The sequence below is a fragment of the Nocardia miyunensis NBRC 108239 genome (assembly GCF_001613065.1).
Lineage (GTDB): Bacteria > Actinomycetota > Actinomycetes > Mycobacteriales > Mycobacteriaceae > Nocardia > Nocardia miyunensis.
Map to the genome: position 1 here is coordinate 57,256 of NZ_BDBQ01000039.1, position 57,417 is coordinate 114,672.

At 67.1% G+C, this 57,417-nt stretch carries 55 protein-coding genes (2 of these 55 cut by a window edge); 42 read left to right on the plus strand and 13 right to left on the minus strand.

The window, feature by feature from the left end; translation table 11 throughout:
• Positions 1-219 carry the 3' portion of a potassium-transporting ATPase subunit C gene (locus NM2_RS16645; protein WP_067669540.1) on the plus strand. It extends 732 nt beyond the left edge of the window, so 219 of the gene's 951 nt are visible here — the last part of the coding sequence; its start codon lies off the left edge, out of view; its stop codon occupies positions 217-219.
• Between the two features lie 67 nt (positions 220-286).
• On the opposite strand, the gene NM2_RS16650 is transcribed toward NM2_RS16645, so the two are convergent.
• Complete coding sequence (locus NM2_RS16650; protein ID WP_245718072.1) at positions 287-1,471, minus strand: L,D-transpeptidase; 1,185 nt, start codon at positions 1,469-1,471, stop codon at positions 287-289.
• A gap of 566 nt (positions 1,472-2,037) precedes the next feature.
• On the opposite strand from NM2_RS16650, the gene NM2_RS16655 reads away from it, so the two are divergent.
• From NM2_RS16655 to thpD, 6 genes are all read left to right on the plus strand, one after another.
• Positions 2,038-2,748, plus strand: coding sequence for a response regulator transcription factor (locus NM2_RS16655; RefSeq protein WP_067669541.1), 711 nt, complete (start codon positions 2,038-2,040; stop codon positions 2,746-2,748).
• Entirely contained in the window at positions 2,735-3,793 is a 1,059-nt protein-coding gene (locus NM2_RS16660) for a HAMP domain-containing sensor histidine kinase (RefSeq protein ID WP_067669543.1), read from the plus strand. Before NM2_RS16655 ends, NM2_RS16660 begins: the two co-directional genes overlap by 14 nt.
• A 194-nt stretch (positions 3,794-3,987) precedes the next feature.
• The gene (ectA, locus tag NM2_RS16665; protein WP_245718066.1) at positions 3,988-4,455 is read left to right on the plus strand and encodes a diaminobutyrate acetyltransferase; all 468 of its coding nucleotides are present in this window, start codon (positions 3,988-3,990) and stop codon (positions 4,453-4,455) included.
• Complete coding sequence (gene ectB / locus NM2_RS16670) at positions 4,452-5,711, plus strand: diaminobutyrate--2-oxoglutarate transaminase (protein WP_067669545.1); 1,260 nt, start codon at positions 4,452-4,454, stop codon at positions 5,709-5,711. The genes ectA and ectB overlap by 4 nt, the downstream gene beginning before the upstream one ends.
• A gap of 2 nt (positions 5,712-5,713) precedes the next feature.
• The gene (locus NM2_RS16675) at positions 5,714-6,109 is read left to right on the plus strand and encodes an ectoine synthase (RefSeq protein WP_067669547.1); all 396 of its coding nucleotides are present in this window, start codon (positions 5,714-5,716) and stop codon (positions 6,107-6,109) included.
• Between the two features lie 15 nt (positions 6,110-6,124).
• Positions 6,125-7,015 carry an ectoine hydroxylase gene (thpD, locus tag NM2_RS16680; protein ID WP_067669549.1) on the plus strand — a complete coding sequence of 297 codons (891 nt, stop codon included), beginning with the start codon at positions 6,125-6,127 and terminating at the stop codon, positions 7,013-7,015.
• Between the two features lie 80 nt (positions 7,016-7,095).
• Here the strand turns inward: thpD and NM2_RS16685 are convergent, their stop codons facing one another.
• The 3 genes from NM2_RS16685 to NM2_RS16695 all read right to left on the minus strand — a co-directional run bounded on the left by NM2_RS16685 (position 7,096) and on the right by NM2_RS16695 (position 10,501).
• Complete coding sequence (locus tag NM2_RS16685; RefSeq protein WP_067669551.1) at positions 7,096-7,935, minus strand: DUF72 domain-containing protein; 840 nt, start codon at positions 7,933-7,935, stop codon at positions 7,096-7,098.
• Positions 7,936-8,127: 192 nt separating this feature from the next.
• Positions 8,128-9,255 (minus strand): acyl-CoA dehydrogenase family protein, encoded by a 1,128-nt coding sequence (locus tag NM2_RS16690; RefSeq protein WP_067669553.1) that lies wholly within the window; start codon positions 9,253-9,255, stop codon positions 8,128-8,130.
• Between the two features lie 16 nt (positions 9,256-9,271).
• Positions 9,272-10,501, minus strand: a complete 1,230-nt coding sequence (locus NM2_RS16695; RefSeq protein WP_067669554.1) for an acyl-CoA dehydrogenase family protein — start codon at positions 10,499-10,501, stop codon at positions 9,272-9,274.
• A 166-nt stretch (positions 10,502-10,667) separates the two neighbouring features.
• On the opposite strand from NM2_RS16695, the gene NM2_RS16700 reads away from it, so the two are divergent.
• Both NM2_RS16700 and smc read left to right on the plus strand, forming a co-directional pair.
• Positions 10,668-11,102 carry a DUF1707 SHOCT-like domain-containing protein gene (locus tag NM2_RS16700; protein WP_067669556.1) on the plus strand — a complete coding sequence of 145 codons (435 nt, stop codon included), beginning with the start codon at positions 10,668-10,670 and terminating at the stop codon, positions 11,100-11,102.
• 73 nt (positions 11,103-11,175) lie between these two features.
• Positions 11,176-14,799, plus strand: coding sequence for a chromosome segregation protein SMC (gene smc / locus NM2_RS16705; RefSeq protein WP_067669558.1), 3,624 nt, complete (start codon positions 11,176-11,178; stop codon positions 14,797-14,799).
• Between the two features lie 130 nt (positions 14,800-14,929).
• On the opposite strand, the gene NM2_RS16710 is transcribed toward smc, so the two are convergent.
• The 3 genes from NM2_RS16710 to NM2_RS16720 form a co-directional block, all read right to left on the minus strand.
• The gene (locus tag NM2_RS16710; RefSeq protein ID WP_157121131.1) at positions 14,930-16,003 is read right to left on the minus strand and encodes a DUF3089 domain-containing protein; all 1,074 of its coding nucleotides are present in this window, start codon (positions 16,001-16,003) and stop codon (positions 14,930-14,932) included.
• 11 nt (positions 16,004-16,014) lie between these two features.
• Positions 16,015-16,356 carry a hypothetical protein gene (locus NM2_RS16715; RefSeq protein ID WP_067669560.1) on the minus strand — a complete coding sequence of 114 codons (342 nt, stop codon included), beginning with the start codon at positions 16,354-16,356 and terminating at the stop codon, positions 16,015-16,017.
• Positions 16,357-16,589: 233 nt separating this feature from the next.
• Positions 16,590-17,486: an NmrA family NAD(P)-binding protein gene (locus tag NM2_RS16720; protein ID WP_067669689.1), complete on the minus strand. Its 897-nt coding sequence runs from the start codon at positions 17,484-17,486 to the stop codon at positions 16,590-16,592.
• Between the two features lie 110 nt (positions 17,487-17,596).
• On the opposite strand from NM2_RS16720, the gene NM2_RS16725 reads away from it, so the two are divergent.
• Positions 17,597-18,358 carry a TetR/AcrR family transcriptional regulator gene (locus tag NM2_RS16725; protein WP_067669562.1) on the plus strand — a complete coding sequence of 254 codons (762 nt, stop codon included), beginning with the start codon at positions 17,597-17,599 and terminating at the stop codon, positions 18,356-18,358.
• A gap of 89 nt (positions 18,359-18,447) precedes the next feature.
• On the opposite strand, the gene NM2_RS16730 is transcribed toward NM2_RS16725, so the two are convergent.
• Complete coding sequence (locus tag NM2_RS16730) at positions 18,448-18,837, minus strand: DUF2237 family protein (protein WP_040826261.1); 390 nt, start codon at positions 18,835-18,837, stop codon at positions 18,448-18,450.
• Positions 18,838-19,104: 267 nt separating this feature from the next.
• Here NM2_RS16730 and ftsY point away from each other — a divergent pair, with 267 nt between their 5' ends.
• The 12 genes from ftsY to trmD all read left to right on the plus strand — a co-directional run bounded on the left by ftsY (position 19,105) and on the right by trmD (position 31,826).
• A complete protein-coding gene (gene ftsY, locus NM2_RS16735) occupies positions 19,105-20,610 on the plus strand; it encodes a signal recognition particle-docking protein FtsY (RefSeq protein WP_067669564.1) in 1,506 nt (501 codons plus the stop codon).
• A 657-nt stretch (positions 20,611-21,267) separates the two neighbouring features.
• Positions 21,268-22,620 carry an ammonium transporter gene (locus NM2_RS16740; protein WP_157121136.1) on the plus strand — a complete coding sequence of 451 codons (1,353 nt, stop codon included), beginning with the start codon at positions 21,268-21,270 and terminating at the stop codon, positions 22,618-22,620.
• 5 nt (positions 22,621-22,625) lie between these two features.
• The gene (locus tag NM2_RS16745; RefSeq protein ID WP_067669690.1) at positions 22,626-22,964 is read left to right on the plus strand and encodes a P-II family nitrogen regulator; all 339 of its coding nucleotides are present in this window, start codon (positions 22,626-22,628) and stop codon (positions 22,962-22,964) included.
• Positions 22,965-23,062: 98 nt separating this feature from the next.
• A complete protein-coding gene (locus tag NM2_RS16750) occupies positions 23,063-25,483 on the plus strand; it encodes a [protein-PII] uridylyltransferase (RefSeq protein WP_067669568.1) in 2,421 nt (806 codons plus the stop codon).
• Positions 25,484-25,668: 185 nt separating this feature from the next.
• Positions 25,669-25,980: a hypothetical protein gene (locus NM2_RS16755; RefSeq protein WP_245718067.1), complete on the plus strand. Its 312-nt coding sequence runs from the start codon at positions 25,669-25,671 to the stop codon at positions 25,978-25,980.
• A 111-nt stretch (positions 25,981-26,091) separates the two neighbouring features.
• Positions 26,092-27,660, plus strand: a complete 1,569-nt coding sequence (gene ffh / locus NM2_RS16760; protein WP_067669570.1) for a signal recognition particle protein — start codon at positions 26,092-26,094, stop codon at positions 27,658-27,660.
• A gap of 70 nt (positions 27,661-27,730) precedes the next feature.
• Entirely contained in the window at positions 27,731-28,831 is a 1,101-nt protein-coding gene (locus tag NM2_RS16765; protein WP_067669572.1) for an amidohydrolase family protein, read from the plus strand.
• Between the two features lie 201 nt (positions 28,832-29,032).
• Positions 29,033-29,617 (plus strand): Uma2 family endonuclease, encoded by a 585-nt coding sequence (locus NM2_RS16770; RefSeq protein ID WP_067669573.1) that lies wholly within the window; start codon positions 29,033-29,035, stop codon positions 29,615-29,617.
• 208 nt (positions 29,618-29,825) lie between these two features.
• On the plus strand, positions 29,826-30,260 hold the full coding sequence (gene rpsP / locus NM2_RS16775; protein WP_067669574.1) for a 30S ribosomal protein S16: 435 nt from the start codon (positions 29,826-29,828) through the stop codon (positions 30,258-30,260).
• Entirely contained in the window at positions 30,261-30,503 is a 243-nt protein-coding gene (locus NM2_RS16780; protein WP_067669576.1) for an RNA-binding protein, read from the plus strand.
• A 50-nt stretch (positions 30,504-30,553) separates the two neighbouring features.
• The gene (rimM, locus tag NM2_RS16785) at positions 30,554-31,105 is read left to right on the plus strand and encodes a ribosome maturation factor RimM (protein WP_067669584.1); all 552 of its coding nucleotides are present in this window, start codon (positions 30,554-30,556) and stop codon (positions 31,103-31,105) included.
• A gap of 37 nt (positions 31,106-31,142) precedes the next feature.
• On the plus strand, positions 31,143-31,826 hold the full coding sequence (trmD, locus tag NM2_RS16790; protein WP_067669694.1) for a tRNA (guanosine(37)-N1)-methyltransferase TrmD: 684 nt from the start codon (positions 31,143-31,145) through the stop codon (positions 31,824-31,826).
• On the opposite strand, the gene NM2_RS47515 is transcribed toward trmD, so the two are convergent.
• Positions 31,812-32,108, minus strand: a complete 297-nt coding sequence (locus NM2_RS47515; RefSeq protein WP_084531094.1) for an SDR family NAD(P)-dependent oxidoreductase — start codon at positions 32,106-32,108, stop codon at positions 31,812-31,814. The two genes, trmD and NM2_RS47515, sit on opposite strands and share 15 nt — an antisense overlap.
• Before the next feature lie 215 nt (positions 32,109-32,323).
• Between NM2_RS47515 and NM2_RS16795 the strand changes: the two genes are divergently transcribed.
• The 11 genes from NM2_RS16795 to NM2_RS16845 all read left to right on the plus strand — a co-directional run bounded on the left by NM2_RS16795 (position 32,324) and on the right by NM2_RS16845 (position 44,276).
• Positions 32,324-34,681 (plus strand): Tex family protein, encoded by a 2,358-nt coding sequence (locus NM2_RS16795; protein ID WP_067669696.1) that lies wholly within the window; start codon positions 32,324-32,326, stop codon positions 34,679-34,681.
• Between the two features lie 164 nt (positions 34,682-34,845).
• A complete protein-coding gene (locus NM2_RS16800) occupies positions 34,846-35,730 on the plus strand; it encodes a hypothetical protein (protein ID WP_157121137.1) in 885 nt (294 codons plus the stop codon).
• Positions 35,731-35,877: 147 nt separating this feature from the next.
• Positions 35,878-36,219 (plus strand): 50S ribosomal protein L19, encoded by a 342-nt coding sequence (gene rplS, locus NM2_RS16805; protein ID WP_067669586.1) that lies wholly within the window; start codon positions 35,878-35,880, stop codon positions 36,217-36,219.
• A 159-nt stretch (positions 36,220-36,378) separates the two neighbouring features.
• Positions 36,379-37,200, plus strand: coding sequence for a signal peptidase I (gene lepB / locus NM2_RS16810; protein WP_067669698.1), 822 nt, complete (start codon positions 36,379-36,381; stop codon positions 37,198-37,200).
• 143 nt (positions 37,201-37,343) lie between these two features.
• Entirely contained in the window at positions 37,344-38,108 is a 765-nt protein-coding gene (lepB, locus tag NM2_RS16815) for a signal peptidase I (RefSeq protein ID WP_157121138.1), read from the plus strand.
• Positions 38,109-38,183: 75 nt separating this feature from the next.
• Positions 38,184-38,927, plus strand: a complete 744-nt coding sequence (locus tag NM2_RS16820) for a ribonuclease HII (protein WP_281182450.1) — start codon at positions 38,184-38,186, stop codon at positions 38,925-38,927.
• A gap of 67 nt (positions 38,928-38,994) precedes the next feature.
• Entirely contained in the window at positions 38,995-39,300 is a 306-nt protein-coding gene (locus tag NM2_RS16825; protein WP_011210678.1) for a DUF2469 domain-containing protein, read from the plus strand.
• Positions 39,301-39,542: 242 nt separating this feature from the next.
• Positions 39,543-39,899: a YraN family protein gene (locus tag NM2_RS16830; RefSeq protein WP_067669588.1), complete on the plus strand. Its 357-nt coding sequence runs from the start codon at positions 39,543-39,545 to the stop codon at positions 39,897-39,899.
• On the plus strand, positions 39,899-41,407 hold the full coding sequence (locus NM2_RS16835) for a YifB family Mg chelatase-like AAA ATPase (protein WP_067669590.1): 1,509 nt from the start codon (positions 39,899-39,901) through the stop codon (positions 41,405-41,407). Before NM2_RS16830 ends, NM2_RS16835 begins: the two co-directional genes overlap by 1 nt.
• A gap of 521 nt (positions 41,408-41,928) precedes the next feature.
• On the plus strand, positions 41,929-43,041 hold the full coding sequence (gene dprA, locus NM2_RS16840; protein ID WP_067669702.1) for a DNA-processing protein DprA: 1,113 nt from the start codon (positions 41,929-41,931) through the stop codon (positions 43,039-43,041).
• 311 nt (positions 43,042-43,352) lie between these two features.
• Entirely contained in the window at positions 43,353-44,276 is a 924-nt protein-coding gene (locus tag NM2_RS16845) for a tyrosine recombinase XerC (RefSeq protein WP_067669592.1), read from the plus strand.
• 416 nt (positions 44,277-44,692) lie between these two features.
• Here the strand turns inward: NM2_RS16845 and NM2_RS16850 are convergent, their stop codons facing one another.
• Positions 44,693-45,208, minus strand: a complete 516-nt coding sequence (locus NM2_RS16850; RefSeq protein ID WP_067669599.1) for a DUF1990 domain-containing protein — start codon at positions 45,206-45,208, stop codon at positions 44,693-44,695.
• A 122-nt stretch (positions 45,209-45,330) separates the two neighbouring features.
• Between NM2_RS16850 and NM2_RS16855 the strand changes: the two genes are divergently transcribed.
• Entirely contained in the window at positions 45,331-46,095 is a 765-nt protein-coding gene (locus tag NM2_RS16855; protein WP_067669600.1) for a siderophore-interacting protein, read from the plus strand.
• 7 nt (positions 46,096-46,102) lie between these two features.
• Here NM2_RS16855 and NM2_RS16860 read toward each other — a convergent pair whose 3' ends face one another.
• On the minus strand, positions 46,103-46,612 hold the full coding sequence (locus tag NM2_RS16860) for a M23 family metallopeptidase (RefSeq protein ID WP_067669601.1): 510 nt from the start codon (positions 46,610-46,612) through the stop codon (positions 46,103-46,105).
• Between the two features lie 349 nt (positions 46,613-46,961).
• On the opposite strand from NM2_RS16860, the gene rpsB reads away from it, so the two are divergent.
• The 7 genes from rpsB to NM2_RS16890 all read left to right on the plus strand — a co-directional run bounded on the left by rpsB (position 46,962) and on the right by NM2_RS16890 (position 53,408).
• On the plus strand, positions 46,962-47,795 hold the full coding sequence (gene rpsB / locus NM2_RS16865) for a 30S ribosomal protein S2 (protein ID WP_067669602.1): 834 nt from the start codon (positions 46,962-46,964) through the stop codon (positions 47,793-47,795).
• 135 nt (positions 47,796-47,930) lie between these two features.
• Positions 47,931-48,755 carry a translation elongation factor Ts gene (gene tsf / locus NM2_RS16870; RefSeq protein WP_067669603.1) on the plus strand — a complete coding sequence of 275 codons (825 nt, stop codon included), beginning with the start codon at positions 47,931-47,933 and terminating at the stop codon, positions 48,753-48,755.
• A gap of 196 nt (positions 48,756-48,951) precedes the next feature.
• Entirely contained in the window at positions 48,952-49,680 is a 729-nt protein-coding gene (gene pyrH, locus NM2_RS16875; protein ID WP_067669604.1) for a UMP kinase, read from the plus strand.
• 84 nt (positions 49,681-49,764) lie between these two features.
• On the plus strand, positions 49,765-50,322 hold the full coding sequence (gene frr / locus NM2_RS16880) for a ribosome recycling factor (protein ID WP_067669704.1): 558 nt from the start codon (positions 49,765-49,767) through the stop codon (positions 50,320-50,322).
• 99 nt (positions 50,323-50,421) lie between these two features.
• Positions 50,422-51,366 (plus strand): phosphatidate cytidylyltransferase, encoded by a 945-nt coding sequence (locus NM2_RS16885; protein WP_067669706.1) that lies wholly within the window; start codon positions 50,422-50,424, stop codon positions 51,364-51,366.
• 119 nt (positions 51,367-51,485) lie between these two features.
• The gene (locus tag NM2_RS52590) at positions 51,486-51,620 is read left to right on the plus strand and encodes a hypothetical protein (RefSeq protein WP_281182447.1); all 135 of its coding nucleotides are present in this window, start codon (positions 51,486-51,488) and stop codon (positions 51,618-51,620) included.
• Between the two features lie 111 nt (positions 51,621-51,731).
• Positions 51,732-53,408, plus strand: a complete 1,677-nt coding sequence (locus NM2_RS16890) for a metallophosphoesterase (RefSeq protein ID WP_067669608.1) — start codon at positions 51,732-51,734, stop codon at positions 53,406-53,408.
• A 3-nt stretch (positions 53,409-53,411) separates the two neighbouring features.
• Here the strand turns inward: NM2_RS16890 and NM2_RS49075 are convergent, their stop codons facing one another.
• Positions 53,412-53,858, minus strand: a complete 447-nt coding sequence (locus NM2_RS49075; protein ID WP_157121132.1) for a LapA family protein — start codon at positions 53,856-53,858, stop codon at positions 53,412-53,414.
• Between the two features lie 133 nt (positions 53,859-53,991).
• Here NM2_RS49075 and rlmN point away from each other — a divergent pair, with 133 nt between their 5' ends.
• Positions 53,992-55,101 carry a dual-specificity RNA methyltransferase RlmN gene (gene rlmN, locus NM2_RS16900; RefSeq protein ID WP_067669611.1) on the plus strand — a complete coding sequence of 370 codons (1,110 nt, stop codon included), beginning with the start codon at positions 53,992-53,994 and terminating at the stop codon, positions 55,099-55,101.
• Positions 55,102-55,158: 57 nt separating this feature from the next.
• Here rlmN and NM2_RS16905 read toward each other — a convergent pair whose 3' ends face one another.
• On the minus strand, positions 55,159-57,417 hold the 3' portion of the coding sequence (locus NM2_RS16905) for an AAA domain-containing protein (RefSeq protein ID WP_245718074.1). Its footprint extends 51 nt past the window's final position; 2,259 of the gene's 2,310 nt are visible here — the last part of the coding sequence; its start codon lies off the right edge, out of view; it ends in the stop codon at positions 55,159-55,161.

Below are 57,417 nucleotides of genomic sequence, written 5' to 3' on the forward strand. Positions count from 1 at the left end.
ACCGCCTCGGGCTCGGGCCTGGATCCGAACATCTCCCCGGCCTACGCGAACATCCAGGTCGCTCGCGTGGCCAGGGCGCGCGGCATCTCGCAGGACCAGGTGCGTGCCCTGGTCGTCGCGCACACTCAGGGCCGTGATCTCGGCTTCCTGGGCGAGCCCCGGGTGAACGTCCTGCAACTCAACCTGGACCTGGACGGCAAATACCCGTTCCGGGGCTGAATCCCGCTGGGACGAGCAAGGCCGCCTTCATCGAATGATGAAGGCGGCCTTCTTGTTTCCCGGCCGACTACTTGCTCAGGGCGCTTCCTTGCAGCCACTGATCCCACGGCAGGGTCCAGTCGCCGTTGTCCCAGACCTGGAGCGCGGGGCCGCCGGTGTTGTGCACCTCGACCACATCGCCCAGATTGGAGAAGTTGTAGAACCACTGGGCATTGGACTCGTTGAGGTTCAGACAGCCGTGCGAGGTGTTCCGCACACCCTGTGCCGAGACGGTCGAATCCAGTTCGTGCAGGTAGATCCCGTCGGCGCTGATCTGGGTGGCCCAGTTGATCGCCTCCTTGTAGCCGAGCCGGGAGTTGACCGGCAGGCCGAAGGTGGAGGAGTCCATGATCACCGGATTGCCCCGGCCCATCACCGTGTAGGTGCCCGGCATGGTCCAGAAGTAGATCGTCTTACCGTCGACGACCTGCGTGCCGCCCATACCCATCGAGGTCGGCATCGTGCGGATCAACTTGCCGTTCTCGAAGACCTGCACCTGATGGGTGTTGTCGTCGGCGATCGACACGTGCGAGGGGCCGATCGTGAACGAGGCCTTGGAATTCTCCTGCCCGTACAGCCCGCCGCCCAGCTGCGAGCCGAAGATGTTGGCCTCCACGGTCACCTTCGTGCCCGGCGCCCAGTACTTCTCCGGCCGCCAGTGCGCGTTGCGGTCGTCGAGCCAGTACCACGAGCCCTGCACCGGGGGATTGGTCGTCACCTTGAGCTTCTTCTCCGCGGCGGCCTTGTCCGGGATCGACTCGTCGAAATGGGCGACCACGACCGTTCCGACGCCGTACGTTCCGCCGTCGATCTCCTTCCCGCCGGTCGTGGTCAGATACGCCTTGGTCTGATTGCTCGGGGTGAGCGTGGTGAACGAGGTCTTGGCCTCGGGAATCGGACCGGTCACCGTGACGCCCTGGGCGGCGACCGAATAGGTGTGGTTGTAGCCGAGCGGGGCGGTGGGTTTCCAGGCCGTCTTGTCCGGCGTGTAGATCCCGTCGATCTGCTTGCCGTTCTCGTTGGTCATCGTGACCGAGGTCAGCTGCCCCTGTGAGGTGCTGACCTCGATCTTGCCGAGCGGGTCGACATCGTTACCGCCACCCGGGGTGACCGAGATCTTGGCCGCGGGCGCCTTGGCCGCCGGACCCGTTCCGGAGGAATTCGGCGAAGACGAGCAGGCGGCCAGCAGGGCCGCCACGAGCGCCAGGCACAGCGCGAGCGCGCCCTTGCCCACACCGAATCGGATGAGTTTGCTACGAGCCCCGCCCTGGTACCGCACGCCTCTGAGGCTGTCGCTCCATACTGGGCGACCTGACATGGTGTCTCCTGCGCTTGCCCGTGCGCGCGCCGGGCCTCTTCGCCCCCGCCTGCGCACCATCGCCGAACTGTTCGCGGACCAGCTTACGGGGCGCGCGAGAGCAGCGGCACATCGCCGTGATTGCCGAATGTTTCCAGATGCGGTTGTGGGGTACCCGGTTATCTTTGAGCGCATGCTCGCTGGCCCGGGATCGAGGTGTCGGTCGGTTCGGTCCTCCCACGTCGCGACTGTGACCGGCTGTGGCATTAATCACGTCGCGGTCGTTCGACGGCAAACGTCAATGTAACAGGCCTATAACGGTTCCGCAGCCCGGGTCGGCTCCGACCGGGCGGTTGATGGTCTTGGTCGGATTGCCCTACGTTTACTTCAGCGTGGTCGGGGTATTCACAACTCCGTTGCCCGAAGAGGATCGCCGAGCCGGAGGGCGCCCTCGCCCGCCGCGTGCTAGCAGGGATTGGAATATGACTGCGAACCTGATGATCGTGGAGGACGACGACCGGGTCCGCGACGCGCTGCGACTGGCCATGGAGGACGAGGGCTACGACGTAGCCGAGGCCGAAGAGGCCGAGGACGCCCTCGAACATCTGCGTGACAACGGTGCGCCCGATGTGATGATCGTGGACCTGATGCTCGGCAATATGGACGGATTCACCTGTATCCGGGAGATCCGCCGAGATCACGACGTGCCGATCATAGTGGTCAGCGCTCGCGACGACACTCACGACGTAGTGGCGGCCCTGGAGGCGGGCGCCGACGATTTCGTGACCAAGCCCTTCGAGATCAAGGAGATCACCGCCCGGATGCGGGCGCTGCGACGTCGGGCCAACCAGATGGTCGAGCCGCAGACTCCCCAGGAGTTGATTCTCGATGCCGATCCCGACGTGCCGCTGGTGCTCTCGCCGGAAGGCGGCACCGTGCGCCGCGGTGAGGAGGAGTTGCATCTCACCCTCACCGAGTTCCGGTTGCTGTGCGAGCTGGCGGAGACCCCGGGACGGGTCCTGTCGCGCAGTGTCCTGCTCGAAAGAGTCTGGGACCGCGGCTTTTTCGGAGACGAGCGGATCGTGGACGTGCATGTGCGCCGGTTGCGCACCAAGATCGAGCGCGATCCGTCCGATCCGGTCATCGTGGTGACCGTGCGCGGGCTCGGCTACCGACTCGATGTGCAGCGCTGATCTGAACAGACCTGCTGCCGAACTGCCGCCGCGTCGCCGGCGGGTGCTGCCGCGTCGCCAGAGCCTGCGTGGCCGCGCGGTCATCGCCTTCGCGCTGACCGCCGGACTGGTCTCCTCGGTGCTGGCCGTCACGGTCTCGCTGCTGGACCGCGGCGTCTGGATGGCGTTGATCGCCTGCGCGGTGCTGGGCACCGCGATCGGCGCGATCGTCGGGTTGTGGCTGAGCCGGCGACTGCTCGAACCGTTGCAGCGGGTCACCCGGACCGCGGCCAAGATCGCCTCGGGTGAGTTGGGCACCCGGCTGCCCGATACCGACGATCCCGACTTGGCGCCGACCGTGGACACCTTCAACGCCATGGTGGATTCGCTGCAACTTCGCATCGATCGGGAACATCGGCTGGTCGGCGACGTCAGCCACGAGTTGCGCACCCCGCTGACCACCCTGACCACCAGCGTCGAGGTGATGGCCCGGCACGAGGACGAATTGTCCGAGCGCTCACGCCGGGCACTGGGGCTGGTCCGCGCCGAACTCGATCATCTGCGCAGATTGCTGGACGATCTGCTGGCGCTGGCTCGCGTCGAGGCGCGCATACACCGTGCCGACGCCGAACCGTTGTCGGTGCGCGATCTGCTGACCCATACCCTCGAGGAGCTGCACTATAAACGTGAATTGTTGGCCGTTTCGGCCGATGCCACGGTCACCGGTCGCAAACTCGAACTCGAACGCGCTCTGGTGAATCTTCTCGAGAATGCCGAACGGCACGGCGGCGGTGTCGTTTCGGTCACCGCGGGCCCGGTGGGGCATGACGTTGTCATTACGGTCGACGACGCCGGGCCCGGTGTCGCACCGGAGGATCGAGAGCGCATATTCGATCGTTTCGTCACGGTTCGCCGAAGTCGCCGCTCCGGAACCGGAACGGGCATCGGTTTGGCGCTGGTTGCGGAAACCATTGCTGCGCATGGCGGAAATGTCGTTTGCGGTGATCGGCCGGGTGGCGGGGCGCGATTCGTCGTCACTATGCCGTTAAGTGACGAAACTCACTGAAAACAAACCTGTAACACGACCGTAAAGTAATCGACCGGGTCTCCTCAACGTTCGGTGGGAAGCCTATAGAGGTGATGCAGACACGAACGCGGAGCACCACTTTGAGTTCCTCGCATTCCGATGAAGGCAGCCGCCGAGCGCAGGCCGATTCCCCGGTGGTCATTCGTTCCCCACGAATCGGCGACGGCGCCGCGATGTGGCAGATCGCCGTGGATTCCCAAGTGCTGGATGCCAATTCGAGCTATGCGTATCTCCTGTGGTGCCGGGACTTCCAATCCACGACGGTCGTCGCCGAAATCGACGGCGAGATCGCGGGTTTCGTCACCGGATATCTGCGTCCTGAAGCACCGGAGGTGGTTTTTGTCTGGCAGGTGGCCGTCGACCACGCCTTCCGCGGTCGCGGAATCGGCGTTTCGATGCTCGATCACCTGGTAAATGATGCAGCAGAACAAGGTATTTCAACCCTGGAGACAACGGTCTCCCCGGACAACGAAGCATCAGTGGCGATGTTCGCCTCACTGGCGCGCCGTCACGGTGCGCAGATGAGCCGCGAGTCGTTGTTCGCACCCGAAGACTTTCCGGACGGGCACGAACCCGAAGACCTGTACCGGATCTCGCCGCTGGGACGCAGTGGCGATCACATCACGGAGGATCACCGATGACCACCGCCGAACTTACAATTTTCGAGACGATGGAATCGAACGTTCGCGGATATTGCCGGGCGTGGCCGACATTGTTCGACACCGCCCAAGGCGCGTGGCTGCGTGACGGGAGCGGCCGGGATTATCTGGACTTCTTCGCGGGCGCGGGCGCGCTGAACTACGGGCACAACAACCCAGTCCTCAAACAAGCGCTGCTGGATTACATCGCGCGCGACGGAATTACGCACGGGCTGGATATGTCCACCGTTGCCAAACGAGAACTTCTCGAGGCTATGGAGCAGATTCTGCTCAGCCCGCGCGGGCTGGAGTACAAGGTGCAGTTCCCCGGCCCGACCGGTGCGAACGCTGTGGAATCGGCGCTTAAACTGGCGCGCAAGATCACCGGCCGCACCACAATTCTCAACTTCACCAACGCATTTCACGGCATGACTCTCGGCGCGCTGTCGGTGACCGGTAATGCCGCCAAGCGAGCGGGCGCGGGAGTGCCTCTGGTGCACGTGAATCCGATGCCGTACGACGGTTACGTCGAGGGCGAGGACTTCGCCTGGATGGAGCGCGTCCTGGACGACAACTCCTCCGGTGTGGAAAAGCCCGCCGCGGTGATCGTGGAGACCGTGCAGGGCGAGGGCGGCGTGAATGTCGCGCGGCACGAATGGCTGCGCGCGCTGGCCGGACTGTGCGCCGCGCGGGGCATCCTGCTCATCGTCGACGACGTGCAGATGGGCTGCGGTCGCACCGGCCCGTTCTTCTCCTTCGAGACCGCCGGCATCACCCCCGACATCGTGACGCTGTCCAAGTCGATCAGCGGTTACGGCATGCCGATGGCGCTGGTGCTGATGCGCCCCGAACTCGACCAGTGGGCGCCCGGCGAGCACAACGGCACGTTCCGCGGCAACAACCCGGCATTCGTCACCGCGAAGGTCTCGCTCGAGCACTTCTGGACCGACCGAAAGCTCGAGGAGTCCACCGTCAGCAAGGGCGAGAAGATCCGGAAGTCGTTCGGCGCCTTGGCCGATGCGCACGCGGGAATCTCCACTCGCGGCCGCGGTCTGGTGCAAGGTTTGGTTTTCGATGACGCCTCGCAGGCGAGTAAAGTCTGCCGCATCTCCTTCGAGAAGGGGCTGATCGTGGAAACCTCAGGCGCCGAGGATCAGGTGGTCAAGCTGCTGCCGCCGCTGACCATCACCGATGAAGAGCTCGACCACGGCCTGAAGATCCTCACCGACGCCGTGCACACCATCCGGGAAGGCCGCTGAAGATGATCGTTCGTACCACTGCCGAGATCACCGGTACCGACCGCGATGTCGCCCAGGAGCGGTGGCGCAGCAAGCGCATCGTGCTGGGTGGTGACCGGGTCGGATTCTCGTTCCACGAGACCACGATCGAGGCGGGCACCGTGCACGAGTTCCACTATCAGAACCATGTGGAGGCGGTCTGGCTCGTCGAGGGTGAGGGCACGCTCTACGACCTCACCAACGAGAAGACCTACGACTTGGCCCCCGGCACCATGTATCTGCTCAACGGGCACGAACGTCATCGCGTCGAGACTCGTACGCAGATGCGGATGCTATGTGTATTCAACCCGCCGGTCACGGGCCAGGAGGTGCACGACGAGAACGGCGTCTATCCATTGGTCGCCGTTCCGGATCTGTAAGGAGGAAACTGCCGGATGACGTTGGCCGACAATAGGATCGATCGCTACCCGACACGAACCCCGTCGCCGGAGGCGATGATGGACCGGATCGACCCCACGGTGTGGGGCGGGCCGGAGTCGGGTGCGGCCGAATCTTTGGCGAACTTCGAATCGGACGGGTACGCGATCTTCGAGGAATTGCTCACGACCGCGGAGGTCGCGGATTTCTCTGGCGAGGTCGACCGGCTCGCGAGTGATCCGGAGCTGCGACTGGATGAACGGGTGATCATCGAGAAGAAGTCGAACCGCGTGCGGTCGATCTTCGAGGTGCACCGGATCAGCCCCAAGGTGGCCGATCTGGTGCGCGATCCCCGCGTCATCGGGCTGGCACGGCACGTGCTGGGTTCGGATGTGTACATCCACCAGAGCCGGGTCAACTACATGCCGGGTTTCGAGGGCACCGGATTCTACTGGCATTCGGACTTCGAAACCTGGCATGCCGAGGACGGCATGCCCGCGCCGCGGGCGGTGAGCCTGTCCATCGCGCTGACCGACAACTACCCGTTCAACGGCAGCCTGATGCTGATGCCCGGCTCGCACCGCACCTTCGTGCCGTGCCAGGGCGCCACTCCGGCCGACCACTACCGGGAATCGTTGCAGGAGCAGCAGATCGGCGTGCCGTCGCACGACAACATCAGTGAACTGGCGGAGAAGCACGGCATCGCGCAGTTCACCGGTGCGCGCGGCTCGGCGCTGCTGTTCGATTCGAACATCATGCACGCCTCGGCCAACAACATCACCCCGTTCCCGCGCTCGAACATCTTCCTGGTGTTCAACAGCGTCGAGAACACGCTCGTGGCACCGTATTCCGCGCCGGTGCCGCGGCCGACGTACATCGCGGCGCAGGAGTTCGATCCCGTTCGCTGATCTCGTCGTCGAATGCCCCGCCGCCCTGGACATCTCGGGTGAGCGGGGCGTTCGGCTGTTCGGGGACGGTGTCTTCCGGTTCAGAACAACGTCATCGGGGCGGTTTCCGGCGGCCGGGGCAGCGGTTCGAGCTCGGGCACGAGCGTGCGCGTCTGCTCGTGGAAGCGCCGGGCCAGCATCAGTGACGCGGCGTTGTCGGGGGTGTGCACGAAAACCGTGGGGGAGCGGCCTTCTCGCAACCAGCCGGCCGCCACCTCGGCCCACGGCTGCCAGCCCGCGATGGTCGCCTCGGCGTCGTCGCGGCCGTGATAACGCACGATCGGGAATTCGGTGAGCGCCTGATCGCGGCGGGGCAGGCGCGGCTTCTTGCCCCACGCTTCGCGCTCACCCGCGCTGCTCGGACGTGCGGCGAAAAGCGTTGTGGTGTCGAAGGGTATCCACTCCGCGCCGACGCGGTTCAGGACGTACTCGAGTCGCCGCGCGGCCCGCTCATCGGTGAAGAAGTCGGGATGACGGACCTCCACCGCGCTGCGGCATTCGCGGGGGAGCTGTCGCAGGAATCCGGCCAGCACACCGAGATCGGCGGGCCCGAACGAGGCGGGCAGCTGCGCCCACAGCGCGTGCACGCGCGGGCCGAGCGGTTCGATCGCGGTGAGGAAGGCGGTCAGGTCGGATTCCGCGCCGCTCATCCGGTGATCGTGGGTGATGATCTTCGGCAGTTTCACCACGAACCGGAACTCCGGCGAGGTCTGGCGCGCCCAGGATTCCACCGTTTTGCGCGCTGGAATCGCGTAGAAGGTGGTGTTGGTCTCCACGGCGGTGCACCAACCGGCGTAGCCGCGCAGACGCTCCCGCGGATCGGGCTGTTGCTCCTGCCAGGCGGTATGCGTCCACTGCGCACAACCTACGGACAATCGCATCCCGTGACGTTATCGCGTGTGGTGTCATCGGTCCGAATCCGCTGTCGCGGTGGAAACCGGCGGGCCGCCACACACGGTGCGGCGGCCCGCCGAGGTCGACTGTCTGTCCGCATCGAGCCGACTCGTTCGACAGTTCATCGGTGGGCGGTCACCGCTCCCACTGTTGAGCTGGGTCGGCGGTGTCTCAGCGAATCATGCGGGACGGGTCAGCGCGGCGTAGCGCGCGACGTGCTGATCGGCGGTACCCCATTCGTACTGAATCGCGGTGAGCCGCTTGAAGAAATGGCCGATGGCGAGTTCCTCGGTCATGCCCATCGCGCCGTGCAGTTGCACCGCGGACTGTCCGAGGAAGCGGGCCGCGCGGGCGATCGTGGCCTTGGCCGCCGCGGCGGCGCGGGCGCGTTCGTCATTCGGCGCACCGAGCTTCAACGTCACCAGATATGTTGCGGCGATGGCCTGTTCGAGTTCGAGGTGCATATCGACCATGCGGTGCTGGAGCACCTGGAAACTCGCGATCGGCACACCGAACTGACGACGCTGCTTGGCGTATTCGACCGTGTCGTCCAGCACCCGGCGCATCGCGCCGATCGCCTCGGCGCAGACCGCCGCGATCGCTTCGTCGGCCGCGGTGGCCAGCGAATCATCCGCTGCCCCTTCCGATCCCAGCAGCGCGTCGGCCGGGACACGCACGCCCTCGAGGGTGATGTCCGCCGCGCGGCGCTCGTCGATGGTGCGATAGGAATGCAGGGTGAGTCCGGCCGCGCCGGCCTCCACCAGGAACAGCGACACGCCGCTCGAATCGGGTGTGCGCGCGGTGACCAGCAGGTGGGTGGCCAGCGGTGCGCTGGTCACCACGGTCTTCGCGCCGTCGAGAACCCAGTCCTCGCCGTCGCGGCGAGCGGTGGTCGAGACCTTCGCGAGGTTGTAGCCCGAATCGGCCTCCAGCGCGGCCAGGGCGGTGATCACCTCGCCGGAAACGATGCCGCGCAACATTTCCTGCGCGCGTGCCCCACCGGCACGCCGCAGCAGACCCGCGCCGACCACGACGGTGTCGACGAAAGGCTCCACGACCAGTGCCCCGCCGAACGCCTCGGCGATGATGAGCGTTTCGACCGGCCCGCCGTCGAACCCGCCGACCTCCTCGGGCAGTGCCGCGCCGAGTATGCCGACCTCGGTGGCGAAGGCACGCCAGATCTCCGGCTGCCAGCCGATCCCGACGCGCGCCGCGGACCGGCTCTTGTCCAGGTCGTATCGCGCCGCCAGGAATTCGGTGACGGTATCGCGCAGCAGTTGCTGCTCCGCGGTGTATTCGAAGTCCATGATCAGATCCCGTCCGTCACAGGCCCAGGCCGGCCTTGGCGATGATGTTGCGCTGAATTTCGTTGCTGCCGGCGTAGATCGATCCGGCGCGGTCGTTGAAGTAGCGCAGGGGTGCGACCGCCTGCCACTCCTGGCCGCTGAGATAGCCGTCGGCGGGCGGCACGAAATCGGCCACCGGACCGCCGGGCATCGTGGCGTGCGGCTGATAGGCGCGTCCGCGCGGACCGGCTGCCTCGAGGGTCAGTTCGGTGAGCTGCTGGCTCAGTTCGGTGCCGAGCACCTTCAGGGTCGAGGCGGCCGGGCCCGGATCCTTGCCGCGCGAAATCGCCGACATGGTGCGGTATTCCAGGATCTCCAGCACGTCCGCGCGAATGCGGACATCGGCCAGCTTCGCCGCGAACGCCGGATCGTCCAGTAGTGCGTCGCCGTTCGGGCCGGGCTGGGAAACCGCCTGGGCGGCAAGGGATTCGGCCATGACCTGTAGGGCTGGGGCCAACGCGCCGCCGCGTTCGAAGTTGAGCAGATATTTGGCGACGGTCCAGCCGTCGTCGATGCGGCCCAGAACGTTGGCCTTGGGCACCCGCACCGAGTCGAAGAACACCTGGTTCTGCACCTGCTCGCCGGAGGTCATCACCAGCGGGCGCACCTGGATGCCGGGGGTGTTCATATCGATCAGCAGGAAGGTGATGCCCTGCTGTTTGCGTTCCAGTTTCGAGGTGCGGACCAGGGCGAAGATCCAGTTCGCCTCGGTGGCGTGGGTGGTCCAGATCTTGCTGCCGGTGACGATCAGATCGTCGCCGTCGGAGAGCGCGGCCATCGACAGCGACGCCAGATCCGATCCCGACTCGGGCTCGGAGTAGCCCTGACAGAAGAACACCTCGCCGGTCAGGATGCCGGGCAGGAAGAAATTCTTCTGCTCCTCGGTGCCGAAGGCGACGATGGCGTGCGCGACCATCCGGATGCCCATCGGCGAGAGCATCGGAGCGCCCGCGAGGATCGACTCGCGCTCGAAGATGTAGTGCTGGGTCATGCTCCACGGGCATCCGCCGTGCTCCACCGGCCAGGCTGGTGCGGCCCAGCCGCGCGCGTGCAGGATCTGCTGCCATCGCATGCTGGCCTCGTGGTCGGGGTACACGCTCGTCACGAGGCGCCCGGCGCGGCGGATTTCGGGGGTCAGATGCTCGTCGAGGAAGTCTCGTACCTCGTCGCGAAACGCCAGATCGGCGGGTGAGAAGTCCAGATCCACGAAGAACTCCTTGTTCGATAAGTGGAGCTCTACCTTCTCATTTGTTGCCCACTGAATGCAAATGGTCGTTAACTTAATGATATCGGTTGACATTCCACTGTGGAGGTAGGATGCTGATATTTAACATTCCACTTTGGAATATTGATCTCGCCGAGAGGGACAGCTGATGGACATCACGTCCGGAACCCGCGCCGATGACGCCGAGCGGCAGCAGGTCGCCGACCTACTGGCCCGGCACCTGGGTGCGGGACGCATCGATCTGACCGAATACGACCAGCGGGTGGCGCGGGTGTGGGCTTGCGCGACTCGCGAGGACCTGCAACTCGTGCTGTCCGATCTGCCGAATCTGGCGGCCGAGCGACCCGCGGTATCCGTGCGCCGGGGTGCGCGGATACCCATCTGGCAGCGCATCGAAGGCGCGGCATGGCTGGGCGTGAGCGTGCTGAGCCTGGTGATCTGGGGCCTGATCTGCCTCGGCATGGGCCGGCTCACCTATCCGTGGCCGATGTGGGTGATCGGGCCGTGGGGTGTCGCGCTGGCGTTCCGGGCCCTGACTGGATGGGAGTCGCGCGGCTGTCACAAGCGCGGTCTCGCGCGGTGAGGCGGGGTCGGTGAGCAGCACGGTAGCTGGCGTACGCACGGCTATCGCACGGTAGCAGGTAGATTGGCGTGCTGTGCACCTGAAGAGCCTGACGCTGAAGGGGTTCAAATCCTTCGCGTCCGCGACGACACTTCGCCTCGAGCCGGGGATCACCTGTGTGGTGGGCCCCAACGGCTCGGGTAAGTCGAATGTGGTCGACGCGCTCACCTGGGTGATGGGTGAGCAGGGCGCCAAAGCGTTGCGCGGGGGCAAGATGCAGGACGTCATCTTCGCCGGAACCGCCGGGCGCGCGCCGCTGGGCCGCGCCGAGGTCACGCTGACGATCGACAATTCCGACGGCGCGCTGCCGATCGACTACGCCGAGGTATCCATCACCCGGCGCATGTTCCGCGACGGCGCGGGGGAGTACGAGATCAACGGCAGCTCGTGTCGTCTGATGGATGTGCAGGAACTGCTGAGCGATTCGGGTATCGGCCGGGAGATGCACGTCATCGTCGGGCAGGGGCAGCTCTCGGCGATCCTGGAATCGCGTCCCGAGGATCGGCGTGCCTTCATCGAGGAGGCCGCCGGTGTGCTCAAACACCGCAAGCGCAAGGAAAAGGCGGTCCGCAAACTCGAGGCCATGCAGGCCAATCTGGCGCGGCTGACCGACCTGACCACCGAACTGCGCCGCCAGCTCAAGCCATTGGGCCGCCAAGCCGAGGTGGCGCGGCGCGCGGCCACCGTGCAGGCGGATCTGCGCGATGCGCGATTGCGGCTCGCCGCCGACGATCTGGTCGCGCGTCGGCGCGATCTGGAGAGCCAGCAGAGCAAGCAGGCTTACGCTCGCGAACAGCAGATCAACGTCCAGGCCGAACTGGATGCCGCGAATGCCGCACTCGCACAACAGGAATTCCAGCTGTCCCGGCTGACTCCCGGCGCCGAGGCCGCCGCGCAGACCTGGTTCCAGCTCTCGGCGCTGGTGGAACGGGTCAACGCGACCATCCGCATCGCCCACGATCGCGCCCGCAACCTGACCATCGAACAGCCCACCGGCACCGGCCGCGACCCCGAGCAGCTCGAGGCCGAGGCCGCCCGGGTGGAGGCGCAGGAGGCCGAACTGCTCGAGGCGGTCGAGATCGCCGCCGAGACGCTCGAGGCCGCGCGGGATCAGCTGCACGAGCGCGAACAGGCCGCCAAGGCCGCCGAACAGGCGCATCTGGCCGCCGTGCGGGCCATCGCCGATCGTCGCGAGGGGCTGGCGCGGTTGTCCGGCCAGGTGGACACCCTGCGTTCGCGGGCGCAGTCCGCCGAGACCGAGATCGCCCGGCTGTCCACCTCGCTGACCGAGGCGCGGGCCCGGGGTGCGGCCGCCGAGGACGAATTCGAACGTGTACAAAGCGAATTGAGTGAGCTGGACGCGGGCGAGGAAGGTCTGGACGCCGCCTACGAGCATGCCGCCCAGGCGTTCACGCAGGCCGATGAGCGCGTTACCGAACTGCGAGAGAAGGATCGGGAGGCCAGTAAGAAGGTCGCCTCGCTGGGCGCGCGGATCGAGGCCCTGACCATGGGCCTGGCCCGCCGGGACGGCGCGGCCTGGCTGCTCGAGCACCGGGCCGAGGGTCTGATCGGCCCGTTGTCGGGAATTCTCCAGGTGCACAATGGTTTCGAAGCCGCGGTCGCCGCCGCGCTCGGGCCGCTCGCCGATGCGGTCACCGCGGACTCCGGCGGCACCGCGCATGCCGCGCTGCGGGCCTTGAAGGAGGCCGACGGCGGTCGGGCCGCGGTGGTGTACGGCGGTGCGGCACTGTCGGATTCGGCCCCCGCCGCATTGCCCGCCGGGACGCGTCGGCTGATCGATGTGGTGGACTGCCCGGAGAACATGCGTGGCGCCGTCGTGGCGCTGACCGCGGGCACCGTGGTCGTGGATGATCTGCCCGCCGCGGCCGAATTGCTCTCCGCGCGACCGGAATTGCGCGTGGTCACCCGCGACGGCGATCTGACCGGTTCGGGCTGGCTGCTCGGCGGTTCGGACCGCGCGCCCAGCCAGCTCGAGATCCAAGCCGATATCGACTCCGCGCGTGCGGAATTGGAGGCCTGGCAGCGCACCGCCGAGGAGCTCGAGGCGGCGCTGTCGGGCGCGCTGGCCGAACAGGCCGATCGCAAGGAGTCCGTCGACCAGGCGCTGCTCGCGCTGCACGAATCCGATCAGGCGCTGGTCGCGATCTACGACCGGCTGGGCCGGTTGGGTGAGTCGGCGCGCAACGCGCAGCGCGAATGCGAGCGTCTGCTGACCCAGCGCGACGACGCCGAGGCCGCGCGCGACGACAACTCCGAGAAACTGGCCGAACTCGAGGATCGTCTGCGGCGCGTGGAATCCGAACAGTCCGGGCTGGATTCGGACGACGACGCCGGAACCGAGACCGCCGGAGCGCATCGCGAGGAGGCCGCGGCCGCTCTCGCGGAGGCTCGCGCGATGGAGGTGGAGGCCCGCCTGTCCGTGCGCACCGCCGAGGAACGCGCGGAATCGGTTCGGGGCAAGGCTGATTCGCTGCGCCGCGCGGCACGCGCCGAACGGGAGACCCGGGCGCGCGCCGAACGTGCCCAGGCCGCGCGCCGGCAGGCCGCCGCGGTCGCCTCGGTGGTCGCCGAATCCGCGGAACGCGTCGCCGCCGAGCTGGGATCCGTTGTCGCTGAAGCCTCCGCGCGACGTGACGAACTGGTCCGCCGCCGCACCGAATGCGCCGGGCAGGTCGACCAGATCAAGGAACGCAGCCGCGCGCTGACCACCCAGCTCACCCAGCTGACCGATGCGGTGCACCGCGACGAGGTCGCCCGCGCCGAGGCCGCGCTGCGCATCGAACAGCTGGAAGCGACCATCGGCGAACAGTTCGGCATGGCCCTGGACGCGCTGATCGACGAATACGGCCCGGACGTGCCCACCCCGCCCTCGGCACTGGAGTGGCAGGAGTACGAACAGGCCAAGGAGCGCGGCGACGCGGTCAGCGAACCCCAGCCGATGCCGTACGACCGGGCCACCCAGCAGCGCCGCGCCAAACGCGCCGAGAAGGACCTGACCACCCTGGGCAAGGTGAATCCCCTTGCGCTGGAAGAGTTCGCGGCGCTCGAGGAACGCTACAACTTCCTGTCCACCCAGCTCGACGACGTCACCAAGGCCCGGCAGGACCTGCTCGACGTGGTCGCCGAGGTGGACGCCCGCATCCTGCAGGTGTTCACCGAGGCGTGGGAGGACGTGGAACAGGAATTCGTCGGCGTCTTCGCCAAACTGTTCCCCGGTGGCGAGGGCCGGCTGCTGCTCACCGATCCGACGGACATGCTCACCACCGGCATCGAGGTGGAGGCGCGCCCGCCGGGCAAGAAGGTCAAGCGCCTGTCACTGCTGTCCGGCGGCGAGAAATCGCTGACCGCGGTCGCCCTGCTGGTCGCCATCTTCCGCGCCCGCCCCTCCCCGTTCTACGTCATGGACGAGGTCGAGGCCGCCCTCGACGACACCAACCTGCGCCGCCTGATCGGCCTGTTCGAGCAGCTGCGCGAGAAATCCCAGCTGATCGTCATCACTCACCAGAAGCCCACCATGGAGATCGCCGACGCCCTCTACGGCGTCAGCATGCGCGGCGACGGCATCACCCAGGTCATCTCCCAGCGCCTGCGGGGACAGAGTATCCCCGCCTCGCCGGAACTCCAGCGTGTCGATTAGGCGTGAACTCCGCACAGCCTGAACGCGGTCGCCGCAATCCACCCAGCCGTCGCCAGGGCTCCGACGGGAGTCGTTGCGCCGGTACGGATTCGGCGGTCGGCTGATGCTCCCGACTGTCGAGCGGTAGGGCTCATCGTCCTGCGGGGCGCTGCCGGTCGAGCCAGGAGCGAGTCTGGGCGGCTACGAGGTCGATCAGGTCCTGCTGGGGGATGTTCATGTCGAGGTTGTGCAGGCCCCAGCGCGAGTCCGGCAGGGCGGGCAGGACGGTTGCCGGCGGGACGCCGTTGCCGCCGCCTTCGATCATCAGCACGCGGGGCCCGGCGGTGGTGCAGTGGCCGCGGTAGCCGGTTACCACACGGCCGGCGACGATGCTGTGCAAGCCGTTGTCGGTGCCGGAGCCCAGCGCGGCGGGGTCGGTGCACAGCACCTCGTAGCCGGGGCCGTAGGGGCGTCCGTCGCGGGGGCCGATGGTGTCGGGTTCGGTCGGCGTCACTCCGAATCGGGCGTCCGGCGGCGGAGCGGTCGCGTAGGTCGAATAAGCGACGACACAGCCGATCTGCGCACTGTCGGTGCACGCCGGGATCGAGTTGAAGTCACCGCCGTTCGGCGCGCCCGAGCGCACCAGCACGTCCGCGCCCGGGATGATGGCCGAGAGCAGTAGCCGCTGCTGCGGAGTCGCTTCGATCCGCTTGCGGATCAGGGTTCGCAGCATGACCGCTCCCTGGGAATGCCCGATCAAAACCACGCCGCGCCCGTGGTTGTCGTGTGCCAGGTAGTCATCCCAGGCGTCCTGGACGTCCGCGTAGGCGATATCCGATGCGGCAGCACCCGGCGCGGGTAGGCCGGTCGGCCCGAGCAAGGTGCGCTGCCGGTACATCGGCGCCCAGACATCGCAGCGGCCGTCGAACGGCGCGACCTGGTCCGCTGCCACCGCGCGCTCTTCGGGTCCGATGGTCAGGTCCGCGTTCGTCGTCCGTTCCAGCGATACCGTCGGATAGACGTAGAAACAATCCACCGGAGCGCCGCTGCCGCCGCCGCACGGGTCACCGGCCTGCCCCGGTCGGCACAGCCACACCGTCGGCGTCGCGTCGGCGGTCGCGGGCGGGACACCGAACCACCCGCCGGCCACCACCAGTGCGGCGGCCACGCCGATGCGGCGTAGCCGGCCCGGGCCCCGGACGGGAACCGGACGTCGGCGGTGCATGCCCGCGAATATCACGGCCTCCCGATGGCTTCCACGCGCAGAACCGACTGGTCGTCGAACATTCGGCGCAGCCTGGTGTCGAGCGGCCAGGAGAACAGGCGATCGTGTCCGAACCTGTCGTCCACCATGGCCGTCGATCCCGGCCGCAATGGTGTGACGCGCACCTGGTCGACGATCGGCCCGGCGTCCCGAATGCCCCATTCGATCGCCACGCGACGGCTGTGCGACAGACGCTCGCCGTCGTCGGAAAGGAGCGTTTCGACCTCGTCCCGCCGCATTCGCGGAGACACCGCGACGGCCCCGAAGCATTGCCGCGGGACCTCGTCGCAGAACTCGAATGATCGCTGGTTCATCGTGTGCTCCCTGGTCTGCTGCGCATCGGGCGGAACAAGGACCGATACCACTCGGAGTCCAGCCTAGTAGCCGAGAATTTGCCCTCGTGCCGCACCGGGCGTTCACGGCCGAGCTGATACCGGATATCTCGTCGGCCACGTTCGAGTCGAAGTCCTGGGTCGAGCGGCGTTCCACGGGCGCGGGCGCCATGCCCGCGCGTTGTGCCTCGTGAAATCGGCAGGTGATCGCCCGGCTACCCGGCTAACAGCGACTTCAATTGGGCTGCCCCGATTTCCGCGAGCCAGGTGTCGAAACTGCGTAGGCCGGGGTGGATCTCGCGGAGGGCGGGGATGTCCGCGCGCCAGGTGTCGCCCTCGCGGGCCAGTCGCCAGACGTTGCGGATCTCGGGACCTCGTTCGGCGGCCTCGGATTCGGGAATCTCCTCGTAGCGCACGGGGATTCCGATGGCCTCGGTGATCCTCGCGGCGGCCTCGCGCATGGTGAGTTGATCACCGGCCAGGCCCAGGGTGCGGCCGTGCAGGCGGTCGGGTTCGGCGAAGGCCAGGGCTGCCACGGCGGCGATGTCGTCGACGGCGATCATCTGGATCGGGAGGTCGGCGGGGAACAGGTGCCGGTTCACGCCGTCGTGGATGCCGTCCACCAGGAAGCCCTGGGCCAGATAGTTTTCCATGAATCGCACCGGTCGCAGCAGGGTGTAGCGCATTCCGCTGTCGGCGACGGCGCGTTCGATCCGGAGTTTTCCGTTGACGCCCCAGCGTTCGTTGCGTGCGAACGAGGCGACGCCGGTGAAGACGAACTGCTCGACACCCGCCGCGCGGGACGCCGCGACCAGCGCCTCGCCGCGGGTCGCCTCGAGTTCGACATCCCAGCCGTCGGGCCCGAAGGCCGCCGGGGGGACGCCGAAGACCGCGCGCACATCGCTGACCGCGGCCGCGATCGTGTCGGGTGCGTCGAAATCGCCGATCGCCAATTCGGCTCCGAGTTCGGCCAGTGCGCGTGCGGCCGGTGCGTCGGGATCGCGTACCAGGGCGCGGACGGGAATGCCTTCGGCGAGAAGTGTGCGCGCGGTCGCGCCGCCCTGTTTGCCGGTGGCGCCCGTGACGAGGATCCGATCGTGTTGTGCGGACATGATCACCTGTCTTCGTGTCGGTAGAATCCGGGTTGGGTAACCCGTATTTCGGACGATACGGGTGTCCCGACTCGGTTCGCCAGGTCCGCGCAGAGGGGTGCCGTAACGAAATGACCGTCGTACCGCAGAGTTCCGGTCCCGCGGCGCGGGCCGATGCCCGGCGCAACCGGGCCCTGGTGCTGGCCGCCGCGCAGCGCGCCTTCGCCGATCACGGCACCTCGGTGTCACTGGCCGAGATCGCCCGCCGCGCCGGTGTCGGCGCGGGCACCGTCTACCGGCACTTCCCCACCAAGACCGACCTGCTCGAGGCGGTGATGCAGCAGCGCATCGAGCAGATGACCGCTCGCGCGACAGCCTGCCTGAACGCACCGGACGTGGGCGCCGCGTTCTTCGCATTCTGCGCCGAGGTCGTGCTCACCTCCCCGCGCAGCAGGGCCGTCTGCGACCTGATCACCGCGGACGACGGCTGGCCCCGCACCCTGATGCGCGGCGCGGGAGACCGGTTCCACCGGGCCCTGCACAGTCTGCTCACCGAGGCCCAGCGATGCGCTGCGGCACGTCCCGACGTCACCGTTGCGGACCTGTCCGCGCTGATCACCGGATGTGTTGCGATTCAGCGCGTTTCGGGATCCGAGACAGAACTGGCCAACGCTGCCCGGATAGCACTGGATGCCCTGCGCTCTCCGGCTCCGGTCACTGTCACGAAACTCGACGCCAACCACTCAATTCATAACGAAACACGTAACGAAAGCAATCCGGGCTGCCCGATATGCGGCTCGCCCCTGCGGCCTACCGGCACCGGCCGTCCCGCCCGCTACTGCTCCGCCGCCTGCCGCCAGAAGGCCCATCGCCGACGGCGCCGCGCCGCATAGACGCATCGACACCGATCCCCGCCACGGCCCCACCGCGCGATGTGGAACTCATCACACCATCCGGTCCGCCTGCGAAGAGGCGGGAACGGCTACAGCAGGTCGCTGACGTCGTCCGGGACATCGACGGCGTATTTGCGCAGCGTGTCCATCGGGACGACCTCGAGCGCGTTCTCGTGGGTGGCGGCCAGGATGACGGGGGCCGCGACGCCGTCTTCGTGGGCGTGCAGCCAGCGCACCGCGACCACGCACCAGCGATCACCAGGTTGCAGTCCCGGGAAGTTGTTCTCCGGACGCGGGGTGCTCAGATCGTTGCCGATCGACTTCTGGTGCTCCAGGAACTCCGCGGTAACGACAGTGCACACCGTATGACTGCCCAGGTCTTCGGGGCCGGTGCTGCAGCAGCCGTCCCGATAGAAGCCGGTGAGAGGATCGGTGCCGCACTCCTCCAGCGGTCCCCCAAGCACATTTCGATCGGTCACATCGCCGATCCTATTGTCTCTGTGTTGGATTCGCCCCTGCTTCCGCGTCGTGACACCGAGACGAGCAGACCGGTCGGTAGGCGAACCGCACATGTGCGGCAATTTCGGCGTGTCGCCGACGCGTTGTCCGATGCGTGTGTTAAGGCTCGCCGTGGACGTGGTTCCCGCGGACTGCGTCGAGTCGGAACCTCAGGTCGAGAGTTTCGGATTTTCCGCCCGTCGCGCGGCCCTGCTGGTTCGTAGCCGGTGTTCTGTAAGGATGGGGGCGTGACTGCGCACGTTTGGATTCTGATCGCCGTGATCGCCGCCATCGTGGTGGTGGCGCTCGTCGTCGCTGGATTCGTCCGGTACAAGCGCGGCCGGGTGACGCTGCCCGCCACCCCGGACAAGGAGGTGACCGACCGGTCCGGTGGGTACACCGCGTCCGGCGGATTCAGTTTCAGTCAGGGTGGCGCGGGCACCGGCACGCTCGCGCCACCGGAGCCCGAACCGGCGCCGGTCGAGCGGACCGACGACGAAGGGCAGCCGCACATCGGCGACGATGCGGCGGTTCCACGCGATTCGGTACGTCGCGCGATCACCGATGTCCGGCTGCCGGAACCCGAGGTCGACGGGACCGGGACGCTCGAGGCGGAGGTCGAGGAGCTCGAGGCCGGAATTACCGCGCCCGAAGCGCCCGAGGCCGAAGCGCAGCCCGCGAAAGCCGAGGAGCAGTCCACTGCCCCGGCGGTCGAAGCTCCGGCCGAAGAGACGAAGGCCGAACCCGAAGCGGAGCCCGAGCAGGCCGCGGTCGTCGAGGAGGCCCCCGCCCCCGCCGAAACCGTTGCTCCCGCACCGCAACTCGAGGAGATCGAACCCACCGCGGGCCGTCTGACCAGGCTGCGCGGACGTCTGGCCCGCTCGCAGAACGCCATGGGCAAGAGCCTGCTCGGCCTGCTCGGCGGCGGCGACCTGGACGAGGACTCCTGGGAGGAGATCGAGGACACGCTGGTCATGGCCGACCTCGGCACGGCCGTCACCTCGACCATCGTCGAACGCTTACGCGGCGAACTGGCCGCCCGCAGCGTCCGCACCGCCGACGAGGCCCGCGCCGCGTTGCGTTCGGTCCTGGTCGAGGCGTTACGCCCGGAGCTGGATCGCTCGATCCGGGCCCTGCCGCACGATGACCATCCCTCCATCCTGCTGGTGGTCGGCGTCAACGGCACCGGCAAGACCACCACCACGGGCAAGCTCGCGCGCGTCCTGGTCGCCGACGGCCGCCGGGTGCTGCTGGGCGCGGCGGACACCTTCCGCGCCGCCGCCGCCGATCAGCTGCAGACCTGGGGCGAACGGGTCGGCGCGCACACCGTGCGCGGACGTGAGGGCGCGGATCCGGCCTCGGTCGCGTTCGACGCGGTCAGCACCGGTATCGAGGACGGCGTGGACGTCGTGCTGGTGGACACCGCCGGCCGCCTGCACACCAAGACCGGCCTGATGGACGAGCTGGGCAAGGTCAAGCGCGTGGTGGAGAAGAAGGCCGCCGTGGACGAGGTGTTGCTGGTGCTGGACTCCACCGTCGGACAGAACGGCCTGACCCAGGCGCGCGTGTTCGCCGATGTGGTCGACATCACCGGCGTCGTGCTGACCAAACTCGACGGCACCGCCAAGGGCGGCATCGTCTTCCAGGTTCAGCACGAACTCGGCGTCCCGGTCAAACTCGTCGGCCTCGGCGAGGGCGCGGACGATCTTGCCCCCTTCGAACCCGGCGCATTCGTCGACGCCCTGCTGGGTTAGCTGTATTTTTTCTGCCTCCGCGCCGCTGCTGTATTTGCGGCCTCCGCTCCACTTCGGCGGGTTTGCTGTGTCCTTGGCCTCCGCTTCGCTCCGGCGGGTTTGCTGTGTCCTTGGCCTCCGCTTCGCTCCGGCGGGTTTGCGCCGCCCGGAGGCTCACCGCCCGGACCCGTGGCGGGTGCGAGGAACGAGCGCCCGCCACGGGTCCGGGCGGCAAGCCGCGGCGCAAACCAGGCGTCGGCGATTTGCGGGGTTGGTGTAACTAGGTAGAGTGCTGACGCTTGCGGCATTGCGTTGCGGGTCGTTATGGAATTCACCGCCCGTTCGGTCTGATTTCGGGGTGTGTCTCGAATGATGATCTCCACTTCCCCGGGCGAGATCGGTCACATATCGCCTGAACTGCGCATTCATCGATGTACTCAGCAGCCCGACACGAACCTCACAGTCAGACGGAAACAGCTGTGTAGGAAACGAAACGTGGTAGCAACACGGGAAGCGCATCCGTTCACCTATGTGAAACACGGGGGCGGCACGGATGAAACACCGAGTAGCGAACCTTCTGTGCAGGCTCGTTTGCCGCATTTTGGCCGGGCCCGAGATGAGGAGGAAAAGGTGGCGTACCCCTTGGTCGGTGTACCGGACACCGGCGATACCGCATGGATGCTGGCGAGTTCGGCCCTCGTCCTATTGATGACCCCGGGCCTGGCGTTCTTCTACGGCGGCATGGTTCGCGGGAAGAACGTGCTGAACATGATCATGATGAGCGTCAGCGCGATGGGCATCGTGGGCGTGCTCTGGTCGATCTACGGCTTCTCGGAAGCGTTCGGGGACAACAAGTTCGGCGTGATCGGCAACCCGGGTCAGTTCTTCGGGCTGAAGGGGCTGATCGGAACGAACGGCGTCAAGGCATCACCCGCCGACCCGGCCACCGGGGCAGCGGCGGTGCACGGTTCGGACATTCCGCTCGCGGGCACCATCCCGATGACGGTCTTCGTCGCATTCCAGCTGATGTTCGCCATCATCACCGTCGCGCTGATCTCCGGTGCGGTGGCCGATCGCCTGAAGTTCCGCGCCTGGGTGGTTTTCGCCGCGGTCTGGGCCACGGTCGTGTACTTCCCGGTCGCGCACTGGGTGTTCGACTTCAACGTTTCGGACGCCGCGGGCAACATCGTCCACCACGGCGGCTGGATCGCCAACAAACTGCAGGCCATCGACTTCGCCGGTGGTACCGCGGTGCACATCAACGCCGGTGCCGCGGGCCTGGCGCTGTGCATCGTGCTCGGTAAGCGCAAGGGCTGGCCGAAGTCGCCGATGCGCCCGCACAATCTGCCATTCGTCATGCTCGGCGCCGGTCTGCTGTGGTTCGGCTGGTTCGGTTTCAACGCCGGTTCCGCGGTGAGCTCGAACGGCCTGGCCGGTTCGACCTTCATCACCACCACCTTCGCCACCTGTGCGGCGATGCTCGGCTGGTTGCTGGTGGAGAAGATCCGGGACGGCAAACCCACCAGCCTCGGCGCGGCCTCGGGCCTGGTCGCCGGTCTGGTCGCCATCACCCCCTCCTGCTCCTCGGTCAACGTGCTGGGCGCACTGGCCATCGGCGCGGTCGCCGGAATCGCGTGCGCCTTGGCGGTCGGCCTGAAATACAAACTCGGCTTCGATGATTCGCTCGACGTGGTCGGTGTTCACCTGGTCGGCGGTCTGATCGGTACCCTGATGGTCGGGTTGTTCCTGGCCCCCGAATCGGGTGCGTCGGCGAGCCTGGGCGGCGCCAAGGGCCTGTTCTACGGCGGCGGTTTCACTCAGCTCGGTAAGCAGGCTGTCGGCGCGGTCAGCGTGCTGGCCTTCTCCTTCATCGTGTCGCTCATTCTGGCCTACATCATCAAATTCACCATCGGGTTGCGGGCCACCGACGAGGAGGAGTTCGAGGGTATGGACGATTCGGAGCATGCGGAAACGGCATACGATTTCGCTGCTGTGGGTGCCACGGCACGTACCGCCGTCAAGGAGGCATGACCGAAATGAAACTGATCACTGCAATCGTGAAACCATTCACGCTCGAGGATGTCAAGAGCGGTCTGGAGCAGTCGGGTGTGCTCGGAATGACCGTCAGTGAGGTACAGGGCTATGGACGGCAGAAAGGGCACACCGAGGTCTACCGCGGTGCGGAGTACTCGGTCGATTTCGTGCCCAAGGTACGGGTCGAGGTCGTCGTGGACGATGCCTCGGTCGAGAAGGTCGTGGAGGTGATCGTCGAGGCCGCGCGCACCGGGAAGATCGGGGACGGCAAGGTCTGGGTCACGCCGGTGGAAGCTGTGGTCCGGGTTCGGACCGGAGAGCGCGGCGGCGACGCTCTCTAACTCGCGGACATCCGAAGTCAGCGGGTCGATCGGCGGCCTCGCTCCCACCGGACGACGGTAGGAGCGGGGCCGCCCGCACGAGGGTTGGGTGGTGCAGGGTGAAACGCGACACGCCGAGCGGCGCAACGGATCTGGTACGGGCCCGGGATCAGCTCCTGGAAGGCGGTCAGGTTCGCCGTCCGCGACTGGACGCCCACGCGCTGCGGCAGGCGCTGGTGGATCTGCACGATCTGTGGCTCACCGGTAAGGGCGCCGAACTGGGTATCACCGCCGACAGCGGCCTGGCCGTGGTCGCCGTCGGCGGACTGGGACGGCGCGAGATGCTGCCCTATTCGGATCTGGATCTGGTGCTGCTGCACGACGACATCGATCCGGAGCGGGTCGCCGAGGTGGCCGATCGGCTGTGGTACCCGCTGTGGGACGCGCACATCAAACTCGACCACAGCGTGCGCACCGTCCCGCAGGCGCTGCGGGTGGCCGCCGACGATCTCACCGCCGCGCTGGGCATGCTGGACGCCCGGCACATCGTCGGTGACGCCGAGTTGAGCAATCTGCTCATCGGCGGCGTGCGCCGCGAGTGGCGCACCGGAATCCGTTCCCGCTTCGGCGAATTGGTCGAGCAGGCGCGGACCCGGTGGCGGCGCAACGGCGAGATCGCGCATCGCGCCGAACCCGATCTGAAGAACGGGCGCGGCGGTCTGCGCGACATCCAGTTGCTCGACGCCCTCGCCATCGCCCAGCTGACCGACGCCATGCCCGGCCTGGGGCCCGATGTCCCGGGCGGCGGTCTGAAGCAAGCGCAACGCCGCCTGCTGGACGTGCGCACCGAACTGCATCGCGTGGCCGGACGCTCCCGCGACCAGCTGCGCGCACAGGATGCCGACGAGATCGGCGCGGCGCTGCGCATCGGCGACCGTTTCGATCTCGCCCGCACGTTGAGTGATGCCGCCCGCACGGTGGGGTACTCGGTCGACGTCGGGTTGCGCACGGCGGGTAACGCCCTGCCACGTCGCGGGCTGGCCAGGCTTCGTCGCATGCCGGTGCGTCGACCACTCGATGAGGGGGTGGTCGAGCACGCCGGTGAGGTGGTGCTGGCCCGCGACGCCCGCCCGCAACGGGATCCAGGTCTGATCCTGCGGGTGGCCGCGGCCTCGGCGCAGAACGGGCTGCCGATGTCGGCGACCACGCTGAACCGCCTGTCCGAGGACGCGCCCGAATTGCGTGAGCCCTGGCCGCGCGAGGCGCTCAACGATCTGCTGGTGTTGCTGGGCACCGGCCGCGCCACCATCGCCGCGGTGGAGGCGCTGGATCGAACGGGCTTGTGGGGCAGGCTGTTTCCGGAATGGGGTGCGGTGCGCGATCTGCCCCCGCGCGATGCGGTGCACATCTGGACGGTGGATCGTCATCTGGTGGAGACGGTCGCGTACGCGGGTGCGCTGAGCACCCGGGTCGCGCGTCCGGATCTGCTGCTGCTCGGTGCGCTGCTGCACGATCTGGGCAAGGGGCGCGTCGAGGATCACAGCATCGTCGGCGCGGAGCTGGCCACCCAGATCGGCCGCCGGCTGGGGCTGTGGCCCTCGGATGTGCGCACGCTCAGCGCGATCGTCCGGTATCACCTGCTGCTGCCCGATACCGCCACGCGCCGTGATCTGGCCGATCCGGCGACCGCCGAGTCCGTGGTGACCGCGCTGGGCGGTGACCCGCAGCTGCTCGAGCTGCTGCACGCTCTCGCCGAGGCCGATTCGCTGGCAACCGGTCCGGGGGTGTGGGGCGATTGGAAGGCATCGCTGATCGGGGAGTTGGTGCGGCGCTCCCGGCTGGCGATGGCCGGGGAAGAGGCGCCCGAGCCCGACCCGATCGATCCGGACCTGTTGGTGAAGGCGAAATCCGATGGGGTGCACGTCGAATTGTCGCCCGGCGAAGGGCGTTTCAGTCATGTGGTGACCGTCGTCGCGCCCGACACGCCCGGGCTGCTGTCCGATGCGGCGGGTGTGCTCGCGCTGCATTCACTGCGGGTGTTGTCGGCCTCGCTGGGATCGGAGGGGGACTCGGCCATCGATACCTTCCGTGTCGCACCGAAATTCGGCGATCCGCCCGATGCCGGGCTGCTGCGTCAGGATCTGATCCGGGCGGTGAACGGTGATCTGGATCTGACGGCGGCGCTCGAGCGCAAGGAACGTGATGCGGGTCTGCCGCCCAGTCCGTACGCGCAGGCCGAGCCGCGGATTCTCTGGGCCGACACCGGAATTGCCGGTCAGGTGTTGTTGGAACTGCGCGCGGAGGATCGGATCGGATTGCTCAGCCGGCTCGCCGGTGCGCTTGCGAGTACGGGTGCGGATGTGCGATGGGCGAAGGTGGTGACCCGAGGCACGTCCGTGGTGGACGCGTTCTGCCTCGATCTGGGTGATACGGACAGTCCGGCCCGGCGGGACGAGATCGCGGCCGCGGTGCTGGCGGTCGTTCCGCCGCAGACGCCCCCGCCGCCACCGGATCAGGACGAATCGGACGTTCACCATTAACCAGATTGTTGCGTGAGATTTGCTATAACCTCTGTCCGCGGTGACGGGGCTCACTCTACGATCAGACCGGATCTGTGCAGTCGCAGCATTGGAGACGGCGTGTACGGGAGTCGGCGATGTCGACTCGTATGCCGAGAGTGTTGTTCAAGGCTTGTCCGAGCTTTTCGAGCATGAGGAGCGAGCCGGTGGCAATTGAAGTCGTTTCCGCATCGATGATGACCAGTGACCTGACCCAGCACATCGCCCGCTGTGTCGGAGGCGATCGCTGGGTGGTGTCTTGGCTGCCCGGGCGCACCCTGTCCGGACAGCAGGCAGTGACCGCGATGACCATCGCCTCCACGGCGAACGGCCGGATACCCACCGAGGCCGAATGGACGATGCTCGATTCCATGGCCTTGGAACTGGGGCTGACCGCACTCGAGGCGATCGGCATGGTCGCCAGCGAGAATCGCGATATCCGCCAGACTCCGCGGCCGCGGCGGCGCGCGCTGGAATAGCGTCCGCGGCGAACACCGAAACCACGAACGACTAGGGTGGATCCTTCGATCGGCATGCGCGCATTACCCTGGTATGTCGAGTGACGTCCCTCGAGATCAGGAGCGCGATCGGTGTTCGAATCCCTTTCCGACCGGTTGACCGGTGTACTGAGCGATCTGCGCGGCAAGGGGCGTCTGTCACCGGCGGATATCGACGCGACCGCCCGGGAGATTCGCCTGGCCCTGCTCGAGGCCGATGTCGCGTTGCCGGTGGTGCGCGGGTTCATCACCCGGGTCAAGGAGCGCGCCAAGGGCGCGGAGGTCTCCGCGGCGCTGAATCCGGCGCAGCAGGTCGTCAAGATCGTCAACGAGGAATTGATCGCGATCCTCGGCGGGGAGACCCGGCGCCTGCAGTTCGCCAAGACCCCGCCGACGGTGGTCATGCTCGCGGGTCTGCAGGGCGCCGGTAAGACCACCCTCGCCGGAAAGCTCGCGAAATGGCTGAAGGGCCAAGGGCATACGCCGCTTCTGGTCGCCTGCGACCTGCAGCGCCCCGGCGCGGTGACGCAGTTGCAGGTCGTCGGTGAGCGGGCCGAGGTGCCGGTCTTCGCACCCCACCCCGGCACTTCGATCGGTGGCGGCGAGAACCCGCTCGGCATCACCGCCGCCGATCCGGTCGAGGTCGCGCAGCAGGGCATCGCCGAGGCGCGCGGCAAGCAGTACGACGTCGTCATCGTCGACACCGCGGGCCGCCTCGGCATCGACGAGGAGCTGATGGCGCAGGCCGCGGGCATCCGCGACGCGGTGCAGCCCGACGAGATCCTGTTCGTGCTCGACGCGATGATCGGTCAGGACGCGGTCACCACCGCCGAGGCGTTCCGCGACGGCGTCGGCTTCACCGGCGTGGTGCTCACCAAGCTCGACGGTGACGCCCGCGGTGGTGCGGCGCTGTCGGTGCGTCAGGTGACCGGTCAGCCGATCCTGTTCGCCTCCACCGGTGAGAAGCTCGAGGACTTCGACGTCTTCCACCCCGACCGCATGTCCAGCCGCATTCTGGGCATGGGTGATCTGCTCACCCTGATCGAGCAGGCCGAACAGGTCTACGACGCGCAGCAGGCCGAGGAGGCCGCGCGCAAGATCGGCACCGGCGAGCTCACCCTCGAGGATTTCCTCGATCAGATGCTGGCCATCCGCAAGATGGGCCCGATCGGCAACCTGCTGGGCATGCTGCCGGGCGCGGGCCAGATGAAGGACGCCCTCGCCGCGGTCGACGACAAGCAACTGGACCGGGTGCAGGCCATCATCCGCGGTATGACCCCCGGCGAGCGGGCCAATCCGAAGATCATCAACGCCTCCCGGCGCCTGCGCATCGCCAACGGCTCGGGCGTCACGGTGACCGACGTGAACCAGCTGGTCGACCGCTTCTTCGAGGCCCGCAAGATGATGGCCGCGATGGGCCGCCAGATGGGTATGCCGGGCGCCGGCAACCGCCGCAACAGCAAGAAGGGCAAGAAGGGGAAGAAGGGCGGCCGCGGTCCCACCCCGCCCAAGGTGCGCGGCGGTTTCCCGGGCATGCCCGCCATGCCGCCCGGAATGCCCCCGGGGATGCCGGACCTGTCGGGCATGCCCGCCGGACTCGACCAACTCCCGCCCGGCCTGGACGGTATCGACTTGTCCAAGCTCAAGTTCCCGAAGAACTGATCGGGTACGAGCAACCCGTGGCCACGGCCGGTGATGTGCCGTGGAATGTTCGGCGCGGTCAGGAGGCGGTATGCGGTTGCATCTGCGGGGAGTTGTTCTTCCGGGTGAGGATGTGCGCGATCTGTGGGTGCACGACGGACTGATCTCCTTCGAACCCGTGGCCGATGCCGAAACCCTCTGTGCCACAGGCTGGATCGTGCCCGGTCTGGTGGATGCGCACTGCCACGTCGGCATCCGCTACGGCGGTGGGCACGAGGACGATGCGGGTGCGGTCGCTCAGGCGGAGACCGAACGCGACGCCGGGGCATTGCTGCTGCGCGATGCGGGTTCGCCCATCGATACCCGGTTCATCGACGAGCGCGAGGATCTGCCGAAGATCATCCGCGCCGGTCGCCACATCGCCCGGCCCAAACGCTATATCCGCGAGCTGGGCATCGAACTGGACGACGAGCGCGACCTGCCGCAGATCGTCGCCGAGCAGGCCCGGCGCGGTGACGGCTGGGTGAAGATCGTCGGCGACTGGATCGATCGCTCGGCGGGGGATCTGCGCCCGCTGTGGAGCGATGCGGTCCTGAAGGAGGCCATCGACGCCGCCCACCGCGAGGGCGCTCGCGTGACCGCGCACGTCTTCGGTGAGGACGCGCTACCCGGCCTGATCGGCGCGGGCATCGACTGCCTCGAACACGGCACCGGCCTCACCGGCGAGACCATCGAGATGATGGTCCGCCACGGCACCGCCCTCGTCCCGACCCTGGTCAATATCGACACCTTCCCCGAAATCGCCGACAGCGCGACCAAATTCCCCGTCTACGCCGCCCACATGCGCGATCTGCACCGCCGCGTCCGCGACACCGTGGCCGACGCCCATGCCGCGGGCGTCCCCATCTACACCGGCACCGACGCGGGCGGCTCGATCCGGCACGGCCGCATAGCCGACGAGATCGACGCCCTCGCGGGCGCGGGCCTGTCCCGGCACGATGCCCTGGGAGCGGCTTCCTGGAACGCTCGCGATTGGCTCGGCCGGCCAAGCATCGAGTCTGGCGCACCCGCGGATTTCATTGTCTACGAAGAAGATCCGCGCACCGGCCCGCAGACCCTCGCCGCTCCCGCCTACGTCGTCCTACGCGGCCGCGCCTACCCCCGCCGCGATCCGGTCACCGGACACCGCTGATCACAGCGTTGTCGCCAACGGCGAGGTGGACGCATCTGCGATAGTGTGAAATGAGTATAGGTAAGAGTCTTTTCTTCTTCGCGTGACCGAGATGACGGCCTTAGACTGGCGGCAGTCGAGTGCACAACATCTACACAACAAACTCACGTCAGTCCTGGACCGCGCAGGATCGCTCCAGTCGACGAAGGGACCGCTACTCGGATGACCGTCGAGGTTTCGATGTTCCAACCTCTGGGCCCCATGACTGTGGAAGACTGGCTGGTCGAAGATCAACCGGACGATGGTTCTCGGCTCGAGCTCATCTGGGGGTATCTGTACATGACACCGGCTCCTACCGGTTCGCACCAGTACGCGGCCGGTGAGTTGTTTGCGGTGCTACGTGATGCGATTCGCGAAGCGGGTCGTGATGATCTCCACGCGCTTCCCGGTGCGGCAGTCAAGATCAGCACACCGTTCCGCACGGGCGTGATCCCTGATGTCGTGGCTGTAGTGGGCGATGTCAATCACGTGAGTTTCGAGCCGGAGGCTGTCGCTCTTGCGGTCGAAGTGTGGTCACGTGGCAATAATCGTGAGGAGCGCGACACCAAGATCGCGGCCTATGCGGCCGCGCGGGTACCCTACCTCTGGCTCGTTGAACTGCCGACCGGCAAACCGGCTCGTTTTTGGGCATATACACTCGGCCAGGCTGGTTATCGGCAGGAGGTCTACGCCGAAGCGGGCGAGACAGTAGCGCCGCCCGCGCCCGTGTCGGTGGCAATCGACACATCAACTCTGCGTTTGTACTGATCACGGCCCGATTTCCGGGCCAACCCGGGTGTCTGGCAGAATGAACGACCGTCCTTCTCGGGACTAGTGTCAGCCCGTCTCCGGTTACGTACCGCGCGGCGGTCACACACTCAACGCAAAACCGGGCCCGCGTTCCGTGCGGGTCGCTGAATTGCGCCGTGACCACTCAGGCTGCCCGCGGGCGGCCGTCATCGAAAGGCGATAGCCCATGGCTGTCAAGATCAAGCTCACCAGGCTCGGCAAGATCCGCAACCCCCAGTACCGCATCATCGTCGCCGATGCCCGCACCCGTCGTGACGGCCGCGCCATCGAGAACGTCGGCAAGTACCACCCGAAGGAGGAGCCCTCGCTGATCGAGGTGAACTCCGAGCGCGTGCAGTACTGGCTGAGCGTCGGCGCGCAGCCCACCGAGCCCGTGCAGCGCCTGCTGGAGATCACCGGTGACTGGCAGAAGTTCAAGGGCCTGCCGGGCGCCGAGGGCACGCTGAAGACCAAGGCGCCCAAGCCGTCGAAGCTGGATCTGTTCAACGCCGCGCTGGCCGCCGCCGACAACGAGCCGGTCGCCGAGGCCGTCACCCCCAAGAAGAAGGCCGCGAAGAAGGACGCCGAGGCGGAGGCACCGGCCGAGGCCGGGGCCGAGTAAATGAGCGCCGTTGTTGCCGATGCCGTGGAACATCTGGTTCGCGGCATCGTCGCCAATCCCGACGACGTTCGCGTCGAGCTGATCACCAGCCGCCGCGGCCGCACGGTCGAGGTGCACGTGCACCCGGACGACCTGGGCAAGGTGATCGGGCGCGGCGGCCGCACGGCGACCGCGCTGCGCACGCTCGTGTCCGGGATCGGCGGCCGGGGCATCCGGGTCGACGTCGTCGACACCGATCAGTAGCGGGCGCGGAGCGCCTCCGCTGAAGGGCGGCGGTGGGGACGAGGTGGCAGATGGAACTTGTTGTCGGGCGCGTTGCCAAATCGCACGGGGTGCGCGGTGAGCTCGTCGTGGAGGTCCGCACCGACGAACCTGATCTGCGTTTCGCCCACGGCGCCGTCCTGAAGGGGCGGCTGCCGCGGGCGACGGCGGTCCGGGACTACACGGTCGAATCGGCTCGGGAACATTCGGGGCGGCTCCTGGTCCGGCTGCAGGGCATTGCGGACCGGGCCGAGGCGGATGCGTTGCGCGGCATGGTTTTTCTGGTCGACACCGACGATCTGCCGCCCTCGGAGGATCCCGAGGAGTTCTACGACCATGAGCTCGAGGGACTGTCGGTCCGGCTGGCCGACGGCACCGTCGTCGGCACCGTGGACGAGGTACTGCATTCGGCTGCGGGAGAACTGCTTTCGGTGCGCGCGGCGGCGAGTTTCGACGGCGTGGATGCCGCGCAGCCGGGCCGGGAGATCCTGATTCCGTTCGTCACCGCGATCGTGCCCACCGTATCGGTCGCCGAGGGCCTGGTCGTCATCGATCCGCCCGAGGGACTGCTCGACAAGGAGTAGAGCGATGCCCGAGGACGTCGGGGACTCTTCCGCAGCACTGCGCATCGACGTGGTCACGATCTTCCCCGAATACCTCGAGCCGATGCGAACCGCGTTGCTGGGCAAGGCGATCGACAAGGGCCTGATCGAACTCGGCGTGCACGATCTGCGTCGCTGGACCCACGACGTGCACAAGGCCGTGGACGATTCGCCCTACGGCGGCGGCCCCGGCATGGTCATGAAACCCACGGTGTGGGGCGATGCGCTCGACGAGGTCTGTCCCGACGACGCGCTGCTGGTGGTGCCCACCCCCGCGGGAATTCCGTTCACGCAGGCCACCGCGCGCCGATGGTCCGGAGAACGTCATCTGGTCTTCGCCTGCGGCCGCTACGAGGGTATCGATCAGCGCGTCTTCGACGACGCGGCTCGTCGCGTCCGCGTCGAGGAGGTCAGCATCGGCGATTACGTCCTGATCGGTGGCGAGGCGGCGGTCCTGGTGATGACCGAGGCCGTGGTCCGCCTGCGCCCCGGCGTCCTGGGCAATCAGCAGTCCCACGAACAGGATTCGTTCTCCGACGGCCTGCTCGAGGGCCCCAGCTACACCCGACCGGTCACCTGGCGCGGCCTGGACGTCCCGGAGATCCTGCTGTCCGGCAATCACGCGAGGATCGATGCCTGGCGGCACGAACAGGCACTGTCCCGCACTCGTGAACGCCGCCCGGACCTGCTACCGCCGGAATGAGTTCCGGGGCCCCCGGTACTTGTTCCGGATCGGCCAGTTCGGCCCCCAGGACCACCTCCCGATTCGCCGCTGCGCCGCGGACAGGCGTTCGGCATCGCGTCCGACCGGGACGATGTTCCGTCCGGTCGCGGCGAGTCGGCGAGCGATGGCCTCTCCGATGCCGCCGGTCGCCCCGGTGACGACCGTGCTCTGGACTCCGGCGGGGTGGAGGCGGTGACGTTCTGGGTTCCTCGGCCCGCCGGATCTGACGCCGAGCGGGGAGCGCGCACCCCGTAACGGCATAGCACAACGGGTACGGCTGATCGAAAAGGGTGCGGCTGTGGTCGATTCGGCGCGGGGCTGTGGCTACCTGTCGGGGTTCGGCGGTAGTGTCTGCGGGCGTGACGACAGCCTCCGAAACCGTCAGCAGCGAATCCGGCAGCAACGATGCCGTCAACACGACCGCCGTCGGCGGCGATGCCGCCGGTGCCGCGCCGGGTGGGACCGCGCCGGTCCACCTGGCCAGCGTCGGCCGTCGCCTCGCCGACGAGCTGAACGTGCGGGACGAGCAGGTGCGTGCCGCGGTCGAACTACTCGACGGCGGATCCACCGTGCCCTTCATCGCCCGTTACCGCAAGGAGGTCACCGGCGGTCTGGACGATGCGCAGTTGCGCCAGCTCGAGGAGCGGCTGCACTACCTGCGCGAGCTGGACGAGCGTCGCACCTCGATCCTGGAATCCATTCGCGGCCAGGGCAAACTCGACGCCGCGCTGGAGCAGCAGATCATGCTGGCCGAGACCAAGGCCCGGCTCGAGGACATCTACCTGCCCTACAAGCCCAAGCGCCGCACCAAGGCCCAGATCGCTCGCGAGGCCGGTCACGAGCCGGTGGCCGACGCGCTGATCGGCGATCCGACCACCGATCCGGCCCAGTACACCGCCGAGCAACTCGACGGCGCCCGCGCGATCCTGGTGGAACGTTTCGCCGAGGACGCCGACCTCGTCGGCGAGCTGCGTGAGCTGATGTGGAACCGCGGTCAGGTCACCTCCCAGGTGCGCGCGGGTAAACAGGAGGCCGGTGCGAAATTCGCCGACTACTTCGAATTCAGCGAACCGTTCGACACGCTGCCCTCGCACCGCATCCTGGCGCTGTTGCGCGGGGAGAAGGAAGAGGTGCTCACCCTGCACCTCGAGCCCGACGCCCAGGAGCCCGAAGATGGTGAGCGCACCATCTTCGAGGGCCGCATCGCGCTGAAATTCGGTATCGCCGACCAGGGCCGTCCGGCCGACACCTGGCTGCTGGACACCGTGCGCTGGGCGTGGCGGACCAAGCTGCAGGTCAGCCTCGGCATCGATATCCGGATGCGGCTGCGGCAGTCCGCCGAGAAGGACGCGGTCGACGTCTTCGCCAACAACCTGCGCGATCTGCTGCTGGCCGCGCCCGCGGGCACCCGCACAACGATGGGCCTGGACCCTGGCTACCGCACCGGCGTCAAGGTGGCCGTGGTCGACGCCACCGGCAAGGCGGTGGCCACCGAGGTCATCTATCCGCACAAGCCGCAGGGCCAGACCGAGAAATCGCTGGCCGTGCTCGCCGCACTCGTCGCCCGGTTCAACGTGGAGCTCATCGCGATCGGCAACGGCACCGCCTCGCGTGAGACCGATGCCCTTGCCACAGAACTGATCTCGCGCATCCCGGAGAACAAGCCCACCAAGATCGTGGTGTCCGAGGCGGGCGCGTCGGTCTACTCGGCCTCTGCCTACGCCTCGCAGGAACTCCCCGATATGGACGTCTCGCTGCGCGGCGCGGTCTCCATCGCGCGCCGCCTGCAGGATCCGCTGGCCGAACTCGTGAAGATCGATCCCAAGTCCATCGGCGTCGGCCAGTACCAGCACGACGTCTCCGAGACGTTGCTGGCCCGCTCGCTGGGCGCGGTGGTCGAGGATGCGGTGAACGCGGTCGGCGTGGATGTGAACACCGCCTCGGTGCCGCTGCTGTCGCGAGTGTCGGGCATCGCCTCGTCGGTCGCGGAATCCATTGTGGCGCATCGTGATCAGAACGGCCCGTTCCGCAACCGCAGTGCGCTGCTGAAGGTGCCGCGACTGGGCCCCAAGGCATTCGAGCAGTGCGCGGGCTTCCTGCGCATCCGCGGCGGCGACGATCCGCTGGACACCTCCGCGGTACACCCGGAGGCCTATCCGGTCGTGCGGCGCATGCTCGAATCCACCGGCCGCGACGTGGCCGGGCTGATCGGCAACACAACTGTGCTGCGCGCGCTGCGACCCGGCGAATTCACCGATGAGCGCTTCGGTGTGCCCACCGTGACCGACATCATCACCGAACTGGAGAAGCCCGGCCGCGACCCGCGCCCGGAGTTCAAGACCGCCGAATTCGCGGCCGGAATCGAGAAGGTCGCGGACCTGCAGCCGGGCATGGTGCTCGAGGGAGTGGTCACCAATGTGGCCGCCTTCGGGGCCTTCATCGACATCGGCGTGCACCAGGACGGCCTGGTGCACGTCTCGGCCATGTCGCACAATTTCGTCAAGGATCCGCGCGAGATCGTGAAGTCCGGCGATGTGGTGCGGGTCAAGGTGCTCGAGGTCGACGTCGCCCGTCAGCGCATCGGTCTGTCGCTGCGGCTGGACGACGAGCCCGGCGCGGGCAAGCCCGAGCGCGGCGATTCGCGTCCGCGGCAGCAGGGCGGCCAGCGCGGCGGCGGCAATCCGCGTCAGCAGGGCCGCAATCAGCAGGGTGGCCAACAGGGCGGGCAGCAGGGACGTCAGCAGGGCCAGGGCCGGAACCAGCAGCGCCGCAACGCATCCGAGCCGACCGGGGCGATGGCCGACGCGCTGCGTCGCGCCGGATTCGGCAGGTAGGCTCCTCCGAGTACCCGGCGGGCCGGCCCCGGTGGTCCGCATCTGTCGCGATGCGCTCTGCCGGGGCCTCGCGGTGCTGCACAATGTGGCTGGGTGGGTGAATGCGGGTCCGGATCCGGTGGCGCTCGCGCGCCTGGGCGCGGAGATGACGGGACATGGCAGATATGCGACGGTGGCTGGACGAGACCGTGGTCACGCACGGTCGCCTGCCGCTGCTGTGTTTCCTGCTCGGCTTCATCGTCGGATTCCTGCTGATCCGGCTCAGTGTCCGGTTGATTCGCAAACGGGTGCGCTGGTGGCCCGGCAATCTCCGCGCGGGTGATGTGCACATCCACCACATGGTGTTCGGCGTGGTGCTGGTGCTGCTGTCCGGAATCGGCCTGGTCACCGTCTACAACAGCGGGGTCGGCACGGTCAGCGCGCTGGCCTCGGTCTTCGGGCTCGGCGCGGCCCTGGTCCTGGACGAATTCGCGCTCATCTACTATCTGCGCGACGTCTACTGGGAGGAACAGGGCCGCACCTCGGTCGACGCGGTCTTCGTCGCCCTGGCGGTGACCGGACTGCTCCTGCTGGGTTTTCATCCGCTGTGGCTGCTGGACGTCGGGAATATCCGGCACGATCACAGCCCGACGGGCCGGACCTTCCTGAGCCTGTTCGCCGTGGTGAATCTGATGCTGGCCGCCATCGTCATCGCCAAGGGCAAGATCTGGACCGGACTGTTCGGTATGTTCTTCCTGCCGCTGCTGCTCGTCGGGGCGCTGCGGCTGAGCAGGCCCGGTGCGCCGTGGGCGCGCTGGCGGTATGCCGAACGCCCGCGGCTGATGCAGCGGGCGGTCCGGCGCGAACGCCGCTATCGGCGGCCGGTTATCCGCGCGAAGATCTTCGTCCAGGATCTGATCGCCGGGAAGCCTGATGCCGTGGCGCATATGCGGGTCGCGGCCGAGGAGGAGTTGGCCCGCACAGTGGTGCCCGCGCCCGCGCCGCCGCATCCGATCGGGCAGTCCCTGCCGAGAATTCCCGGTCACGGCCGCCGGACTGGGGTCGATTAACGGCCGGGCGCGCGGATCTGGCACAATAATCGGGTTGCCCTGGGCAGTCGGCCCAGCGCACCGCCCATAATCCGGAGCACGAACCGGTCGAGCGCCCAGTGCGCGCCGCCAGGTTCCTCTGTTCGCGCGAACTCCACAAGGACGGAAATGAACACCCTCGACTTCGTCGATGAAAAGTCGCTGCGCAGCGACGTCCCCGCCTTCCGGCCGGGTGACACGATCAATGTGCACGTGAAGGTCATCGAAGGTAACAAGGAGCGCATCCAGGTCTTCAAGGGCGCCGTGATCCGGCGTCAGGGTGGCGGCATCCGTGAGACCTTCACGGTCCGCAAGGTTTCCTTCGGTGTCGGTGTCGAGCGCACCTTCCCGGTGCACAGCCCCAACATCGATCACATCGATGTGGTGACCCGCGGTGACGTCCGCCGGGCCAAGCTGTACTACCTGCGCGATCTGCGCGGCAAGGCCGCCAAGATCAAGGAAAAGCGCTGAGGCGTATCCCCGCTGACGGGACCAGGTTGTTCGAAAAGCCTCCGGCCGTTCGGTCGGAGGTTTTTCCTGTTCTCAGGCTCTTTTCGTATTCTCAGCGGATCGATCCGCCCGCGAATACGAAGTACGGCTAGGTTGTTCGTCGTGACGCGGGACAGCGAGATGGAGAGCGAATCCGACGACGGGCGGCCAGGCGGATTCACGCCGCGCCGGTCACGGGGGGACAAGTCGCGGGGGAAGCGACGCAAGAAGCAGAAGAAGCAGCGTCCATTCTGGCAGGAGTTGCCGATTCTGATCGTGATCGCGGCGGTGATCGCGGCGTTGGTGGTGACGTTCATCGGTCGGCCGTACGTGATTCCGTCGGAGTCGATGGAGCCGACGCTGCACGGTTGCGCCACCTGTGTCGGGGACCGGATCTACGTCGAGAAGCTCAGTTACGACTTCGGCGATCCGAAGCCGGGCGATGTGGTGGTGTTCAAGTCGCCGAGCAGTTCCTGGGACGAGGGCTACCATTCGACGCGTTCGAGCAACGCCGTCGTCAGGGGGATCGAGAATTTCTTCTCGTTCTTCGGGCTCGTGCCGCCGGATGAGAACGATCTGGTGAAGCGGGTGATCGCGGTGGGCGGTCAGACCGTACAGTGCTGTGATGCGCAGGGCCGGGTGCTGGTCGACGGCAAACCGCTCGACGAGCCCTATGCCCACTACGTGTACCCGTATCAGCCGGGTCTGCAGTTCGCGGTCAAGACCGCGATGGGCGTCTCGACGAACCCGGCGGGTCGGGAGTTCGGCCCGATCAAGGTCCCCGAGGGCAATCTGTGGGTGATGGGGGACAACCGCAACGACTCGCTCGACTCGCGCGGTCATATCGACGATCAGTACACCGGCACGGTCCCGGTCAAGAATGTGCGCGGTAAAGCGGTGTTCAAGATCTGGCCGCTGACGCGGATCGGGCCGGTGCGATCGCAGAACCCCCAGACGAACTGAGTGCGTCGCGCCGAACGCGTTGCCGCACTTGTCGACATCCCGGTCACCGCCGCTGATGTGGTCGGGATAACCTGTTCGGCGTGGCAGACGAATTCGACTCGAGGGCGTCGACCGGGGTAGACGACGACGGTGCGAGCGCGCCGGTGCCGCGCCGTCGGCGATCGCGGGGGAAGAAGCAGAAGAAGCAGCGGCCGTTCTGGCAGGAGTTGCCGATTCTGATCGTGATCGCGGCGGTGATCGCGGCGTTGGTGGTGACGTTCATCGGTCGGCCGTACGTGATTCCGTCGCAGTCGATGGAGCCGACGCTGCACGGTTGCCCCGGCTGTACGGGCGACCGGATCTACGTCGAGAAATTGACGTACGACTTCAGCGACCCCGAACCGGGCGATGTGATCGTCTTCGTCGGCCCGAGCGGATCGTGGAACAAGGAGTACCACACGAACCGCTCCAGCAACGTCGTCATGCGCGGCGTGCAGGACTTCTTCTCCTTCTTCGGGCTCGTGCCCCCGGATGAGAACGACCTGGTCAAGCGGGTGATCGCGGTGGGCGGTCAGACCGTGCAGTGCTGTGATGCCCAAGGCCGGGTGCTGGTCGACGGCAAACCGCTCGACGAGCCCTACGCCCGGTACCTGTACCCGTACCAGGCCGGTCTGCCGTTCGCGGTCAAGACGCCGATGGGGCTGTCGATCAACCCGATCGGGCGGGAGTTCGGGCCGGTGAAGGTGCCCGAAGGCAATCTGTGGGTGATGGGCGACAACCGCAACGAATCCGCCGACTCACGCGCGCATCAGGACGACGAGTTCTCCGGCACGGTCCCGGTGAAGGATGTGCGCGGTAAAGCGGTGTTCAAGATCTGGCCGCCGGGCCGGATCGGGCCGGTGCGATCGCAGGATCCCCAGACGAACTGATCGCCGCGCCGGGCGCCGAGGCGGCCCGGCGGATACGGCTGGGAAGAGCGAACGGATAATCGAACGGTGGGTGCAGTGGCGCGCAACGGGCAACGAGCCGGGGACTGGCCGCCGCGAGTGGTGATGCGCAAGGCCGGCGGTCTGCGCACGCTCGAGGCGGCGCTGATTCGCAGTGGTCTCGGGCCGGTCGCCGGGGTCGACGAGGCAGGGCGGGGATGTTGTGCGGGTCCGCTGGTGGTGGCGGCCTGCCTGCTCGCGCCCAAGGCCTACGACTCCCTCGCCGGCCTGGACGATTCCAAGAAGCTCACCGAGGCCGCTCGCGAAGAGCTGTTCCCGATCATCGAGCGCCGGGCCCTGGCCTGGCAGGTGGTGGTGATTCCGGCCTGGGAGATCGATGCGATCGGCATCCACGTCGCCAATATCGAGGGGATGCGGCGTGCGGTGGCCGGGTTGGATCAGCGGCCCGGCTACGTGCTCACCGACGGTTTCAAGGTGCCCGGCATCGCGGCGCCCTCACTGCCGGTGATCGGCGGGGATGCGACGGCGGCGTGTATCGCCGCGGCCAGCATTCTGGCCAAGGTGACCAGGGATCGGATGATGGTCGCGCTGGACGGGCGACTGCCCGGTTACGGATTCGCGGCGCACAAGGGGTACAACACGCCCGAACATATCGCGGCGCTGGACCGTCTCGGCCCCAGCAGTGAGCATCGCCGGAGCTGGCGCAATGTGCGGATGATCGGCGGGGGCGAGGCAGAGCCCGTCCGTCGCCCCGGTGCGGGAGCGAGGCGGTTGGCTACCGACGCCGCACATGCGAGATGATTGTCAGGACACGCACTATGGCGAGCCCGCGGGGGCGGCGTCGTGAATTAGGAGGACTTTCCACCAGATGAGTGCCGAGGACCTCGAGAAGTACGAAACCGAGATGGAACTCTCGCTGTATCGGGAGTACAAGGACATCGTCGGCCAGTTCTCGTACGTGGTGGAGACCGAACGCCGCTTCTACCTGGCCAATTCCGTCGAACTACGCCCGCAGAACGCCGACGGCGAGGTGTATTTCGAAGTGCGCATGTCCGATGCCTGGGTGTGGGACATGTACCGGCCGGCTCGCTTCGTCAAGCATGTTCGCGTCATCACCTTCAAGGACGTGAACATCGAGGAGCTGGAGAAGCCGGACCTCCGTCTGCCCGAGTAACCGCCCCTGGCCCGGACGCGGGGTTCTGTCGCCGGGGCGTGCCGCGCGGTGAATGGTGGGGTCTGTGTTCGCGTCATTCCGGGCGAATTACGTTGCGCGGCAATCGTTCACATCGGCGAGCGTGTGTTTGCGCGATCCGCGTGTCGTTGGCGTGTTGTCCACACGCGGGGGTTATCCACAGGCTTTCTTTTTCCGCAGGTCGGCGGAAACGCGCAGGAGTGTCGCCGGACCATCCTGACCGGGTGGCACATAATCTGGCGCTCGGCGCACACGGGGAAGAGCTGGCGGCACAGTATCTGCGTGCCGCCGGGATGGATATCGTCGAACGAAACTGGCGCTGCCGGTACGGCGAGCTGGATCTGATCGCACGCGATGCGGAAGTGACCGCATTCGTCGAGGTGAAGACCCGTTCGGGCCTGAGATTCGGCATCCCGGCCGAGGCGGTGACCTTCACCAAGCAGCAGCGCATCAGACGATTGGCGCTGCTGTGGCTCAACGAGCAGCAGGGGCCGTGGCGGCAGATCCGCTTCGACGTGGTGTCGGTGCTGGTGAAATCCGGGTCCGACCCGGTCATCGAACATCTGAAAGCGGTGTTCTGATGGCGCTGGGCCGAGCGTTCTCCGTGGCGGTGACCGGGGTGGACGGGCAGTTGGTGGAGATCGAGGCCGATATCGGCCAGGGGCTGCCGTCGATACATCTGGTCGGGCTGCCCGACACCACCCTGAACGAATCCCGCGACAGAGTGCGGGCCGCGGTGACCAATTCGGGGGAGAAATGGCCGGACGGCCGGGTCATCCTGGCATTGTCGCCGGCGACGCTGCCCAAGGTCGGCAGCGTCTACGACCTGGCGCTGGCCGCCGCGGTGCTGGATGCGGGGGACGCGGTTCCGTCGGTGCGGCTGGCAGGTTCGGTGCTGCTGGGTGAACTGGCGTTGGACGGGCGCGTCCGGCGGGCGAGAGGGGTGCTTCCCGCGGTGCTCGCCGCGCGGGCCGCGGGTCGCACCACGGTCGTGGTGCCCGAATCCGCGCTCGCCGAGGCGAGTCTGGTCGACGGGATCACGGTGCTCGGCGCGGCCACCCTGCGCGAGTTGATCGACTGGTTGCGTGGTGACGGGGAGTTGCGTCCGCCCGTGGGCGCGCTGCCCTCGTCCGAGCGACCCTGCGGTGATCTGAACGAGGTCATCGGTCAGGACGAGGCTCGCTGGGCACTGGAGGTCGCCGCCGCGGGCGGCCATCACGTCCTGCTGACCGGGCCGCCCGGAATCGGCAAAACCATGTTGGCGCAACGTCTTCCGAGTCTGCTGCCGATGCTGACCGAGCGGGAGGCGCTGGAGGTGACGGCGATCCATTCGGTAGCGGGCATTCTGCCGGGCGATCATCCGCTGATCACCGTCCCGCCGTTCGTGGCGCCGCATCATTCGACCTCGGTGAGCGCGATGGTCGGCGGCGGGTCGGGTTCGGCGCGGCCGGGCGCGGTGAGCCGCGCGCATTGCGGAGTGCTTTTCCTGGACGAGTGCGCCGAGATCGGCGCCAAGGTGCTCGAAGCGCTGCGAACTCCGTTGGAGGAGGGGGAGATCCGCATCGCCAGGCGCGACGGCGTGGCCCGCTATCCGGCGCGTTTCCAACTGGTGCTGGCGGCGAACCCCTGTCCGTGTGCGCCCGCGCGTGATGTCGATTGCATCTGCGCACCGCTGGCGCGGCGGCGTTATCTCGGAAAGTTGTCCGGGCCGCTGATGGATCGCATCGATATCTGGGTGCGGATGCACGGACAGGCTTCCGGTGCGTTCGCCTCCTCGGAGGCCGAGAGCAGTGCGGTCGTGCGCGGCCGGGTCGAGGCGGCGCGCAAGGTGGCCGCGAAGCGTTGGCAGGAGTACGGCTGGACCACCAACGCGGAGGTCCCCGGACATACTCTGCGCCAACGTTTCCGGCTGCCGAGCGAGGCGCTGGTCCCGGTCGAGAACGCGCTGCGGCAGGGCCGGATGTCCGCCCGCGGCGCTGATCGGGCCATCCGGGTCGCCTGGACCATCTGTGACCTGCGCGGCGGCGAGAAGCCCGGCACCCAGGACGTGATGCAGGCGCTGAACTTCCGGCAACGGGGTGCGGCATGAGCGCGGGGGAGCAGCGGCCGCGCATGGAATCGGCGTCCAGCGAATCCGACGATGCCGCGGCGGCAGGCCAGGATCCGACCTCGAACCGATGCGACGAAGTCGGACGTGTCGTGATGCTTGACGAATTGACGTCCCACGATGGTGACGCTGTGGAAGCGGCGGTGCGTGAGAAGTTGACGTTGCGTGATGGTGCTGAGGAAGCGGTGCTCAGTGAATACGACTGTGCCGGTGTGGCGGCGCGTGCAGAACTGAACTCCGGCGGTCGTGATGCCATCCGGACGTCGGCGTCCGGCGAACCGAATTCCATCGACCGTGACCATGCCGGGGTGGTGGCAGTGCGTGCGGAACCGGAGTCCAAAGGCCGCGACGAGGCTGGTGAGGCAGCTCCGAGTGTGGAACTGATCGTCGGTGCCCGCGACGCTTCGGAAGCGGTGGCGGTGTGTGGCGAGCCGACCTGGTCGGATCGTGACAACGTCGGGGAGACGGGAGATTTCGCGGTCTACGCGGATGATGAGCGGCGGTTGGCATGGGTGTATCTCTCGAGGGTCGTGCAGGGGCCGTGTTCGGCGTTGTCCGCGTTGATCGAACGGGTCGGTGTGGTCGAGGCCGCGCGGGCGGTTCGGGAGTGCGATCTGCCGGAGTCGTTGCGCGGGCCGACCGAGCTGCGGCGTGGAACCGATTGTGCTGAAAGGGATTTGGAGAGCATTCTGGGGTCGGGTGGGCGCGTGATCACGCCCGATGATCCGGAGTGGCCCGCTTGGCGGATGCTGGGGCTCGGCCAGCTCGACCCGGCCCGAGACCCGGGGGCAGCGGTCCCGCTCGTGCTGTGGGCACGAGGGCCGCGGTCGTTGCTGACCGCCAGTGAGCAGGCTCTGGCCGTGGTGGGTGCGCGATGCAGCACCGGCTACGGCGAGCGGGTCACCGCCGAAATCGTCGGCGATCTGGCGGCGCGCGGCTGGACGATCGTCTCCGGAGCCGCCTTCGGGATCGACGGCGCCGCCCATCGCGCCGCACTGGCCAGCGGTGCGCCGACGATCGCGGTCGTGGCCTGCGGTGTGGACCGGCCCTATCCGGCCGCGCACGCGCGCCTGCTCGCCGAGATCGCCGAAACCGGACTGGTGGTCAGCGAATATCCACCCGGCACCACCGCGCACAAACATCACTTTCTGGCGAGGAATCGGATCATCGCGGCCTTGGCCGACGGTGTGCTGGTCGTCGAGGCGGGGTTGCGCAGCGGCGCGCGCAACACCGTGAAATGGGCTCGCCGACTGGGTCGTCCGGCATTGGCGGTCCCCGGCCCGGTCACCTCGGCCTCGTCCGTGGGCTGTCATCGGATGATCCGGGAAGGCGAGGCCGTGCTGGTCGGCCGAGCCGAGGAGATCATCGACGAGGCGGGCCCACTGCACCTGTCCCTGCCCGCCGACACACCCACCTCGGAGCGATCCCTCGATGGCGACGAGGCTCTCGTTTATGCCGCCCTGCCCAGGACCGGCGCCCGAATCCCGCTCGAACTGTCCGGCGAGTCCGGGCTCCCGCTCCCATCCGTCCGCGCCGCGCTGGCGGCTCTCGACCTCGCTGGGTTGGTCGGCTGCGATGAGTCCGGCTGGTTCAGAACAACCCGGGCAGGTCGATAGCGATGGCCGTAGTTCGGCAGCTTGCCGGATGAAAGAAGGGGGATATTCGAGTTCGCCGGCTTGCGCGTTGACGGCGCTGGATGTACGGCGCAGGCCAGTCGCTGCCCGCGGCGAATGTGGCAGGCGGGCAGGCGAAATAGTGGTTGATCCGGGGGAGCAGTTCCGGGTGCGGCCTTTCGATGCGGCGCCACAACCCGGCATGGGGTCGACCGGACGCGGTCACCAGTGCTTTGCGGTTGGGTGGTGCGGATCGGCGGCGAATGCGGTGCGGTGACTTGTCAGTTGGCCGGGTGTCGGTGAATGTGGAGGGTATGGATGCACTGCCCGAGGATCTGGAGGCGTTGTTGCTGGAGTACAGCCGGCATCTGAGGCTCGGGCGCAATCGGTCCGCGCATACGGTGCGGGCGTATCTGGGCGATGCGCGGTCGCTGCTGCTGCATTTGTGTTCTCGGGCGGCCGATTCCGGGGTGAGTGAGATCGATCTGCCGTTGCTGCGGTCCTGGCTGTCCGAGCAGTCGGTGGCCGGGGCGGCGCGCACCACGATGGCGCGGCGCGCGTCGGCGGCGCGCACCTTCACCGGCTGGCTCACCCACACCGGGCGGTTGGCGATCGATCCGGGACCGCGTCTGGGGTCGGCGCGGGCACACCGGGTCCTGCCCGCGGTGCTCGGTCGCGACCAGGCTGCCGATGTCATGGACGCCGCGCAATCCGGTGCGGCGCAACATGATCCGATGGCGCTGCGGGACAGGCTGATCGTCGAGCTGCTCTACGCGACGGGTATCCGGGTGAGCGAGCTGTGCGGGCTCGACATCGACGATATCGACCGGGAACGCCGCCTGGTCCGCGTACTCGGGAAGGGCAACAAGGAGCGCGCGGTCCCCTTCGGCGTGCCCGCCGACGAGGCGCTCGAGAGCTGGCTGCGTTCGGGCCGCCCGGCTTTCGCCGCGGCCGAGTCCGGTCGTGCGCTGCTGCTGGGCCGCCGCGGCCGCCGCCTGGACCAACGTCAGGCCAGAACCGTTGTGCACGAGGTCGTTTCGGCGATCCCCGGAGCTCCGGATCTGGGTCCGCACGGCCTGCGGCACACCGCCGCCACCCACCTGCTCGAGGGCGGCGCGGACCTGCGCATCGTCCAGGAACTCCTCGGCCACGCCAGCATGGCCACCACCCAGCTCTACACCCACGTCTCCGTCGAACGCCTACGAAAGGTTCATGACCAGGCCCATCCCCGCGCCTGACCCACCGCCACCCCGCCGGAAACATGCTCGACTGGAATACCACCGGGGACGTACCGTCGCACACATACCGGCAGATCCGATCATCGAGCCGCTTCCTCGGCGACGTCCATGCGTGGCAGGTCTTGCCGGAGATCATGGGCGTCCCCGTTGCGGAATAGCAGTTCTGTCCGGCACTGTGCGGCGTCCCGTTGGGCAATGGTGGCTTTGCCCGCGCCGTTGTGCGACTGCGGCTTTGCCCGGCACTGTGCCGCGCCACCGGTGTGCGGTGAGGGTTCTGCCTGTCACCGTGGGTCGTCATTGCTGCACGACGGTCGGCCGACACTCGGCCATCGCCGTGCACCGATCGCTGGTGGGGACCGAAGACCGGTCGGCGATCTGGGTGCTTCCGATTACGTTGGCAGACTGCGTATTCCGGGTCAGGCGGGCCGGATGGCGTCGACGTATTTCCCGGCGATGTAGCTCTGCAGCAGGCGGGTCACCGGGCCGCCGAGGCGGGTGTACCAGGTTCCGGGGCGGGAGAAGGCGGCGATCAGGCCGTGGACCGAATCGTCGGCGGGGTCGTATTCGACGGCGAACAGTTCCTCGCCGATCTCGGGGTGGCCCGGCAGGGTGCCGTAGGCGAAGCCGCGGCGATTCGGCTCGTTCAGGACGTAGACGACGCGGCAGGGGGCGGTGATCGCCAGCGGGCCGATGCCCAGGCGGACAGTCAGTGCGGTGCCCGGAGCCGCGGACGGTGTGCTCGCCGAGCCGAAGATGCCGGTGCCGCGCTGCATGCGATAGGTCAGGACCTCCTCGGCCGCCGACTCGAAGAGGGTGCGGCCCGTGCCGATCCGCCGTCGCAGCCGGAAATGGTGATAACCGGCCGGGAATTCCCGGTTCGTCGCACCGGTTTCGGGATAGGTGAAGGGTGGGGCATCGGGGTGGTCAGCCATCCACCCATCCTGGCCGACGGCACGGGTACCCGGTTCAATTACTATTCAATGATATATCCCGAGCTATCGGCGATAGTTCATGCTAATCTGCCTTAGGTAATCCTAATAACTGGAGGTGCCTTGTGGCTCGTACACCGTTGTCCTTCGTCGTCCGGCGCACCGAACGCCTCACCGACCATCTGATCCGCGTCCACCTGGGCGGCCCCGGATTCGCGGCATTCACGCCCAACGGTTTCACCGACGCCTACGTCAAACTGCAGATCCCGGGTCCGGACGGCCCCGCCACGCGGACCTACACGGTCCGCTCGATCGATCCCGAACTCGAACAGATCGCCATCGATTTCGTCTATCACGGCGCCGAGGGGCTGGCGGGTCCGTGGGCCGCCGCGGCACAGCCGGGCGATGAACTCGTACTGATGGGTCCCGGCGGCGCCTACGCGCCGAAACCCGATGTCGACTGGCATCTGCTCGCCGGCGACGAATCGGCGCTACCGGCCATCTCGGTCGCCTGCGCCGCGCTGCCCGAGCACGCGGTGGGCCGGGTCTTCATCGAGATCGCCGGTCCCGCGGACGAATTGGACTTCCCCCGGCCCGCGGGCGTGGAGCTGGACTGGGTGCACCGCGGCGACCGCGAGCCCGGCGTCGCCCTCGCCGAGGCCGTGCTCGCGGCACCGTGGCGCGACGGGCAGGTCCAGGTCTTCATTCACGGTGAGGCTCAGGTCGTCATGCACGAACTGCGGCCCTACATCCGCAAGGAGCGTGGCGTCCCGGCCGACCGCGCCTCGATCTCGGGCTACTGGCGACGCGGCCGCACCGAGGAGACCTTCCGGCAGTGGAAGCGCGAACTGGCCGAGCGCGAGGGCGCGCCGACCGGCGCGCGGCGGTAGCGCCCGGTCACGGTGGCTGCCCCGGCTCCGGTCGCACCGGTTTGAGCCGTAGCGGCGCGAGGCGGATCAGCCCGAGCGGATCGAGATACTCGCGCCCGCGCCGCAGCCCCCAGTGCAGGCAGGCGGCGGCGCATCCCGGATGTCCGGCCTCCAGCACGCCGAGAACCTCGCCGCGAAATACCTTGCGCCCCATCGCAACCGATGCGCGCACCGGTTCGTAGGTGGTCCGCAGCCCGCCGTCGTGATCCACCGACACCACCGGCTTCCCGGCCACCTGGCCCGCGAAAACCACGAACCCGTCCCCGGCCGCGAGGACCGGCTGCCCGGCGACGCCGCCCAGATCGACTCCGCGATGTCCGGGCAGCCAATCGTGCACGGGCCGGTCGAATCGCCGCAGTATCGGCGGCCGTGGGTGCAGCGGCCAGTCGAATCCCCCGGGCCCGGCCTCGGCCCGGGGCATGGGCAGCAGCATCGGCAGTACCAGCCAGCCCAGGACGATCGCGATGATCCGGCGCATACCTCCACGGTGCGGGGCGCGATCGTGTCGCGGAAGCCCGCCTTCGGCGAGTGTGGACAACTTCGGCGATGTGAATGCCCACGTCTTCGGATTCGCTGTTCGACAGATCCGCTGCTCGAGCGATTTCGTTTGCCCGACAGACCCATCGCTCGAGCCCCTCAACACCCCGTTTAGGAGTTCCGGTCGCAGGCTCGTAGACTGATTTCGCGGTCCGCTCAGGACCGACTTCGCGCGTCCAGCGCAACAAGCCGTCGGCTGGTCCCCGAAACGGGGTTCCGGCGGCTGTGGACGCCAGGGCAGAGGTCGCCGACCCCTGCGACAACCAGCAACGAAAGCGAGATACGCAGCCATGGCTGTCGTAACAATGAAGCAGCTGCTCGACAGCGGCGCGCACTTCGGGCATCAGACCCGCCGTTGGAACCCGAAGATGAAGCGTTTCATCTTCACCGATCGCAACGGCATCTACATCATCGACCTGCAGCAGACGCTGACCTACATCGACAAGGCGTACGAGTTCGTCAAGGAGACCGTCGCCCACGGTGGGACCGTGCTGTTCGTCGGCACCAAGAAGCAGGCGCAGGAGTCCATCGCCGCCGAGGCCACCCGCGTCGGCATGCCGTATGTGAACCAGCGCTGGCTCGGTGGCATGCTCACCAACTTCTCGACCGTCCACAAGCGGCTGCAGCGCCTGAAGGAGCTGGAGTCGATGGAGCAGACCGGCGGTTTCGAGGGTCGCACCAAGAAGGAAATCCTCATGCTCACGCGTGAGAAGAACAAGCTGGAGCGCACCCTCGGTGGCATCCGGGACATGGCCAAGGTCCCCTCGGCCATCTGGGTCGTCGACACCAACAAGGAGCACATCGCCGTCGGTGAGGCTCGCAAGCTGAACATCCCGGTCATCGCGATCCTGGACACCAACTGCGACCCCGACCTGGTCGACTACCCGATCCCGGGCAACGACGACGCGATCCGCTCGGCCGCGCTGCTGACCAAGGTCGTCGCCTCCGCCGTCGCCGAGGGTGTGCAGGCTCGCGCCGCACGTGCCTCCGGCGATGCGAAGCCCGAGGCCGGCGCCGGTGAGCCGCTCGCCGAGTGGGAGCAGGAGCTGCTTGCTCAGGCGACCCCGTCCGCCGACGAGTCCGCTGAGGCCCCGGCCGCCGAGCCGGCCACCGCCGAGAGCTGACAGCGTCCCGTGGCGGTAACGCTGGTGTTGCCGCCACACCGGATTTGTTCACCGTGCCGGCCCTTCCTGTTCGGAAGCGGTCGGCATGGTGGTGCTACGGCTATCACCTAATCCCCGTTAAGGAGGCTCGCCAGGATGGCGAACTACACCGCCGCTGACGTCAAGCGGCTCCGCGAGCTCACCGGCTCCGGCATGATGGACTGCAAGAAGGCCCTGGAAGAGACCGACGGCGACTTCGAGAAGGCCGTCGAGGTGCTCCGCATCAAGGGCGCCAAGGACGTCGGCAAGCGTGCCGAGCGCGCCACCGCCGAGGGCCTGGTCGCCGCCCAGGACGGCGTCATGGTCGAGATCAACTCCGAGACCGACTTCGTCGCCAAGAACGCCGAGTTCCAGGCGCTGGCCGCGCAGGTCGTCGAGGCCGCCGCCAAGGCGCGCCCGGCCGATCTGGACGCGCTCAAGGCCGTCGACCTCGGCGGCAAGACCGTCGATGGTGTCGTGCAGGAGCTCGCCGCCAAGATCGGTGAGAAGCTCGAGCTGCGTCGCGTCGTGTCCTTCGAGGGCCCGGTCGCGACCTACCTGCACAAGCGCGCCACCGACCTTCCCCCGGCCGTCGGCGTGCTCGTCGAGTACCAGGGCGAGGGCGAGGGCGCCGCCGAGGCCGCTCGTGCCGCCGGTATGCAGATCGCCGCCCTGAAGGCCAAGTACCTGACCCGCGAGGACGTTCCCGCGGATCTGGTGGCCAAGGAGCGCGAGATCGCCGAGGCGACCGCCAAGGAGGAGGGCAAGCCGGAGGCCGCCCTGCCGAAGATCGTCGAGGGCCGGGTGAACGGCTTCTACAAGGACGTCGTGCTGCTGGAGCAGCCCTCGGTCACCGACAACAAGAAGACCGTCAAGGCGCAGCTGGACGCGGCCGGTGTCACCGTGACCCGTTTCGCTCGCTTCGAGGTCGGCCAGGCCTGACCGGACCGGATCGACGCCGAGGGCTCCCCGTGCAGTGCGCGGGGAGCCCTCCGTGCGTCGATCCAGGGTCGGCTCACCATCGCGGCCCGGCATAGGGCAGGATGGACGCAGCTTTTTGGTCACCATCCCGTGCTCGTTGCGACACCGGATGGTCTTTTCGCGTGTGCATGGCGTTCCGCCGAGGAGAAGGAGACAGATGTCGGACCCGGAACCGGCTCGTAAGGGCTATCGCCGAGTACTCCTCAAATTGGGAGGAGAGATGTTCGGCGGCGGCAACGTCGGGCTCGACCCGGATGTCGTGCAGACCGTTGCCGAGCAGATCGCGGAGGTGGTCGCGACCGGCGTTCAGGTGGCGGTGGTGATCGGCGGCGGCAACTTCTTCCGCGGCGCTGAGCTCGAGGACCGCGGCATGGAGCGCGCCCGCTCGGACTATATGGGCATGCTCGGCACGGTGATGAACAGCCTTGCGCTGCAAGACTTTCTGCAGAAGCAGGGCGTCGACACCCGGGTGCAGACGGCGATCACGATGGGCCAGGTCGCCGAGCCCTACATCCCATTGCGCGCCAAGCGGCACCTCGAGAAGGGCCGCGTGGTGATCTTCGGTGCGGGGATGGGCATGCCGTACTTCTCCACCGACACCACCGCCGCGCAGCGTGCGCTGGAGATCGGCGCGGAGGTCGTGCTGATGGCCAAGGCGGTCGACGGCGTGTTCAACGCCGACCCGCGGGAGGATCCGGAGGCCACGATGTACTCCGAGATCACCCACAAGGAGGTCATCGAACGCGGGCTCAAGGTGGCCGATGCCACCGCCTTCAGTCTCTGTATGGACAACCAGATGCCGATGCTGGTGTTCAATCTTCTGACCAAGGGCAATATCGCCCGTGCCGTATCCGGTGAGAAGATCGGCACACTGGTTCGGTCCTGACGAGCGTCGGGAGCGGTGTCCTCGCGGATGCCCGCCCTCGTGATCCCGGAACCGACAACGACTAACGCTGTGGAGGAAACGGTCGTGATTGAGGAAGCACTCTTCGACGCCGAGGAGAAGATGGAGAAGGCCGTCACGGTGGCGAAGGACGACCTCGGCGGTATTCGCACCGGTCGGGCGAACCCGAGCATGTTCTCGCGGATCGTCATCGACTACTACGGCTCGCCGACCCCGATCACCCAGGTGTCGAGTATCAACGTCCCCGAGCCCCGGATGGTCGTGATCAAGCCGTACGAGAGCACTCAGCTGGGCGCGATCGAGACCGCGATCCGCAACTCGGATCTGGGCGTCAACCCGACCAACGACGGCAACATCATCCGCATCTCGGTGCCTCAGCTCACCGAGGAGCGCCGCCGCGAGCTGGTCAAGCAGGCCAAGGGCAAGGGCGAGGACGCCAAGATCGCCATCCGCAACGTGCGTCGCAAGACGATGGACGAGCTGAACCGGATCCAGAAGGACGGCGAGGCCGGTGAGGACGAAGTGGGCCGCGCCGAAAAGGAATTGGACAAGACCACGCAGAAATACGTGGCGCAGATCGATGAACTGGTCAAGCACAAGGAATCGGAGCTGCTCGAGGTCTGACGGCCCTGGGCGTGAGTGCCTGCCCGGGGCGGGGACGGAGTGGACGGATACGTGAGCGACGGGACAATCGTGGCCGAACAAGCCGCGGCCGGCGAGGACATGCCGGCGAGCGAAGCAGCCGGTACATCCGGCGCGCCGGACGAGGCGGTTCCCGCCGGTTCGGAGCAGGCGCCCGCCGAGGGCGAGCAGAAACAGTCCGAGCCCGCCGATCCCGAGGCGGCCAAGTCCTCGCGGGCGGGCCGGAATCTACCGGCCGCACTGGCGGTCGGCTTCGGCCTCGGTTTGTCCCTGATCGCGATCCTGCTGTTCGCGCCGAGGATTCTGGTCGGCGTGGTCGCGGTGGCCATCGCCATCGCCACCTGGGAGGTCGCCAAGCGGCTACGCGAGGCCGATGTGCTGGTGCCGCGTATCCCGCTGCTGCTGGGCGGGCAGGCGATGATCTGGCTGGCCTGGCCGTACGGGGCACAGGGGGTCGCGGGGGCGTTCGGCCTGACGGCGCTGGTGTGTATGGCGTGGCGGTTGTTCGATCACGGTCTGGCCGCGACACCGCGAAATTTCCTGCGCGACACCGCGATCACGGTGTTCGTCCTGGCCTGGATCCCGTTGCTGGCCTCGTTCGCGGTGCTGATGCTGTCCGAGCCGCGCGGCAATCTGCGGGTGTTGACGTTCATGATCCTGGTCGTCTGCTCGGATGTCGGCGGTTATGTGGCGGGCGTGCTGTTCGGTCGGCATCCCATGGTTCCGGCGATCAGCCCGAAGAAGTCCTGGGAGGGGTTCGGCGGTTCCCTGGTGTTCTGCATCATCGGCGGGCTGCTCACGGTAACCCTGCTGCTGCAGGCGAATTCGATGATCGGCGTGCTGCTGGGCGTTGCGGTGGTGCTGGTGGCGACCTGTGGCGATCTGATCGAATCGCAGATCAAGCGGGAGTTGGGCATCAAGGATATGGGCACCCTGCTGCCCGGCCACGGCGGCATCATGGATCGGCTCGATTCGATGCTGCCCTCGGCATTCGTTTCCTGGCTGGTGCTGACCGCGCTGCTGTGAATTCGTCAGTGCGGCGGGCTGTTTGCCCGGTTCGTATCGCATTCATTGAAACCTGTTGATTTCTGGGCGATTTCCGCGCCCATTGCCAGGTAACTCGAAGGCGACCGCAGTCTGATCGGGTGGTGGAGAACATCGCCGCCTGGAAAGGAATCAGCATGCGCTCGTTGATGATTGCCGCCGTGGGGGCCGTGATCGCGGTGGGGCCGGTGGTCGGCGCCGGCGCCGCATTAGCCGACCATCCGCCGACTGCCTGATCTCCCCGTGGCCGGGAAGGCTGAGTTCATCGCCCTGTCGGGTCTCGGTAATCTTGCGCGACTTGGATGAGTCGGATATCCGTTCCACTTCTCGGCGCGAAGGTTTCGATCATGCTCAACCCTCCCGGCCTGGCCCCGAACACCGGAATCCCCGCGGCCCTGGCAGCCCGGATGACGATGGACGAGCAGTACGACTGGCATCGGTCGTATCTGAAACGGCATGCGGTGAGCCGCCGTTCGTTCCTGCGCGGCAGTACCGCGGCGGCGATGGCGGCGGGTTTCTCCTCGTTCGGCGCGCTCGCCTATGCCGACGGGGCTCCGCTCGCGGTGGCCGGACGGCATGTCGGATTCGGTCCGGATGCGGCGAGTCAGCTGCGGTTCTCGGCGCAGTTGTCGCGTAATCCGGTCCGCGCCAAGGTATTTCTCGAACACGGTCCGACGCCCGCGCTGGGTGCGAGTGTCGAGGCGCAGGTGCGCAATCTGCTCACTCAGATCCCGCGCACCGACGGCGGTGTGCTCGCGGCCGAACAGTTCTACGTGCACGCGCCCGTGGACGGGCTGCCCGGACGGATTCCGCACTTCTACCGCTGGCGCACCTCCGACGGTTTCGTGAGCGAGGTGGCTTCGGCGGCCACGGCCATGCCGAGTTCGCGATCGGCGTTGCTGCCGTTCCGGTTCACCATGATGGGCGATCAGGGTATCGACGACACCCCTGCTCAGCCCGCTGGTTTGCGGCCCGGCGGCTACCGCAACAAATACGGTAGGGGCGATGCGCCCGGAGCGCGCAATGCCGCGGCGATCCAGCGTCAGATCGTCGCCTGCAATCCGGACTTCCACATTCTGGCCGGTGACATCAGTTACGCCGATCCCTCGCACGGCGGCGGACCGGACTGGTTCGTCCCGAGCGGCACCTCGAAGAACGAGAAGATCGACGCGTACAACCCGTTCGTCTGGGACAACTACTTCCAGGCCATCGAGGGCAGTGCCGCGCGGGTGCCATGGATGTTCGCCACCGGCAACCACGATATGGAGGCGGTATACGGCACGCACGGTTACGGCGGGCTGACCGCCCGGCTGGACATGCCCGACAACGGCCCGGCCGGATGCCCGTCGGTGTACTCGTTCCGGTACGGCAATGTGGCGGTGCTCTCGCTCGACGCCAACGAGGCCTGCTACCAGTATCAGGCGAATCTCGGCTATTCCGGTGGGGCGCAGAAGAATTGGCTGGAGCGGACGCTGGCCGCGCATCGCTCCGATCCGGCCGTGGACTTCATCGTCTGCTTTTTCCACGAGTGCGCCTATGCCACCGGTGTGGGCGGGGCCAGCGACGGCGGGGTGCGCGGGACGTTCGCGGAGCTGTTCGACCGCTACGACGTGGATCTGGCGTTGCAGGGGCACAACCACTGTTTCGAGCGCACCGACCCGATTCGCCGCGGTCGCGCGACGCGGGTCGCGGCGGACAATGCGATCGTCTATCCCGAAACCGATGGCACCGTGTACTACGTCGTCGGCGGGGGCGGCGCCGCACACGGCGAATTCGAGTTCGGCGAGAGCTACCGCGGCCATGAGCTGCCCGATACCTCGGTGGCTCGCAGCGGGCTGTGGGATGCCGACGGGAAGACGCGGTACGAGGCGGTGCAGTGGTCGCGCGTGCGTTACAGCCGGTACTCGTTCATTCGCGTGGACGTGCGGCCCGGGGTGTTCTCCAGCGAGATGGATGTGATCGCCGTCGACGAGTTCGGTCGCGAATTCGACAAGGTCACCTATCGGCGTCTGGTGCGCCGATAGCGTTCAGGCGCGTTTGGCGGCGCGGCGCAACTGTATGATGCGCCAACCGCCAGCCAGCGCCATCACCAGTGTTCCGGCGATCAACGACAGCAGAATGGTCACGCCCAGCGGCAGCGAGAAACTCCAGAAGAAGAGCGTGACCTCCACCCGATTCAGATTCTGCAGAATGAAGATCATCAGAATGATGCCGATGATCGCGGCGGCGACCAGCGCGACCCAGGCAGACCCGGCACGAGTCCGCAGCGACCGGTTGGCCGGGGCGCGGCGCGCGGTGCTGTCCGGGGCGGTGCGCGGACTCGAGTCGGCGGCAGGGCCGGCGGTGGTGGCGGGTTCCGGGGCGGTGGGGGAGTCCGGGCGCTCGGGGGATCCTGAAGCGTCCAAGGACTCCGGGGTGGCAGACGTCCGCGAGGGAGTGTCCGGGCCCGAGCTCGATGCGGCGTCGCTGGTCATACTCCGATGATTACCCATCGCTATGGGTTCTGCACGTAGGTTGGCGTCGAAGAGTGCTGCGCGCGCAGGTCGAGACTCGAATTTCGTGCGCTCGTCCGAGCTGGATTTCGCTGCCGACTACACTGGCAGGGCTATGGCTACCCCCCTCCCGCTCGTTTTCGATGCCCCGCGTCGTGGCATGCCGCCGCGGCATCTCGCCGACCTCGATGCCGACGAGCGTCGCAAAGCGGTCCAGGACCTGGGGTTGCCCAAGTTCCGGGCCGATCAGATCGCCCGGCAGTACTACGGCCGTTTGGTGGCCGACCCGGAGCAGATGACGGATCTGCCCGCGCAACTGCGGTCCGCGGTGGCCGATTCGCTGTTCCCGCCCCTGCTGACCGAGGTCCGGCACGTGGTGTGCGACGACGGCGCCACCCGCAAGACACTGTGGCGCGCCGGTGACGGCACCCTCCTGGAATCGGTCCTGATGCGTTATCCGGACCGCAATACCCTGTGCATCTCCAGCCAGGCCGGTTGCGGCATGGCCTGCCCGTTCTGCGCCACCGGCCAGGGCGGCCTGAACCGCAACCTGTCCACCGCCGAAATCGTCGACCAGGTCCGCGCCGCCGCAGCCGCCCTCCGCGACGGCGAGGTGACCGGCGGCCCCGGCCGCCTGTCCAACATCGTGTTCATGGGCATGGGTGAGCCACTGGCCAACTACAAGCGTGTGGTGAATGCGGTGCGCCGTATTACTTCTCCGGCTCCGGATGGTTTGGGTATCTCGCAGCGGAGCGTGGTGGTCTCGACGGTGGGTTTGGCGCCGGCGATCCGGAAGCTGGCCGATGAGGGCTTGTCGGTGACTTTGGCTGTGTCGCTGCATACTCCGGATGATGAGTTGCGGGATACGTTGGTGCCGGTCAACAATCGTTGGTCGGTGGCCGAGGTCCTGGACGCGGCTCGGTATTACGCGGACAAGACAGGCCGTCGTGTGTCGGTCGAGTACGCACTCATCCGTGATATCAATGATCAGCCGTGGCGTGCTGACTTGCTTGGTTCGAAGTTGCGCAAGGCTCTCGGCTCTAGGGTGCACGTGAACCTGATCCCGCTCAACCCGACTCCGGGTTCGAAATGGGATGCATCGCCGAAACCTGTTGAGCGGGAGTTTGTTCGGCGGGTGGAGGCGCAGGGTGTTTCGTGTACGGTGCGTGACACGCGAGGTCAGGAGATCGCTGCCGCCTGTGGGCAGCTCGCCGCCGAGGGCTGATGGGTCGAAGGGGGCGGCGGCCCGGCGTTGCACAGCAACCGGACCATGGCATGAGTCTCAGGCGATCAATGCGGCAAGTTCGGTGCGGAGGCGGTCGAGTTCTGCGCTTCCGGTGGTGGGGAAGCGCAAGATCGGGATGTCATATGCGGCGCAGATGGTGTTCTTGATGGCATCGAGTTCGAGTTGGCGCGGGTCGTTTTCGTGGTAATCGAAACCGTCGACCTCGATCACGCACAGGCGTTGCTTGGTGATGTGGTTGTAGAGGTCGAAATCCACTGAGGCGGATCGGGATCGCGTGAATTGGAGCTGCCGCCGGTCGAGTCGGTCGGTATCAGGCAGGAGGTGCCTGACGTGGACCTGCTCGTTGTACCAGAAGCCCTGGAAGTCGGGTTCGCTCAGGACCTGTTCCAGAGCGGCTCGCATGATGTTCTCCGAGGGATGTATCGACTCGTTCCGGATGTGGTTCGCGAGTGTGGACAGCACCGCCGAATAGTCTTTATAAAGCAGGTCGAAGATTGACACGACGGGGCTGTCGAAGAACTCTTTGTCCGGAAACTGGTAGCGGATGTAGCCTATCAGATCACGCAGGTTCCTGCTCTTCGGCTGCAGATCGTGGTGGGTGACCAGGATGAAGCGTTTCCGTGCGCGGGATACGGCCACATTGATCAGCTCCGGGGAGTCGGCGAATTTCAGCGCGTTATCGATGTCGGGTCTATTGTCCAGCACCGTCGTCATGATGATCGCCGCTTTCTCCCGGCCCTGAAATTTGTGGACGGTGTCGGATTCGATGCTCGAGTTCAGCGCATCGGTAACTCGGTTCGCCTGCGGCCGGTACGGCGTGGTGACGCCGACCTGGTCGTCTGGAAATTCGGCGCAGTACTGCGGCAGCACATCCTGGCGAATGATATCGATCTCGCGTTGGTTGATTCGCCCGCCGCGCTTACCCGTTCTTTCGTCGAGCCAGCGCATATGGTCACCCGGTGGCGTGCGGACAACGACCATGGATTGGTAGCCCGGGGTACTGCGGGTGAAAGGAACGAGGTTGTCCTGGTAGAACTTCTGATTGCAGAAGCCGATGATATTGGGATCGGAACGGTAGTGTTCGCGCAGCAGGACCCGCGGCAGCGAGGTGCCGTAAATATCGGTCAGCGACGAGAGAATGCTCTGCTGCCGATAGTCGTACGCTGGATCGGGGGCGGTGACTGATTCCGGAATGTTCACAACTGGCTGCAGCTGCCGCAGATCGCCGACGACGATCAGGTTGCGGCAGTGAGCCAGCGCCACGGCGGCCGCGACCAGGTCTACCTGCGAGGCCTCGTCGATGATGAGGTAGTCGACGAGTTGTCCTGCGCCGATACTATTTTCGAGGGAATGGCAGGTGCTCAGGATAACGGGATAGTCGCGGGTGAAGTGCCGCCAGTCTCGCCGGTATCCGAAGTCGTACAGCCGCGGGGCGTGTCCCGCATAGCGTTGACGCAGGCTCTCGGTGAGCCAGGCAACGGAGAGTTGCTGCTGCTGGGCGGCGAGATCGCTGAAGTTGGATACCTCCAATGACTTTCGTGCCCGCTCGATCTTGCGTTCGATTTCGGCGATCTTCGCGTCGTAGTAGAGCTGATGCAGCCGGAACACGATATTGATGTCCTGGGCGTCGGCGCGGCGCATAGAACGATATTTGAAGTATTTGCTGATCCGGTCCACCACGCCCGCGATTCCGGTGGCCCGCGCCAGTTCCGGATCGGTGTCGGCGATGAAGGCGAGAATCTTGGCCGGCCGCCACCGCAGTACCGGTAGCAGCTCCTGGTCGGGCAGTTCGTGCCTTTCCAAATAGGCGCGGAAGTGGACACGTTCCAGTTCGTAGGCGGCATGCTCCGTATGCAGGTCCGCGAGATCGCGTTCGATTTCACGCAGCCGTAACAGGTGCTGATCCAGGGTGGTCATCTCCCCTGCGCGGGGCAGGGGCACCGATGCGGTCGCCCCCAGTTGCTGGACAACCAGATTTCGCGCGGGCTGCTCCTGGAAGAACTTCGCCTTCTTCTCCTTCTTGCCGAGATTCGCAGTGACATAACCGAATCCTGCGTTTACGAGTTTGGTGTGCACATTGTCCACGGCCGGATTGCTCGACGACACGACCACCACCGTCTTGGATTCATCGACAATGATATTGGCGATCAGATTGAGGATGGTCTGCGTCTTGCCGGTGCCGGGCGGGCCATCGATCACCGAAATCGGGTGGCGCAAGCAATTATCGATCGCCGCGCGTTGGCTGAGATTCGTATCGAAGGGGTACAGCGGCGGCGACACCGGGCGCTCGACCTG

What these genes read in the sequence shown, in the direction of transcription:
- NM2_RS16655 (WP_067669541.1), top strand. Translation starts at nt 2,038, where the DNA reads ATGACTGCGAACCTGATGATCGTGGAGGACGACGACCGGGTCCGCGAC.
- NM2_RS16660 (WP_067669543.1), top strand. Translation starts at nt 2,735, where the DNA reads ATGTGCAGCGCTGATCTGAACAGACCTGCTGCCGAACTGCCGCCGCGT.
- ectA (WP_245718066.1), top strand. Translation starts at nt 3,988, where the DNA reads ATGTGGCAGATCGCCGTGGATTCCCAAGTGCTGGATGCCAATTCGAGC.
- ectB (WP_067669545.1), top strand. Translation starts at nt 4,452, where the DNA reads ATGACCACCGCCGAACTTACAATTTTCGAGACGATGGAATCGAACGTT.
- NM2_RS16675 (WP_067669547.1), top strand. Translation starts at nt 5,714, where the DNA reads ATGATCGTTCGTACCACTGCCGAGATCACCGGTACCGACCGCGATGTC.
- thpD (WP_067669549.1), top strand. Translation starts at nt 6,125, where the DNA reads ATGACGTTGGCCGACAATAGGATCGATCGCTACCCGACACGAACCCCG.
- NM2_RS16685 (WP_067669551.1), bottom strand. Translation starts at nt 7,935, where the DNA reads ATGCGATTGTCCGTAGGTTGTGCGCAGTGGACGCATACCGCCTGGCAG.
- NM2_RS16690 (WP_067669553.1), bottom strand. Translation starts at nt 9,255, where the DNA reads ATGGACTTCGAATACACCGCGGAGCAGCAACTGCTGCGCGATACCGTC.
- NM2_RS16700 (WP_067669556.1), top strand. Translation starts at nt 10,668, where the DNA reads ATGGACATCACGTCCGGAACCCGCGCCGATGACGCCGAGCGGCAGCAG.
- NM2_RS16710 (WP_157121131.1), bottom strand. Translation starts at nt 16,003, where the DNA reads ATGCACCGCCGACGTCCGGTTCCCGTCCGGGGCCCGGGCCGGCTACGC.
- NM2_RS16715 (WP_067669560.1), bottom strand. Translation starts at nt 16,356, where the DNA reads ATGAACCAGCGATCATTCGAGTTCTGCGACGAGGTCCCGCGGCAATGC.
- NM2_RS16720 (WP_067669689.1), bottom strand. Translation starts at nt 17,486, where the DNA reads ATGTCCGCACAACACGATCGGATCCTCGTCACGGGCGCCACCGGCAAA.
- NM2_RS16725 (WP_067669562.1), top strand. Translation starts at nt 17,597, where the DNA reads ATGACCGTCGTACCGCAGAGTTCCGGTCCCGCGGCGCGGGCCGATGCC.
- NM2_RS16740 (WP_157121136.1), top strand. Translation starts at nt 21,268, where the DNA reads ATGCTGGCGAGTTCGGCCCTCGTCCTATTGATGACCCCGGGCCTGGCG.
- NM2_RS16745 (WP_067669690.1), top strand. Translation starts at nt 22,626, where the DNA reads ATGAAACTGATCACTGCAATCGTGAAACCATTCACGCTCGAGGATGTC.
- NM2_RS16765 (WP_067669572.1), top strand. Translation starts at nt 27,731, where the DNA reads ATGCGGTTGCATCTGCGGGGAGTTGTTCTTCCGGGTGAGGATGTGCGC.
- NM2_RS16770 (WP_067669573.1), top strand. Translation starts at nt 29,033, where the DNA reads ATGACCGTCGAGGTTTCGATGTTCCAACCTCTGGGCCCCATGACTGTG.
- rpsP (WP_067669574.1), top strand. Translation starts at nt 29,826, where the DNA reads ATGGCTGTCAAGATCAAGCTCACCAGGCTCGGCAAGATCCGCAACCCC.
- NM2_RS16780 (WP_067669576.1), top strand. Translation starts at nt 30,261, where the DNA reads ATGAGCGCCGTTGTTGCCGATGCCGTGGAACATCTGGTTCGCGGCATC.
- rimM (WP_067669584.1), top strand. Translation starts at nt 30,554, where the DNA reads ATGGAACTTGTTGTCGGGCGCGTTGCCAAATCGCACGGGGTGCGCGGT.
- NM2_RS47515 (WP_084531094.1), bottom strand. Translation starts at nt 32,108, where the DNA reads ATGCCGTTACGGGGTGCGCGCTCCCCGCTCGGCGTCAGATCCGGCGGG.
- NM2_RS16800 (WP_157121137.1), top strand. Translation starts at nt 34,846, where the DNA reads ATGCGACGGTGGCTGGACGAGACCGTGGTCACGCACGGTCGCCTGCCG.
- rplS (WP_067669586.1), top strand. Translation starts at nt 35,878, where the DNA reads ATGAACACCCTCGACTTCGTCGATGAAAAGTCGCTGCGCAGCGACGTC.
- lepB (WP_067669698.1), top strand. Translation starts at nt 36,379, where the DNA reads ATGGAGAGCGAATCCGACGACGGGCGGCCAGGCGGATTCACGCCGCGC.
- NM2_RS16825 (WP_011210678.1), top strand. Translation starts at nt 38,995, where the DNA reads ATGAGTGCCGAGGACCTCGAGAAGTACGAAACCGAGATGGAACTCTCG.
- NM2_RS16835 (WP_067669590.1), top strand. Translation starts at nt 39,899, where the DNA reads ATGGCGCTGGGCCGAGCGTTCTCCGTGGCGGTGACCGGGGTGGACGGG.
- NM2_RS16845 (WP_067669592.1), top strand. Translation starts at nt 43,353, where the DNA reads ATGGATGCACTGCCCGAGGATCTGGAGGCGTTGTTGCTGGAGTACAGC.
- NM2_RS16850 (WP_067669599.1), bottom strand. Translation starts at nt 45,208, where the DNA reads ATGGCTGACCACCCCGATGCCCCACCCTTCACCTATCCCGAAACCGGT.
- NM2_RS16860 (WP_067669601.1), bottom strand. Translation starts at nt 46,612, where the DNA reads ATGCGCCGGATCATCGCGATCGTCCTGGGCTGGCTGGTACTGCCGATG.
- rpsB (WP_067669602.1), top strand. Translation starts at nt 46,962, where the DNA reads ATGGCTGTCGTAACAATGAAGCAGCTGCTCGACAGCGGCGCGCACTTC.
- tsf (WP_067669603.1), top strand. Translation starts at nt 47,931, where the DNA reads ATGGCGAACTACACCGCCGCTGACGTCAAGCGGCTCCGCGAGCTCACC.
- pyrH (WP_067669604.1), top strand. Translation starts at nt 48,952, where the DNA reads ATGTCGGACCCGGAACCGGCTCGTAAGGGCTATCGCCGAGTACTCCTC.
- NM2_RS16885 (WP_067669706.1), top strand. Translation starts at nt 50,422, where the DNA reads ATGCCGGCGAGCGAAGCAGCCGGTACATCCGGCGCGCCGGACGAGGCG.
- NM2_RS16890 (WP_067669608.1), top strand. Translation starts at nt 51,732, where the DNA reads ATGCTCAACCCTCCCGGCCTGGCCCCGAACACCGGAATCCCCGCGGCC.
- NM2_RS49075 (WP_157121132.1), bottom strand. Translation starts at nt 53,858, where the DNA reads ATGACCAGCGACGCCGCATCGAGCTCGGGCCCGGACACTCCCTCGCGG.
- rlmN (WP_067669611.1), top strand. Translation starts at nt 53,992, where the DNA reads ATGGCTACCCCCCTCCCGCTCGTTTTCGATGCCCCGCGTCGTGGCATG.